61 protein-coding genes, 5 tRNA genes and 1 pseudogene (1 of these 67 cut by a window edge) are annotated in these 56,614 nt (G+C 45.8%); 63 read left to right on the forward strand and 4 right to left on the reverse strand.

Features of this window, described 5'->3' with window-relative positions; genetic code table 11:
* Positions 1–43: 43 nt before the first annotated feature.
* Positions 44–208, reverse strand: a pseudogene (locus ACJV7B_RS04775) (ATPase); the annotation flags it as partial.
* Between the two features lie 404 nt (positions 209–612).
* Between ACJV7B_RS04775 and ACJV7B_RS04780 the strand changes: the two are divergent.
* The 15 genes from ACJV7B_RS04780 (at position 613) to fdxA (ending at position 14,591) form a co-directional block, all read left to right on the forward strand.
* A complete protein-coding gene (locus ACJV7B_RS04780) occupies positions 613–1,998 on the forward strand; it encodes a variant leucine-rich repeat-containing protein (RefSeq protein WP_472850104.1) in 1,386 nt (461 codons plus the stop codon).
* 16 nt (positions 1,999–2,014) lie between these two features.
* Positions 2,015–5,764 (forward strand): helicase, encoded by a 3,750-nt coding sequence (locus tag ACJV7B_RS04785; RefSeq protein WP_419389095.1) that lies wholly within the window; start codon positions 2,015–2,017, stop codon positions 5,762–5,764.
* Positions 5,761–5,967, forward strand: coding sequence for a hypothetical protein (locus tag ACJV7B_RS04790; RefSeq protein WP_004127727.1), 207 nt, complete (start codon positions 5,761–5,763; stop codon positions 5,965–5,967). Before ACJV7B_RS04785 ends, ACJV7B_RS04790 begins: the two co-directional genes overlap by 4 nt.
* 120 nt (positions 5,968–6,087) lie before the next feature.
* Complete coding sequence (locus tag ACJV7B_RS04795; RefSeq protein WP_029600038.1) at positions 6,088–6,264, forward strand: FmdB family zinc ribbon protein; 177 nt, start codon at positions 6,088–6,090, stop codon at positions 6,262–6,264.
* A 197-nt stretch (positions 6,265–6,461) separates the two neighbouring features.
* Positions 6,462–7,220, forward strand: a complete 759-nt coding sequence (locus ACJV7B_RS04800) for a hypothetical protein (RefSeq protein ID WP_419389096.1) — start codon at positions 6,462–6,464, stop codon at positions 7,218–7,220.
* A 316-nt stretch (positions 7,221–7,536) separates the two neighbouring features.
* Entirely contained in the window at positions 7,537–8,508 is a 972-nt protein-coding gene (locus ACJV7B_RS04805; protein WP_419389126.1) for a hypothetical protein, read from the forward strand.
* A 175-nt stretch (positions 8,509–8,683) separates the two neighbouring features.
* Positions 8,684–8,977: a co-chaperone GroES gene (gene groES / locus ACJV7B_RS04810; RefSeq protein ID WP_004127748.1), complete on the forward strand. Its 294-nt coding sequence runs from the start codon at positions 8,684–8,686 to the stop codon at positions 8,975–8,977.
* Positions 8,978–9,111: 134 nt separating this feature from the next.
* A complete protein-coding gene (hisC, locus tag ACJV7B_RS04815; protein WP_419389097.1) occupies positions 9,112–10,209 on the forward strand; it encodes a histidinol-phosphate transaminase in 1,098 nt (365 codons plus the stop codon).
* Between the two features lie 111 nt (positions 10,210–10,320).
* Positions 10,321–10,402 (forward strand) — tRNA-Tyr (locus ACJV7B_RS04820).
* 1 nt (position 10,403) lies between these two features.
* Positions 10,404–10,475 (forward strand) — tRNA-Thr (locus ACJV7B_RS04825).
* A gap of 4 nt (positions 10,476–10,479) precedes the next feature.
* Positions 10,480–10,553 (forward strand) — tRNA-Met (locus ACJV7B_RS04830).
* Positions 10,554–10,606: 53 nt separating this feature from the next.
* Positions 10,607–10,777 (forward strand): 50S ribosomal protein L33, encoded by a 171-nt coding sequence (gene rpmG / locus ACJV7B_RS04835; RefSeq protein ID WP_004105548.1) that lies wholly within the window; start codon positions 10,607–10,609, stop codon positions 10,775–10,777.
* Positions 10,778–10,901: 124 nt separating this feature from the next.
* Positions 10,902–12,182: an FAD-binding protein gene (locus ACJV7B_RS04840; protein ID WP_419389098.1), complete on the forward strand. Its 1,281-nt coding sequence runs from the start codon at positions 10,902–10,904 to the stop codon at positions 12,180–12,182.
* Between the two features lie 279 nt (positions 12,183–12,461).
* A complete protein-coding gene (locus ACJV7B_RS04845; protein ID WP_116794335.1) occupies positions 12,462–14,090 on the forward strand; it encodes an APC family permease in 1,629 nt (542 codons plus the stop codon).
* A 168-nt stretch (positions 14,091–14,258) separates the two neighbouring features.
* Complete coding sequence (gene fdxA / locus ACJV7B_RS04850; RefSeq protein WP_116794334.1) at positions 14,259–14,591, forward strand: ferredoxin; 333 nt, start codon at positions 14,259–14,261, stop codon at positions 14,589–14,591.
* A gap of 51 nt (positions 14,592–14,642) precedes the next feature.
* On the opposite strand, the gene dinB is transcribed toward fdxA, so the two are convergent.
* Positions 14,643–15,953 carry a DNA polymerase IV gene (gene dinB / locus ACJV7B_RS04855; RefSeq protein ID WP_419389099.1) on the reverse strand — a complete coding sequence of 437 codons (1,311 nt, stop codon included), beginning with the start codon at positions 15,951–15,953 and terminating at the stop codon, positions 14,643–14,645.
* A gap of 97 nt (positions 15,954–16,050) precedes the next feature.
* Here dinB and ACJV7B_RS04860 point away from each other — a divergent pair, with 97 nt between their 5' ends.
* From ACJV7B_RS04860 to ACJV7B_RS05070, 43 genes are all read left to right on the forward strand, one after another.
* Positions 16,051–16,983 (forward strand): EamA family transporter, encoded by a 933-nt coding sequence (locus tag ACJV7B_RS04860; RefSeq protein WP_419389100.1) that lies wholly within the window; start codon positions 16,051–16,053, stop codon positions 16,981–16,983.
* A 99-nt stretch (positions 16,984–17,082) separates the two neighbouring features.
* Positions 17,083–17,169, forward strand: a tRNA-Ser gene (locus ACJV7B_RS04865).
* Between the two features lie 550 nt (positions 17,170–17,719).
* The gene (locus ACJV7B_RS04870; RefSeq protein ID WP_419389101.1) at positions 17,720–18,643 is read left to right on the forward strand and encodes a hypothetical protein; all 924 of its coding nucleotides are present in this window, start codon (positions 17,720–17,722) and stop codon (positions 18,641–18,643) included.
* Positions 18,644–19,243: 600 nt separating this feature from the next.
* A complete protein-coding gene (locus tag ACJV7B_RS04875) occupies positions 19,244–22,144 on the forward strand; it encodes a peptidase (RefSeq protein WP_419389102.1) in 2,901 nt (966 codons plus the stop codon).
* A 196-nt stretch (positions 22,145–22,340) separates the two neighbouring features.
* Positions 22,341–22,634: a metal-sensitive transcriptional regulator gene (locus ACJV7B_RS04880; protein WP_419389103.1), complete on the forward strand. Its 294-nt coding sequence runs from the start codon at positions 22,341–22,343 to the stop codon at positions 22,632–22,634.
* A gap of 6 nt (positions 22,635–22,640) precedes the next feature.
* Entirely contained in the window at positions 22,641–23,318 is a 678-nt protein-coding gene (locus tag ACJV7B_RS04885; protein ID WP_419389104.1) for an IMPACT family protein, read from the forward strand.
* A gap of 39 nt (positions 23,319–23,357) precedes the next feature.
* Positions 23,358–23,990 (forward strand): AbrB family transcriptional regulator, encoded by a 633-nt coding sequence (locus ACJV7B_RS04890; protein WP_419389105.1) that lies wholly within the window; start codon positions 23,358–23,360, stop codon positions 23,988–23,990.
* Positions 23,991–23,998: 8 nt separating this feature from the next.
* Positions 23,999–26,164: a 4-alpha-glucanotransferase gene (malQ, locus tag ACJV7B_RS04895; protein WP_419389106.1), complete on the forward strand. Its 2,166-nt coding sequence runs from the start codon at positions 23,999–24,001 to the stop codon at positions 26,162–26,164.
* A gap of 261 nt (positions 26,165–26,425) precedes the next feature.
* Positions 26,426–26,875, forward strand: coding sequence for a 50S ribosomal protein L13 (gene rplM, locus ACJV7B_RS04900; protein WP_004129067.1), 450 nt, complete (start codon positions 26,426–26,428; stop codon positions 26,873–26,875).
* 17 nt (positions 26,876–26,892) lie between these two features.
* On the forward strand, positions 26,893–27,381 hold the full coding sequence (rpsI, locus tag ACJV7B_RS04905) for a 30S ribosomal protein S9 (RefSeq protein ID WP_004129066.1): 489 nt from the start codon (positions 26,893–26,895) through the stop codon (positions 27,379–27,381).
* Positions 27,382–27,723: 342 nt separating this feature from the next.
* Positions 27,724–30,426 (forward strand): bifunctional acetaldehyde-CoA/alcohol dehydrogenase, encoded by a 2,703-nt coding sequence (adhE, locus tag ACJV7B_RS04910; RefSeq protein WP_004134278.1) that lies wholly within the window; start codon positions 27,724–27,726, stop codon positions 30,424–30,426.
* A gap of 321 nt (positions 30,427–30,747) precedes the next feature.
* Positions 30,748–31,056 (forward strand): 30S ribosomal protein S10, encoded by a 309-nt coding sequence (gene rpsJ, locus ACJV7B_RS04915; RefSeq protein ID WP_003808013.1) that lies wholly within the window; start codon positions 30,748–30,750, stop codon positions 31,054–31,056.
* Between the two features lie 13 nt (positions 31,057–31,069).
* A complete protein-coding gene (rplC, locus tag ACJV7B_RS04920; RefSeq protein WP_004135726.1) occupies positions 31,070–31,720 on the forward strand; it encodes a 50S ribosomal protein L3 in 651 nt (216 codons plus the stop codon).
* A 5-nt stretch (positions 31,721–31,725) separates the two neighbouring features.
* Complete coding sequence (gene rplD, locus ACJV7B_RS04925; protein WP_004135723.1) at positions 31,726–32,391, forward strand: 50S ribosomal protein L4; 666 nt, start codon at positions 31,726–31,728, stop codon at positions 32,389–32,391.
* A gap of 5 nt (positions 32,392–32,396) precedes the next feature.
* Positions 32,397–32,693 carry a 50S ribosomal protein L23 gene (rplW, locus tag ACJV7B_RS04930; protein ID WP_308582421.1) on the forward strand — a complete coding sequence of 99 codons (297 nt, stop codon included), beginning with the start codon at positions 32,397–32,399 and terminating at the stop codon, positions 32,691–32,693.
* A 34-nt stretch (positions 32,694–32,727) separates the two neighbouring features.
* A complete protein-coding gene (rplB, locus tag ACJV7B_RS04935) occupies positions 32,728–33,558 on the forward strand; it encodes a 50S ribosomal protein L2 (protein WP_004129060.1) in 831 nt (276 codons plus the stop codon).
* Positions 33,559–33,573: 15 nt separating this feature from the next.
* The gene (gene rpsS / locus ACJV7B_RS04940) at positions 33,574–33,852 is read left to right on the forward strand and encodes a 30S ribosomal protein S19 (protein WP_004114357.1); all 279 of its coding nucleotides are present in this window, start codon (positions 33,574–33,576) and stop codon (positions 33,850–33,852) included.
* A gap of 16 nt (positions 33,853–33,868) precedes the next feature.
* Positions 33,869–34,228, forward strand: coding sequence for a 50S ribosomal protein L22 (rplV, locus tag ACJV7B_RS04945; protein ID WP_004105510.1), 360 nt, complete (start codon positions 33,869–33,871; stop codon positions 34,226–34,228).
* Positions 34,229–34,230: 2 nt separating this feature from the next.
* A complete protein-coding gene (rpsC, locus tag ACJV7B_RS04950) occupies positions 34,231–35,046 on the forward strand; it encodes a 30S ribosomal protein S3 (protein ID WP_004129057.1) in 816 nt (271 codons plus the stop codon).
* 4 nt (positions 35,047–35,050) lie between these two features.
* Positions 35,051–35,470, forward strand: coding sequence for a 50S ribosomal protein L16 (gene rplP / locus ACJV7B_RS04955; protein WP_004109684.1), 420 nt, complete (start codon positions 35,051–35,053; stop codon positions 35,468–35,470).
* Positions 35,470–35,721 (forward strand): 50S ribosomal protein L29, encoded by a 252-nt coding sequence (rpmC, locus tag ACJV7B_RS04960; protein ID WP_004129054.1) that lies wholly within the window; start codon positions 35,470–35,472, stop codon positions 35,719–35,721. The genes rplP and rpmC overlap by 1 nt, the downstream gene beginning before the upstream one ends.
* A 2-nt stretch (positions 35,722–35,723) precedes the next feature.
* On the forward strand, positions 35,724–35,990 hold the full coding sequence (gene rpsQ, locus ACJV7B_RS04965; protein ID WP_004114365.1) for a 30S ribosomal protein S17: 267 nt from the start codon (positions 35,724–35,726) through the stop codon (positions 35,988–35,990).
* Between the two features lie 91 nt (positions 35,991–36,081).
* The gene (gene rplN, locus ACJV7B_RS04970) at positions 36,082–36,450 is read left to right on the forward strand and encodes a 50S ribosomal protein L14 (protein ID WP_004129052.1); all 369 of its coding nucleotides are present in this window, start codon (positions 36,082–36,084) and stop codon (positions 36,448–36,450) included.
* 1 nt (position 36,451) lies between these two features.
* On the forward strand, positions 36,452–36,787 hold the full coding sequence (gene rplX / locus ACJV7B_RS04975; RefSeq protein WP_004129050.1) for a 50S ribosomal protein L24: 336 nt from the start codon (positions 36,452–36,454) through the stop codon (positions 36,785–36,787).
* Positions 36,784–37,356: a 50S ribosomal protein L5 gene (gene rplE, locus ACJV7B_RS04980; protein ID WP_004129048.1), complete on the forward strand. Its 573-nt coding sequence runs from the start codon at positions 36,784–36,786 to the stop codon at positions 37,354–37,356. Before rplX ends, rplE begins: the two co-directional genes overlap by 4 nt.
* Before the next feature lies 1 nt (position 37,357).
* On the forward strand, positions 37,358–37,543 hold the full coding sequence (locus ACJV7B_RS04985) for a type Z 30S ribosomal protein S14 (protein ID WP_003808046.1): 186 nt from the start codon (positions 37,358–37,360) through the stop codon (positions 37,541–37,543).
* 85 nt (positions 37,544–37,628) lie between these two features.
* Positions 37,629–38,027, forward strand: coding sequence for a 30S ribosomal protein S8 (rpsH, locus tag ACJV7B_RS04990; RefSeq protein ID WP_004105495.1), 399 nt, complete (start codon positions 37,629–37,631; stop codon positions 38,025–38,027).
* A gap of 16 nt (positions 38,028–38,043) precedes the next feature.
* Positions 38,044–38,583: a 50S ribosomal protein L6 gene (gene rplF / locus ACJV7B_RS04995; RefSeq protein WP_004135719.1), complete on the forward strand. Its 540-nt coding sequence runs from the start codon at positions 38,044–38,046 to the stop codon at positions 38,581–38,583.
* 1 nt (position 38,584) lies between these two features.
* Complete coding sequence (gene rplR / locus ACJV7B_RS05000) at positions 38,585–38,956, forward strand: 50S ribosomal protein L18 (protein ID WP_004135717.1); 372 nt, start codon at positions 38,585–38,587, stop codon at positions 38,954–38,956.
* Positions 38,953–39,681: a 30S ribosomal protein S5 gene (gene rpsE / locus ACJV7B_RS05005; RefSeq protein WP_419389107.1), complete on the forward strand. Its 729-nt coding sequence runs from the start codon at positions 38,953–38,955 to the stop codon at positions 39,679–39,681. Before rplR ends, rpsE begins: the two co-directional genes overlap by 4 nt.
* Positions 39,681–39,863: a 50S ribosomal protein L30 gene (rpmD, locus tag ACJV7B_RS05010; protein ID WP_004105491.1), complete on the forward strand. Its 183-nt coding sequence runs from the start codon at positions 39,681–39,683 to the stop codon at positions 39,861–39,863. Before rpsE ends, rpmD begins: the two co-directional genes overlap by 1 nt.
* Positions 39,864–39,865: 2 nt before the next feature.
* Positions 39,866–40,321: a 50S ribosomal protein L15 gene (gene rplO, locus ACJV7B_RS05015; RefSeq protein ID WP_004129030.1), complete on the forward strand. Its 456-nt coding sequence runs from the start codon at positions 39,866–39,868 to the stop codon at positions 40,319–40,321.
* A 195-nt stretch (positions 40,322–40,516) separates the two neighbouring features.
* Positions 40,517–41,857 carry a preprotein translocase subunit SecY gene (gene secY / locus ACJV7B_RS05020; protein ID WP_116794326.1) on the forward strand — a complete coding sequence of 447 codons (1,341 nt, stop codon included), beginning with the start codon at positions 40,517–40,519 and terminating at the stop codon, positions 41,855–41,857.
* Between the two features lie 34 nt (positions 41,858–41,891).
* Entirely contained in the window at positions 41,892–42,452 is a 561-nt protein-coding gene (locus ACJV7B_RS05025; protein ID WP_004129023.1) for an adenylate kinase, read from the forward strand.
* A 168-nt stretch (positions 42,453–42,620) separates the two neighbouring features.
* Positions 42,621–42,839 (forward strand): translation initiation factor IF-1, encoded by a 219-nt coding sequence (gene infA, locus ACJV7B_RS05030; RefSeq protein ID WP_004129021.1) that lies wholly within the window; start codon positions 42,621–42,623, stop codon positions 42,837–42,839.
* Positions 42,840–42,860: 21 nt separating this feature from the next.
* A complete protein-coding gene (rpmJ, locus tag ACJV7B_RS05035) occupies positions 42,861–42,974 on the forward strand; it encodes a 50S ribosomal protein L36 (RefSeq protein ID WP_003842636.1) in 114 nt (37 codons plus the stop codon).
* A 137-nt stretch (positions 42,975–43,111) separates the two neighbouring features.
* Positions 43,112–43,489 (forward strand): 30S ribosomal protein S13, encoded by a 378-nt coding sequence (gene rpsM / locus ACJV7B_RS05040; protein ID WP_004105472.1) that lies wholly within the window; start codon positions 43,112–43,114, stop codon positions 43,487–43,489.
* Positions 43,490–43,572: 83 nt separating this feature from the next.
* The gene (gene rpsK / locus ACJV7B_RS05045) at positions 43,573–43,971 is read left to right on the forward strand and encodes a 30S ribosomal protein S11 (RefSeq protein WP_004105468.1); all 399 of its coding nucleotides are present in this window, start codon (positions 43,573–43,575) and stop codon (positions 43,969–43,971) included.
* A gap of 79 nt (positions 43,972–44,050) precedes the next feature.
* Complete coding sequence (locus ACJV7B_RS05050) at positions 44,051–45,046, forward strand: DNA-directed RNA polymerase subunit alpha (protein WP_004134296.1); 996 nt, start codon at positions 44,051–44,053, stop codon at positions 45,044–45,046.
* Between the two features lie 85 nt (positions 45,047–45,131).
* A complete protein-coding gene (rplQ, locus tag ACJV7B_RS05055) occupies positions 45,132–45,566 on the forward strand; it encodes a 50S ribosomal protein L17 (RefSeq protein WP_004129014.1) in 435 nt (144 codons plus the stop codon).
* Positions 45,567–45,694: 128 nt separating this feature from the next.
* Positions 45,695–46,939, forward strand: coding sequence for an Mbeg1-like protein (locus ACJV7B_RS05060; protein ID WP_419389108.1), 1,245 nt, complete (start codon positions 45,695–45,697; stop codon positions 46,937–46,939).
* A gap of 27 nt (positions 46,940–46,966) precedes the next feature.
* Positions 46,967–47,884: a tRNA pseudouridine synthase A gene (locus ACJV7B_RS05065; RefSeq protein ID WP_419389109.1), complete on the forward strand. Its 918-nt coding sequence runs from the start codon at positions 46,967–46,969 to the stop codon at positions 47,882–47,884.
* A 90-nt stretch (positions 47,885–47,974) separates the two neighbouring features.
* Positions 47,975–48,060, forward strand: a tRNA-Ser gene (locus ACJV7B_RS05070).
* Positions 48,061–48,259: 199 nt separating this feature from the next.
* Here ACJV7B_RS05070 and ACJV7B_RS05075 read toward each other — a convergent pair.
* Together ACJV7B_RS05075 and ACJV7B_RS05080 are read right to left on the reverse strand one after the other, a co-directional pair.
* The gene (locus ACJV7B_RS05075; RefSeq protein WP_419389110.1) at positions 48,260–48,700 is read right to left on the reverse strand and encodes a hypothetical protein; all 441 of its coding nucleotides are present in this window, start codon (positions 48,698–48,700) and stop codon (positions 48,260–48,262) included.
* 36 nt (positions 48,701–48,736) lie between these two features.
* On the reverse strand, positions 48,737–49,780 hold the full coding sequence (locus ACJV7B_RS05080; RefSeq protein ID WP_419389111.1) for a hypothetical protein: 1,044 nt from the start codon (positions 49,778–49,780) through the stop codon (positions 48,737–48,739).
* Between the two features lie 172 nt (positions 49,781–49,952).
* On the opposite strand from ACJV7B_RS05080, the gene nusA reads away from it, so the two are divergent.
* The 5 genes from nusA to ribF all read left to right on the forward strand — a co-directional run.
* On the forward strand, positions 49,953–50,990 hold the full coding sequence (gene nusA, locus ACJV7B_RS05085) for a transcription termination factor NusA (RefSeq protein WP_004135703.1): 1,038 nt from the start codon (positions 49,953–49,955) through the stop codon (positions 50,988–50,990).
* A gap of 212 nt (positions 50,991–51,202) precedes the next feature.
* The gene (gene infB, locus ACJV7B_RS05090) at positions 51,203–54,088 is read left to right on the forward strand and encodes a translation initiation factor IF-2 (RefSeq protein ID WP_419389112.1); all 2,886 of its coding nucleotides are present in this window, start codon (positions 51,203–51,205) and stop codon (positions 54,086–54,088) included.
* Position 54,089: 1 nt separating this feature from the next.
* Entirely contained in the window at positions 54,090–54,635 is a 546-nt protein-coding gene (gene rbfA, locus ACJV7B_RS05095; RefSeq protein ID WP_419389113.1) for a 30S ribosome-binding factor RbfA, read from the forward strand.
* 23 nt (positions 54,636–54,658) lie between these two features.
* Positions 54,659–55,795 carry a tRNA pseudouridine synthase B gene (locus tag ACJV7B_RS05100; protein WP_419389114.1) on the forward strand — a complete coding sequence of 379 codons (1,137 nt, stop codon included), beginning with the start codon at positions 54,659–54,661 and terminating at the stop codon, positions 55,793–55,795.
* Positions 55,796–55,865: 70 nt separating this feature from the next.
* Positions 55,866–56,614, forward strand: partial view of a bifunctional riboflavin kinase/FMN adenylyltransferase gene (ribF, locus tag ACJV7B_RS05105; protein WP_180964335.1) — the 5' portion only. 496 nt of this gene lie beyond the right edge of the window; the window shows 749 of its 1,245 coding nt (coding positions 1–749); its start codon is at positions 55,866–55,868; the stop codon falls past the right edge of the window.

Here is a 56,614-nt window from a genome sequence, read left to right on the forward strand (position 1 = left end):
TCAGGCTCCAAGCCCTTTCTTCGTATGCGTTCCACTGTTTGGCTCAATTTGTTTCGAGAAGCCATTGCGCTATGTCTATTACGCGGATTCCTTCAATGTCGTAAGCATCATGACGCGTATTTGCAAGCAGGATTTTAGGGTAAGAGTCTTTTATTGCTTTTAGTGGCGAAAGTTCGCGCTCCAATGTGGAATCATCGCTAATATTATTTTCGGAATAGTAGTATTTTTCACTTTTGAAAGTAGATACGTATTTTCACTTTCAAAACTGTAATATTTTTTAAGTTTTGAAAGTGGTGTTTGTTATAGCGCCAACTTAAACTTACGAAAAATCAAAGTTTAAGACATAGTATTTATAAGTTTAGGTCGCTTTTGCGGAAGATTTCGACCTAAACAGCACGCGCGCGAGTAGTTTATGTCGCCTACGCAAGAAAATCCGACCAAAACAGCGCAGCGGTGAGTAGTTTATGCCTCTCGCGTAAATATGTAATATTTTTATGCGAAAAATCAATAAAAACTAGCGCAATATACACAAAGCATGACACAATAGAAGGTAGTGTGTGTTTTCTGAAGGGAGCAGATCACGTGAGTGAGCGACAAGTCGTGCAGCGCTGGATGATTACAGTAGGTGGTGTTGAGCAGGCGCGCGTTGGAGCAGGTCAGTCGGTTGAGATTGGTCGAAAGCCTATACGCCCATTGCGTGAAGATGGATTTAAGCGCATTGACATAGTAGATAATAAGCGTTCTATGTCTAAGCGCCACGCGCTACTCATTGTTGATCCTAAAGGCGTGGCAACAATACGCGATTTACATTCAACAAACGGAACTTACTTAGTTGGCTCAAATGGTGATTTGTTGCGACTTGACCCAGATGTTGATTTCCAGCTTCCAGACAGTTTAATGCGAATGCAGTTTGGTGATGTTCCTGTTGATTTTGTGCGCGTAGAAGATGAAGTTCAGGAAGAAGAGACTAGTAATGTGCGTGACTTGTTCTCTTATGCCACTGATGATGAAAAGCATGAAGAACCTGCCGCGTCTGGTTTGTCGGTAGATCAGATTCTTGATTTGCGCGCGGGCGAGCCGACTGGAATTTTCCACGCACAGTCAGTGTCGGAACCTGGATTGTCTTGGCAAAAAGGCAAATCTATTAAGGATGCGCTTGAGGGTAGTGCATCGGTTGATAATGCGTCTGTTGATTCTGCGTCGGTTGATTCAGATTCGATCAATGCTGCACCAATTAATCACGATGTAACAGTTCCTGTTGTTTTGGAGCAGCAGGAAGCGCCTGTTGAGCCGCGTAATTTGTTTGCGGATGCTCGAGCGGAAAGTGAAAATGCTCAAGCAGAGAGCGAAAATGCTCAAGTTGCGCAATCTCAAGCAGAACTGCTTCAAGCAGAACCGCTTAATGTAGAGCCTCTTCAGGCAGAGCAATCTCAAGCAGAATCTGCTCAAGCTGAGTCCTATGAAGTCGAATCAGATAAAGTCGAATCAGCTGAAATCGACGCTTCTGAAACAGAACCAGCTGAAGTCGAGCCTTCCAAAACCGCATCAAATCCATTAGAAGGTAATCGATATTACTTAACTCACGAAGACTCTAATAAAGCGTACGAAAATTACACAAATATAGGTCCGCTTGATTCGCGCTTCACAGCCACAAGTATTGATATTAGCGATATTAGTGGTATTGATTCCGACGCATCTTATACTCCTGCTTTTGAACCTGGATCCGTATTTGAGAAAGTATCGAAAGGCGAGTTTGACGCTCAGCAAAATATTGTAGAAGCTGGCGGATTCACTTCTAAAGAAGCAGAAGAAAGTACAGATTTTTCAAAGCAATTTGAGATGGCTCAACATTCCGAATTGCTGCCATACTTAGCGTCAAATCCTGGATTGTACGACGACTTATACGCTTGGCTTGCAGCACAAGGCAATGCGGATGTAGATGCAGCACTTGCGCGTAACAGCGGTTATAGTGCATACCGTAAAGCTATTGAACAGTAAGTGAGTAGGTGGGAAAATGAGTGAGGCAAACAGCGAGCAGAATGGCGAGCAAAACGTTGAGCAAAGAAGTGAGCTGAACGTTGATCAAAATGTTGAGAACAGCGTTGATCAAAACAATTCACAAGTAAGTGCTCGAAGCAGCGCAATCAAAAATATTGTTGCTTGGAAGCAGCAGTATCAGTCTCAGCTATCTCCTTCTCCGCTAGAAGATATTACGCAACTTGCAGCGCAATTAGAGCTTACTCACGCGCATCCTTCTGGAATAGCGCAACTTTTTGCAAGTGGAAAAGTAACGTTAAAAGCTTTATTCCGCGATGCTGGAATGTTGCGTGCTGCTGGGCGTAGATTGGATCGCGTTTTTGAAGATCGCGACGCAAAAGCGCACGAAAGCGGCGTATCTGAGCTTTCTTTGGTTGTTGGAGTTGCATCTTGGAATGGTAATCATGTTCCAGTTCTCACATACCCGGTGCATGTAGTTCGTGATACTAATCAAGACGAAACTGCAGCAACTATTTACTTCTCCGGTAGCGTTGGACTAAACCATGCGCTTGTTCAGCGTTTGAGTGCTCGCGGAGTTGAGCTTCGTGAGGACGTGCTGTTCGACGGTTCTCAATACGAAAGCGGTACTCCAGAAACTTCTGTTGTTTTTGACGCTATTTGCAAGAAAGCACGCACTTCTTTCCCAGATTTCGACATTGAGCGAGATATTGTACTTGGATGCTTTACGGATGCAGGATCTCGTTTTGTGGCGGAAAGTGAGCAAATTCTTAACGCTTTACAGTCCGGCAATGTTGGGAATACGCTTATTGACGCTATGGCAGGAGATGAGCGTTCAATACAAGCGATTAACGCTGATAATAAGCCGGAATATAGTCCTTTTGATGCAGATCCACATGGTGAGTGCGAAGTTGGAGATGTTGACAACACCGTTCGCTATGCTGCAGATCTTGTTTCTTCCGGAAACTCGTTATTCGTTAATATTGATTCCGGTTCGGATTCGGCCGCTATTGCTGCCGCAATCGCTTCACGCTCGGTTCTTGCAGGACGCTCAGTTTTGTATGTGCCAAATGTGATTGAACAGCAGCGTAGATTCCGTTATACGCTTAATACGCATGAAATTTCTTCACTAGCATTAGACGTTGCAGATGGGCACATTGCTAAGCATGTTGATTCGCAGCTTATTTCTGCAGTTGGGGCGCGTCAAAGCGTTGCAACATCGCGTTTTGAGCAGGTTGCCGACGAATTAGTTGGTGTGCGCTCGCGTCTTACTCGCTATTTAGGTGACCTTCACGGAGTTAATGAAACTTGGGGAGTGTCGGCGTATCAAACAATACAAAATCTTGCTGCAATTGCTATGCTACCAACGCATCCTTCTACGCACGTGCGTTTAGACGTTGCTGCAGCACATGCAATTACTGGTCAAATCGATACTTGGTTGCAAAAATTCCATCAAGCGGACGAGCTTGGTGAATTTAATATTAATCCTGAAGATACTCCGTGGTTTGGCGCTTCTATTTACGACGAAAACGAAGCTGTATCGGTGTATCAGCGAATAGTAGACGTTCTTCTTAAGCTACTTCCTGCTACTCGCGAGCAGGTTAAAAGCACTGTTCAAAGCTGCGGTTTCCCTGTTCCAACAACTGCGCGCGAATGGAGCAGACAAGTTACGGTTTTGAAGAATTTACGACGCGTACTCGATGTGTTCCAACCTGAAATTTTTGAGCGCGATTTGGACGCAATGATTGAAGCTAGTAAGCCGAAAGCTGTTAGAAAAGCTGAAGGCACGATTATGGGCTTCTGGGAGCGTCGCCGTCACCTGCGTGAAGCGCGTAGTTTGCTTAGAGTCGGAGCTAAGGTTGACGACTTGCATGAAGCTTTGAAGATTGTTTCTCAGCAGGCTGCTCAGTGGCGTACTTTTGTGCCTCACGGTGGATGGCCTGTTTTGCCGCCAAAATTAGACGAATTGGTAAATACTCAAGAAGTATTATCTAGGAATCTGGTGGCTCTTGACGCAGTATTATCTACGACTCGTCAAGGTGCAGATCTTGAAAATATTGAGTTTGCGCAGCTTGAGACACGTTTGCAGGATTTGCACGACGATCGCGCATCTCTTGATACTCTTCCAGGTCGCTGCAAGTTGGAAAGTGAATTCAGCAAGGCTGGTTTGCTTGATTTAGTAAGCGATTTGCGTCATCGTCATGTTACAGGAGATGCTCTTGACGGCGAGTTGCAGCTTGCTTGGTGGACTACAGTTTTTGAAGATATTGTCAATTCTTCTGCGATTATTTCGCATCAAGATGGTTCTGCTATGCAGGATGCTTCGGATCGTTTTGTACAAGTAGATACTGAGCATGTGCGTTCTATTGGCCCAATGGTTCAGCAAGAAGCTATGAGGCATTTGTGCGAATTGCTGTTCTCGCATACTCAGGAAGCAAATCAACTGCACACTATGCTTGCAAGCAACCGTTCCGGAATAACATTTAATAAGCTTTTGCGCAATTATTCCGAGATTCTGCTTGCTGCAAAGCCAATCTTAGTGGCTATGCCATCAACGCTTACTATGATGACTCCTCTTGCTCCTATTGCAGACACTGTAATTATTGATTCTGCAGAGCATATATCAAATATTGAATTATTCTCTATTTTGGCTAGAGCTTCGCAAGTAGTTGTTCTTGCGCATAAGCAGACTGTAAGCTCTGAAAGTTTGCGTAAGCTTATTTCTATTCTGCCGTCTGTTACAGTTGTTTCTCGCGCTACAAGGCGTTCCTTGCGCTTGGCTCGATTCTTGGAAGAACATGGTTACGGAAAGTTGCGTCACGATGTTCCTATTGAACGCTTGCAAGGCAAGGTGCGTCTGCACCAGGTTGATGCTACGGGAGTTCCAGTACTGTCTTCCGGACTGATTGAAAGCAGCCAGCGCGAAATTGACGAAGTAGTTGAGCTTATTCGTCAGCGCGCGAAGACTTTCACTGTTGTTCCTTCAAGCTACATGCTTGTGGTTGTGACTTTAACAAACGTATTCCGCAGTCGTTTGGGTGCAGAATTGAAGTCTTTGTCTATTAAAGACGAAAATATGGCTCGATTCTTGCGTCATGTGCGTTTAATGAGTGTTCACGAAGCTTCCGGAGCTATTGCTACGGATGTTATTCTGTCTCTGTGCTACGCAAAAACTTCTCACGGACGTTTGCTCCAGCAATTTGGTTTGTTGGAAGAAGAAGGCGGCAAGGGTATGCTTTTGGATTCGCTTGCTTTGGCTCGTAGGCATCTTGATATTGTTAGCGCATTTACTTCCAAAGATATGGATGATGAGCGTTTGCATCAGGATGGTCCAAAGCTGCTTAAGACTTTGTTGCAGTGGGCTGAGCAGTTAAGCGATAAGCCTTTGCGTCCGGAAGATGCTCATGATGTTGAAGCGCAAGTTGCTGCTGAATCTGCTCAAAATAATGTGCTATTTACTGATTTAGCTGAGCGTATTCGTTCGCGCGGATTAAATGTAGCGGTTAATTATGGTTTCGATAACGGCGTTCGTATTCCGCTTGTTGTCGGTCTTGCAGATAAGCCGTTTGCTTTGGCTGTGCTTACTGACGATGCTCAATTTATGAGTGTTCAGTCCACTCGTGAACGTCATCGTATGATGATTCAAGATTTGGAAGCTCTTGGATGGTCTGTTATGACTGTTTGGAGCGTTGGTGCATTCGTTAATCCAGAAAAAGAAGTTGACCGCGTTGTTTCAAGGCTCGGCGAATTGTATGGTGACAACGAATGAGCGATTATGATCCTAATCGACGCTCTCCGCGCAAATCTGTAAGAGTAGTGCGTGAAGGCTCTGAGCTTTTTGATGCCGATGGCGTAAAACTAGAGCCTTCTGATGAACTTACGAAAGAGCAGCGTGCTTTGGATGACGATAATCGCATTTTAAGCGAGCTTCCTCCGCATTGGGCTGTGTTTTCTGAGCGCGGGCGAAACTAGTTGTGCTCGCTAATTTGCAAATAAACTTATGTGTTTGCCTCGGCTGTCACGGCGTATAATAGGATATTTGAAGGAACAGTAAGTTTTTTGTCTTATATTTGTGAAACTTCGGAGGAACTTTTGCCTACTTATCATTACCGTTGTAAAGAATGCGGATACGATTTTTCTGAACATCAATCATTTTCGGATGAACCTATTACCATTTGCCCTCAGTGCGGCAAAAACACTGTTCGCAAAGTGTATTCTGCTCCTCCAATCAATTTTAAAGGCAAAGGCTTTTACAGAACTGATAAGTAAATAAAAGCATTTTATTTGCGTTTTGCTTGCACTTTAGTTGCGCGTTGATAGGTTTTATCCACAACGCGCAATTTTTATTGCGTGACTCTTTTGCTTACGTAAAAATGCATGTTATGAGTACAAGTTTTTCTTTATTCTCGGGGTTTCAACGTTCCGATAGCTCTAGCGCATTGATTAAGAGGCGCCAACACGATTTTGTGCGGAAAATTATTGTTATTTTATGCGCGGCAATTGTGTCTTTGCTAGTTGTATCTACAATTATTGATTCCCAAGCTACGCAAGTAATACCAGTAGCTGCTCGTAATATTCATCAAGGATCTAAGATCCGCGAAACGGATGTTAATTACATTCGAGTTCCGCAACATTCTGTGTTTCGTTATGCGCTTGCTGGGCGAGTAAACTCGCGCAATCTGCTTATTGCAACTTGCGAAATCAAAACTGGTATGCCAATTTTGCAAAATGCTGTAAGTCATTTGCCGAATATTCCTGAAGGTTTTACTTCGATTTCAGTGCATTTATCTAGCGCAGATCACACGATAATACCCGGAGAAGAGGTAGATCTTGCTTTTAGTAAGCCTTTGCAAGACGAGGGCGAAAAGTCGGATGATTCTACGAAAAATGATGAAAATACGCAGGAAGCCGGCGGTTCTGCAAGTAAAAGTAGTAAAAGTAGTAAAAATAGCGAGAATGTCGAAAATAGTAAAAATAGCGAAAGTAGCGACGAAGAATCTGAAGAAACTGAAGAAACTGATATTACGCAGATTGATAGAAGGTATGTAGATGTTGTTAATCACGTTATTGTAATGCGAATAGCTAAAAGTCAACAATCTTCTCAAGATCAGCAGAATACTACGACTCTTGCCATGCCTGCTGCAGATGCTTTACGTTTGTTGCAAGCTCAGTCTGTGAATCCTTCACTTGCGATTGTTGCTATGAAGCACGTTAATAACCGTTAGTGTTAACACAGCATATTGTGTGAAGAAAGATGGCATATTCCCACATTTTGGCGACACGCCGACGCGTTTATATTGCTACACATCCTTAGACGTCTTTATATTAATAGATATGGGTTATGAATCGGTTAGCGCACTAATTGTGTTAATCATCCTCGTAGCCTTATGGTTCGGGTGGTTGCCTAAACGCACGGTTAATGGCATGAAGACCATGCTTGAGCATCGCGAGGATAGGTTTTCACCAACACTACATCTTGTAGGTGAGTGGAGTGCTGCACGCATTTGTGACGGCACAGGTATGTTGGCAAAAGGGGCTTGTATGCAACCGACTCAACGAAAACGAACATTAACTCCTGAACGTATTGCGCGTATTCGTGCTGCAAGACGAGCCGCTATTCGTCGCCGTTGCGTATTGGTTGGCGCTCTTGCTGTTTTAACAGTTCTTGTGTTTATAGTTGGGTGCTCTGGAGCATTTTCGCCAGCTTTCGTGCTTATTCCAGGAGCTATGCTGGCTGCAGTTCTTTATTTTGGTTCTCGTGCCGCTAAGCATGCTCGCGAATGGGAAGCTCGCGTAGCTAAGATGCGTGCTGGATCTTTGGAATCTGTAGATTTGGCAAATGATTCTTTGCGCAACAAGTCTTTGAATGGTGAATCTTTGAAACTTGAATCTTCAAAGGAGCAATCTTCAAAGGAACAATCTTTGAAGAGTGAACCTTCAGAATCAGTTGAGCAACATTCTTCTCGCGACGATACCGCAACTTCTGTTATGGAAAAGGGCGAAATTAAAGTCGCGTTAATGCGCGCTCAAGAGGAGCGTAATGCGGCTCTTCTTGCAAGAAGTGAAGCAACTGAAAATGCTGAAAACGTTGCTGAAGATATTGCTGAAAACGAGTACGAAGAAGACTCTAAAGAAGCTAATTTAGCTGTTAAAGAAGATTCTAAAGATTCCGCGGCTATCAAAAATAATCAAGATTTGATTTCATTCTCTCTTGGAAGCGACGTCAAGTATGATTTGGGCAATTCTGTTGCTGCAGCAAAAGCTCCAGAAAGTTTGGAAATCAAGTCAACTAAGCAGGTTGCTAAAGCAATACCTGTGGTTAAGCCTGCTGAATCTAAAGCTGCTAAAAGTGCGAAGACTTCTGAATCTAAGTATGCTAAAAATTTGCAAAAGTCAACTTCTTCGCAATTCCATGCAGAAGAGCAGAAAAGTCAAGTAGAAGCTCCGGCAAGTTCCGCAGACTCACTCGGAGTGGCAAATTTGCGCGAAGTTTTAGCTCGTCGCAATGCCTAATTTAAGAATTTTCTAAAAATTTTCTTAAAAGATTAGCACTCGAGTTGTTAGAGTGCTAATTTCGCGCTACTATGAAACACAGAACGTAAGTGCGATTGCAAACGTGATCGTCAGCCTCGTATGTAAAACGCTTGCGTACAAAATTAGTATCTCTCTTAAGAAAGAGGTGGCGACAGTGTCGATTAAGCTCACACCGTTGGAAGATAAGATTATTGTAAAGCAGGCTCAGGCAGAAACTCAGACTGCTTCTGGCTTGTATATTCCAGATAATGCAAAGGAAAAGCCACAGCAGGGCGAAGTTCTTGCGGTTGGTCCTGGTCGTCGTGATGACAAGGGCGAGCGTATTCCTATGGATGTTAAGGTTGGAGACAAGGTTTTGTACTCCAAGTACGGTGGCACTGAAGTGCATTACGATGGCGAGGATTACTTAATCGTGTCTTCTCGCGACGTGCTTGCTATTCTTGGCTAGTCTTTAGCCGGTTGAAACAATAAAGCTTACGCTGGAAATGATGCAAATGTCATTCCCAGCGTTTTTTATTGCTGCACGTAAGATGTGATGCGCTATCGCACAGTTAAGTCGTGCGTGGAGTATTATGGAGAAGTATGACATACAAACACCGTAACATTGTAGATACGATTCCTAGCTACAAACAGGGAAAACCAGCTCCTAAATTGGATGGCATTCGCGCGTATAAGATTTCCAGCAATGAGAACCCTTATGAGCCTTTAGAAAGTGTAAAAGAAGCTATTTCAACTCGCGCGCTTAATATAATCAACCGTTACCCAAATATGCGCGGTACGCAAGTTGTTGAAGAGCTCGCTAAGCGTTTTGGCGTTACGCCAGACGAAGTGGTGCTTGGCTGCGGTTCGACGGAAGTTATTACGCAGCTTGTTGACTTTGTTGCAGGACCTGGTGATGAAGTTGTGTACCCTTGGCGAAGCTTTGAAGCTTATCCGATTATTGTCACTGGCGCTGGAGCTAAAAGCGTGCAAGTTCCTAATCGTGCCGATGGCTCTCACGACGTAGATGGAATTATTAACGCAATTAATGAGCGTACGCGCTTAGTTATTTTGAACAATCCTAATAACCCAACTTCTGCGTCTCTTAGCGAAACTGACGCGCGCAGAGTTTTGGACGCTGTTCCAAGCGATGTACTTGTGCTTATTGACGAAGCTTATGTGCAGTTCAATACCGCAAAAGGCACGGCAGATGGCATGAAGTTGTATCGTGAGTATCCAAATGTGGTTGTTGCACAAACCTTCTCGAAAGCGTATGGCTTAGCTGGTTTGCGTATTGGCTACGGTATTGCTCCTGCAGAGGTTGTAGAGGGCATGCGAAAGGTTGCTGTTCCGTTTGGAGTTTCTCAAATAGCACAGGTTGCAGCTTTGGCATCTTTGGAAGATTTAGCAGTTAAGGAGATGAATGAGCGCGTTGCGGCTCTTGTTTCTGAGCGTGAGCGCATTATTTTGGCTTTGCGCAATCAAGGCTGGAATATTGAGGATGCGTATGCAAACTTCTTCTGGATGCCGTTTGGTGCAGATACTGAGCGTGTAACTGAGCGATTTGTGGCAGTCGGGTTATCGGTTCGTGCTTTTGCTGGCGAAGGTATTCGTATTAGCATTGGTGAGCGCGAGGCGAATGATCGCGTTCTAACAGTTTGCGAAGATTTAAAAAAAGATGGTTTTTCGCTAAATAACTAGCTTTTTTGCATAAAATTTTGTTTTCGGCGTGTCTTAGACTTGCATTCGTCTTGCACTCGTGGCAAAATAGCAAAGTTGCCGTTTGAAGTTCACTTCTTACGACAGACTGCTGGCGGGTTTCCCAAGTGGTCAAAGGGAGCTGACTGTAAATCAGCCGCTTCGTGCTTCAGTGGTTCGAATCCACTACCCGCCACGCCTCGATAGCTCAGTGGTAGAGCACTTCCTTGGTAAGGAAGAGGTCGTGAGTCCGATTCTCACTCGAGGCTCTCTGGCGGGGTAGCTCAGCTGGCTAGAGCGTACGACTCATAATCGTAAGGTCAAGAGTTCGAGTCTCTTCCTCGCTACAACGGCCAGTAGGAGACTGGCTGGCCAACAATGAATTGTAGAGGTGAACGAAATGGCAAGCAAGAGCGCCGACATCCGTCCGGGCATCACAATGGCATGCACGGAGTGCAAGGAGCGTAACTACATCACGACGAAGAATCGTCGTAACACGCCTGATCGTCTTGAGTTGAACAAGTTCTGCCCACGCTGCGGCAAGCACACGCTTCATCGCGAGACTCGCTGAAAATATTCAGCTTGCTGCGTTAATATAGCGTCTTTTTTAGACCTATTTAGATTGCGCAGATTTTATACTTATTACCCCGCTTTTTGCGGGGTTTTTGTTATTTAGTGTTGTTAAGATTAAAACTATGACTATGCAAGCATCATCTACTACGTCTACAGCAAATCCAACTTTCGCAGATATTACAACAATTGGTGTTGGTGGCAAAATTACTCGCTTCGTAGAGCCAAAAACGCGCGTTGCTGTTATTGAAGCCGTTGAAGATGCAGATGAGGCTAATCTTCCGCTATGTGTAATCGGCGGCGGATCTAATATGCTGGTTTCGGATCTTGACTTTAATGGTGTGGTTGTGCGCGATGCTCGTCGCGCTATTAACGTTCTCGATGAAGCAGCGCCAGCAGAAGATGGCGTTGACGCCAAAACTGGTGCAAATATTGTACATGTGAATGCAGAGGCTGGCTGCAATTGGGATGATTTTGTAACTTACGCTATTAATCTTGGTTTAGAGGGTGTAGAAGGACTTTCTGGAATACCTGGCACTGTTGGTGCTTCTGTTGTACAAAATATTGGTGCGTATGGCCAGGAAGTTTCTCAAAGCGTTACTTCTGTAGAAGTTTGGGATCGCAAAAATAAAGTAACGCTTGAATTGTCAAAAGATCAGTTGCATTTTGGGTATCGTACTTCTGCTCTTAAACAAAGCATGTACGCTTCTGCAGGAGTTCCAAGCGATTCGTATTTTCCTACTCCTCGTTACGTTGTTTTGTCTGTTACTTTTTGTTTGAAGCATAGTGATACAGGCGTTGTTGCTCATTCGCAGTTGGCTCGTGCTTTGAAAGTTGAAGTAGGCGAGCGTATGAAAACTTCGGTAATTCGTCGCGAAGTTTTGCGTGTTAGAGCTTCTAAAGGCATGCTCGAAGATGCTTCGAGATACAAAAATCAGTGGATGTGTGGCACAAAAAGCGCTCAAAGTGTTGATATTGCTTTGAAATTGCAAAGTGAAGACTATATTACTGGCGAATTTTTGCAGGGTGATAATCTTTATAGCGATCGTCATAGTTGTGGCAGTTTCTTTATGAATCCAGTGATGACAAGAGCTGAGGCTGATTTATTGCCTGAGGATGCTCCTCGTTTTGAAGCGCTTCTTCCGGACGGTTCTAAAGGTGTAAAAACTTCTGCGGCTTGGCTTATTGACCATGCTGGTTTCCATAAAGGATTTAGGCTTAGTAAAAATGGTGAAGTCTCTGCAGCAGGTCTTTCTTCCTTGCATACTTTAGCGTTGACGAATCGCAATAATGCTTCTTCTAGCGACGTGCTTTCTTTAGCTAAAACTGTTATTGACGGTGTGCGTAATAAGTTTGGTGTGACGCTTATACCGGAACCTGTGCTTATAGGTCTTTCTGTAAACTAAAAATTTTACACTTATGCGTGTGTTTACGCAGAAATATATAAAGCTATTTCGTAAAATTTTGTAAATAATAAAGGAACACACGGTAAAACTACCGTATAAGCAATGTTTTGTGTAATATTTACCTACATTATCCATATAAAAGTTTTGTTTAATCCCATTTATTGTGATTTGGCAGAATTTTATATAGATTAAGTCGCAACAGTTTCGCGCAATTCGTTGGTGCGTTGCTAATTGCGTCTAATACCTTTATACCTATACATCAACGAAAGTGCGTTTATTATGCAAATATGGAGAAAAAAGTCTGTTGAACAGACTATCGCAGAGACGATGGATGGTGATCGCCATCTTAAACGTACGTTAAATGCGTGGGATCTGGCAGTTATGGGTGTTGCCGTTGCCGTTGGCGCCGGTATTTTCTCTGTTGGCGCTCAGGCTGCAGCATTTCACGCGGGCCCTGCTGTAATTATTAGCTTTATTATTGCAGGCGTTGTGTGCGGTTCTGCTGCAATGTGCTATGCAGAATTTGCTTCTATGATCCCTGTTGCTGGATCTGCTTATACATTCACATACACTACAGTAGGCGAGCTTGTTGCTTGGATTATTGGCTGGGATATGATCCTGGAAATGCTGATGGCCGGCTCGGTAATCGCAAAGTATTGGGGTGTGTATCTTAACGATTTAATGAAGCTTTTCGGTTTGAATATGACCACCAACTTTAAGTTAGGTGGTTTTACTGTTGATGTTGCTCCAATTATAATCGTTGCATTCTTTACAACTATGCTTGTTCTTGGAACCAAGCTTTCTGCACGCTTTGACGGCGCTTTAACAATCTTGAAGATTGGTATTGTTCTGTTCGTGGTAGTTGTGGGATTCTTCTACATTAAGGCTTCGAACTTTACGCCATTCGTGCCACCTGCAACCGATGTTGCTAACGTAAAGGGAATGGAAGTTTCTGGCGTTATGAGCCAGCCTTTGTGGCAGTGGGTAACTGGCATGCAGCCAGCCGTTTATGGTGTTACTGGCATTCTTTCCGGCGCGGCTCTCGTGTTCTTCGCATTCATCGGTTTTGACGTTGTGGCAACCACAGCAGAAGAAACTAAGGATCCTCATAAGAACATTCCACGAGGCATTGGTCTTGGTTTGCTTATTGTTACCACTCTTTACATTCTCGTTGCAGTCGTAACAACCGGTATGGTTTCCTACAAGGATTTGGCAAAGCAAGCCGCTCCTTCGCTTTCTACAAGCTTCGAACTCGTGGGAGCTACTTGGGCTGCAAAGATTATTTCCCTCGGTATTGTTATTGGCTTAACAACCGTTGTAATGGTTCTTTTGCTCGGTCTTACGCGAATTATCTTCGCTGTTAGCCGTGATGGCCTGCTTCCTCGTAGCTTCTCTAAGGTAAGTAAGCGTGGAATTCCTGCAAAGCTTCAGATTGTTTCCGGTATTGTTGTGGCAGTTGTTGCTTCCACTCTCGATATTGGTATTCTGTCCGACATGGTTAATATTGGTACGCTTTCTGCATTCCTGCTTGTTTCCGCAGGCGTTCCGATTATGCGTATGCGCAGACCAGATTTGCACCGTTCGTTCAGTGTTCCTGGCAATCCGTGGCTTCCTATGTTCGCAGCTCTTTCCACATTCTGGCTCATGCTCAACTTGTCTGTGCTTACGTGGATTCGTTTTGCAGTGTGGCTGGCAATCGGTTTTGCGGTGTACTTCGGCTACTCTTACCGCAACTCTCTACTTGGAAGGCAGTTGCGTAAAGCCAAGAAGCTCGGTGTACCGGTTGAAACCTTGTTTGCTCAAGATGCTGCAGCTGCAGAAAAGGTAGCTGAAGGAGAATCTGAAGAGCAAGCTCGCGCGGAGGCTGAAGCTGAGGTAGCTGCTGCACCTCAGTCTGCATCTGAGTAGTTTGCAACTTAACAGTCTGCATCTTAGTAAAATAATCAAAATTAATAGATTATTTAAGTAGCAAGAAGTCGGCATACGGTTAAATTCGCATGCCGACTTTTTGTGTTATAGACTTTTCAAAAATGTTCTATAATAGAAAAGTTGCATAAAAACAGAAAGGAGGGCATTATGCCATATGTAATTGCAGAACCTTGCGTAGATGTAAAAGATAAAGCATGCGTAGACGAATGTCCTGTGGACTGTATTTATGAGGGAGATCGCACGCTTTATATTAACCCGAACGAGTGTGTTGATTGCGGAGCTTGCGAGCCAGCTTGCCCGGTAGAGGCTATTTTCTACGAGGATGATTTGCCAGAAGGCTGGGAATGGTATCGAGATGCTGCAGTTGATTATTTCGACAAGCTTGGAGATTTAGGCGGAGCTACAGATGCTGGAGCTTCCGGATGGGACGAAGAGCATGTTGCGGCCTTACCTTCGCGCGCGGATAAAGCAAGTAGCTAACTACTTGCAAAGTATTGTTTGATATGGCGCGAGTTTATTTATGGTGCGAGTTTACAATCCAATGTGAGCTGCATCGTCGCCATATTTTTTACGAACGGCATCTAAAGCGTGCTCAGCATGACGCAATCTAGTATTTTTATTCATTGCAGATATGCTGTTTTGTGCAGGATTTTTAGATTCGCGCGTATTTTCTTCCAGAATATCGTTTAATGAAGGCTGCAGCGAAACTTTATTTGCTGGCACAAGATTATTCGCTGTAATGCCAGCTAAGCGAACCGGACTTAAAAGCTTTGTGTTGTTTCCTCCAAGAATGTAATTATGAACAGTTGGATTAGCTTTAGAAAGCAAGTCAATGGCGTGCTTGTAAAACTCGTGCGTTGAATCAGTGGCATTTTGCAAAGTAGAAGATCTAGTAACATAATGCAAGTCGCTAAATCGCAGTTTTAGCGTTATAGTTCGCGCCATAAGCTTACGATTTCGCAAATGCTGAGTTACTTCGCTGCAGCATTGTTGCAGTAATTGTTGAACAGTTTGCTCGCTAGTTGTGTCTGAATCTAAAGTTCGTTCGGTGCCAATAGATTTTTCTGGCGCTCGCGGTACTACAGTGCGTTCGTCTATGCCCCTAACAGACTGATATATCATTCTTGCCATGCTTTGCGAGCCTGTTATGCGAGAAAGCGTTTTTTCATCAACATTTTTAAGTGACGCAACAGTAGATAATCCCCAGTCTTCAAGCTTATGTATTAAAGAAGGGCCGATTCCTGGTATTGCGCGCAAAGGCATTATTGACACAAAATCTTCATTACATTTTTGCGGAATAAGAAGCATGCCATTAGGTTTTGCGTTAGTTGAAGCCATTTTTGCAATAAGCTTATTGCTGGCAATGCCAACAGAGCATGTAATATGATATTTTTCAAATACTTCTTTTCGTATCCAAGCTCCAATATTTACAGGTGATTTCCACTGTAATAAAGCCGATTTAACGTTCATGTAGCATTCGTCAACAGAAACTTTTTCGACTTGATTAGTTACACGCAACAAAATTTCTTCAAAAATACTTTTAGAAACGCTTGAGTAGTAAGGTATGTCAACTGGCAAGAAAACTCCCTGCGGGCAAAGACTTCTAGCTTTAACAACAGGAATTGCGGAATTAACACCATAAGCGCGAGCCTCGTAGCTTGCTGCAGAAACTACAGCACGATTTCCTGTGCCAATAATAAGCGGCTTTCCCTTAAGCTCCGGGTGTCTTGCAACTTCTAAAGAAGCATAAAACGCATCCATGTCAACATGGAGTATGTTACAGCCGGAGGTATCGTGCCCCCAATCTCGTTTTGCTGCCTGTACTCTCGGTGCTGTACTCATAAATTTATAATAGAACAAACGTTCGATTTTATAGAAAAAAGTAATGTTTTTTGCAAAAAAGCGAATGTCGCCTATATATTCATGTAGGGTTGTTGCTATGAAGCAATTTGTCGTAAATGTATTACATCGCATGCCAGTGCTGCTAATCATAGTTATTGAAGCTGCAATGGTGTATACGGCTACGTCTGTTGCAAAAGTTGCGTTTAGTCAGCTAGATCCACTTTATGCTGTGTGGTATCGCGTTGGTTTTATGACTTTGATGCTACTGGCCTGGCGAAGACCATTTTTGCGCACAAAACGTAGCTTGTTGCCAAAAACTTTGCGTGAATGGGCTATTGTTATTGCGGTCGGAATTTCTTTAGTCGCTATGAATACCATGTTTTATGTGGCAATTAGCTGCATGCCTGTAGGTGTGGCTGTAACTATAGAATTTATTGGCCCGCTGCTTGTGGCTGTTATTACCGGTCATGAATGGCGTGAAAGAGCGGGTATGGTAATTGCTGTTTGCGGAATTGCTTTACTTGCAAGCGCTTCCATGCATAGTGCAGTAAGTCCGCATTTTCTAATAGGTTTATGCGCTATTATTGTTGGCGGCTTAATGTGGGGCGTGTATATTGTTTCCGGACGAAAAATTGCAAAAGCTTCGCATGCTATTGACCGCGTAAGTGTTGCGGCTCTTATTGGCTGGCTTTTGCAATCTACAGTTCTTGCTGTTCCTGCAGTTAAGAATGTTATTTGGCCTAAAGCGGAAGCTACGTGGGCTTCTAGGCCTGGGGGATCTTTTGCTTTGCTTGCATTGATGCTTGTGATTGCAGTATGCGCTTCATTCTTCCCGGCTTTGCTGGACCAGGTTTTACTTAAGCGCGTTAGCTCCGCAAAATATTCTGTTATGCAAGCACTGTATCCTGCAATTGCGGTTGTTATTGGAATGGGATTTGGTGAGATTCCAACTCTAAGCGATGTTGCTGGTATAGCTTTGGTTATGTGTGCTGTGGTGGTTACGTTCTCTGGCGACCATAATCCTGTTTAGTGTTTTGATTGATTTTAAGTGTGTCGCGTCGGGCTTGTTTACAGTCCGTAAGAGGTGCTATAGTGTCAATCTGTTGCTAATTGTACGCAACAAATAATTGGAGTCATGCCTGAGTGGCCGATAGGGGCACCCTGCTAAGGTGTTAGTCGCGTAAGCGGCTCGAGAGTTCGAATCTCTCTGACTCCGCGGATTACTCCGGATTGCTTTTTGCAGTCCGGAGTTTTTGTTTTTTTTTTGTTACTTATGTATCTGTGTTTCTGCATTAGTAACGAATAAATGAGGTTTTGCGTTATTAGTGCAGTGGGCAATCTGCGTTAGTGACGAATAGGTGACGAGGGCGTTTGCGCGTGCGTGGGGGTGCACGGCGTGTCGTTTAGGAATGGCGGTTTTTCAAGGGTTTGCGGGCGGCGTGGGGCGGAGTGTGTGAGTTTCCTGAGAGTTTTCTGAGAAAAATCTTTGAAAATCGTGAAATAGTATTTTTTACGATTAAACAGTGTTGTTTAGCGTATTTTTTATAGTTTTACGCGCTTTTACTGGAATATTTTCGCAGTTTTGTTGATATTTTCTGTGTCGGATGCTTGTTTTTGCTCTTGACTTTTTCGAACGGGGGGGGGTATCTTAAATAGCAAGCGCCGGTCAGTCCTAGTTTGACAGGCGTGTGTAGCTCCGCTTGGAGTTGCATAGCAAATTTTTCTTCGTGTACCTAGCACGAAGGAGAAGAAGAAAGGAAAATATTATGTTGAATAAGAAGGCTATCGCCGCACTCGCTGCTGGCGCCACTTTGCTTTCCGGTCTCGCTTTCGCTGCCCCAGCAATGGCAGAAGAATCAGGTGCTACACAGCCTCCTGTTACTAAGCCTGCAACGGATCCAAAGGATCCTAAGACTCCAAAGGATCCTAAGACTCCTGCTGGTGGTGAGCAGGGTAAGTCTCTCTTCAATCTTGATCCAGATACTCAAGCAGAATTTAATAAGGTTATGAATGCCATCAATAAAGTAAATGGTAATTCTGCTGCGGTTACTAAGAAACTTAATAAGAATGTTAAGGATCCTAAAGCTAAGAAGGTTCTCGACGAAATTGACATCGTTGCTTACTACCGTACCAAGATTGAGAATATGCTCGTTGGTTTGCGTAACCAGTTGGGTGATTGCAATTACCTTCGTCACACCCTTCCACAGTTGAAGGCTACGTTGACTGATTTGGAAGCTCACTACAAGGCTTTGCAGACTGCTTGGACTGCATACTACGATGCTCGTGAAGCAAATCGTTTCGTAGATCAGTCTCGCGATCAGGAAGAGCAGGATATAACTGTTGATATGTATGCTGCTTCTGACATCTCTAAGTCTCTTGTTGAGGCTGAGCAGGATAAGACTCAGAAGCTTATTGATGATACTTCTGCTCAGGTTAAGGAAGCTGAAGGCAAGCTTGCTGCTTGCAAGGCTGCTGTTGACAAGTTCATTGGTGGCGTTCATGACGGCATCAACAAGTTGACCGGCGCTAAGGATGCTAAGGCTCCAGCTAAGGCTGCTAAGGCTCAGGCTGCTGCTTCTAAGAAGGCTGCTGCTCCATTGGCTAAGACCGGTGCTGCTGTAGCTTTGGCTGCTGTTGCTGCTTCCGTGCTTGCTGGTATGGGTGCTGCTCTTCGCAAGATCCGTCACTAAGCTGTTAGCACATTAAGTGTGCTGATCGTTTAATGATTTGTTTGTGAGCGTGCCGTATGTGAGTATGGTGCGCTCACTTGTTAAATCTTTCACTCAACGTGCTGCAAATGCTGTTTAGTGTTTTGCGGCGGGTTTGCTTTCGGGCTTTTGCATGATTCTACTGTTTTGCCAAATCTCTTTCTTTACAGTGTGATTATGTGCGGTTCGTTAGTGTAACTGTTGAGTGTAGGCCGGTTCTGTTTATTAGGGAAAACGATCCGGTTTTATTAAAGGGCTTGGGCTTGGCACTGTAGGGGTGCTATCTCCAAGCCTTTCTTCGTATGTAGATTCTTATTTTTACTGTAAGCGACCAAAACTGCTTAGCGGTGAGTAGTTTATGCTGCTTTTGCAGAAGATTTCGGGTTATTTCCCAAATTGTGGATTTGTGCATAACTTTTATCCAAATACTACCTTTTAACCACAATACTAAAAAAATATTTACGCAAATCTTTTCTAAAGTCATAGTTGATGTCATGAGCGCTTACTCTAGTGCTCAATGCAAATAGAAAATTATTCTCATAATTCGCTATTGCATTAAGGGTTGGCTTAAAGGAGATTTTTATGGAAACATATTTGGGGAAGCATACTAGTTTTAGTTGTGCAAATAAATTGCGAAACCTCATGAAACAAAAAAATATTCGCAAAATGTTGGCATTGTTTACTTCCGCAGTACTAGTTCCTTCGGTGCTTTGTTCGCAAATTGCTATGGGATCTGTCGATAAATTAACGGGTTATTATTACAAAAAGTCGAATACTGTTGAATGGCTAAGTGAAAGGCTTGCAAGGCTAAGGCTCGGTCCTGTTACGGATAAGTGGGGAGGTAGAAAGAATTCTATTTTTTGCATTGAATCTTCCGTATTTATAGATTACAAAGGCGATATTAAGCAGATGAATGGTGAAGATTATCGTATTGCTGCAAATATTATTAAAACGCACAACACCAATGACGATGATCTAACTCAGGCTGCTTTGGCGTTTATGATTCATAGTCGTTTTGATATTAATCAAGATAGATGGAAGGAGGTTGTTGAAAACGGATTTGTAGGCGTTGAAACAGAAACTTTAAGGAATAAGGCAGATGAGTTGTGGCAGCAGGGTGTTAAAGAAACTCCGGTTAAGGCTGTGCTAAAAAATGATTACACTAAGGGCAAGCGCGTTGGTGTAATGCATATTAGTCTGCAAAATTCTAATGGAGATTCTTTAGGAGGAGTACCTATTAAAGTAAAATCCTCAAATAATCTTATTAAATTTGCTAACGGATCTGAGTCTTTTGAAGGAAAATCTAAAAAAGAAGGTTTAGATATTACTTGGAACGCACTTGATGCTGGAAACGCTCGAGTTGAAGTTTCTTTTAATGCTCCAAAAGCTGAACGTTTATTCTCTCCAGATGGTCAAGATGTGATTAGATCTTTTGAGAATACGTGGTATCCGCAAGATTTTTCTTTTGGTGTAGAAAAAACTTTCCAGCCGTTGCTTAAGTCGAAAATATCAAAGCATGAGCTGCGTGCAGGAGAGCAGGTAGATAGTACTGTAACTAGCGGTGTTGCGGGAAATGATTCTTGGCCAGAAAATGTTCGTCTTCGCGCGCAAGGCTACTATTTTGTAGGTTCTGCTGAAGATATTTTGCATATTCAACAGCGAAATAGTGGTGAATCTGCTAAAGAGTACTTGAATCGCATGCGCTCTATGCCTAATTTGCGTCAAGTTGCTGCGGCTAAAGCTAATTTCTCTAATTCTGGCGAAACTATAACTGCAGTAGCAAAACGCGCTAATGGCGATATTACAGCATCTGATCTTGATAAAGCAGAAGCGTATAAAGTAAATGATTTAGAAGCAGGCTTGTTTGGCACATGGGTTTGGATTATTTCTCGAGATTCTCAGAATAAATCTGACCGAGAGTTTTTGAAAGATGATGTTGTGCAGCTATTTGGTTCTACAGACACTACGGCTGTTCATCAAGCAACTGTGAGCTCAGATATTGTTGCTAAGCAGCAAACTGTTGGGCTTAATACGGAAATTGTTAATGAGATTACTGTAAGAGGTCTTCCTGAAACTTACGGATCTTTTAAGGGAAATAACAGTTACGGCTTTAATGAAGATAAAAAAGCGCATATTCGCGTTTGGTGGGCCGGTGCAGGTAGTGAAAATCCTACTAAAAAAGATAACGAAAATTATATGCCGGGATCTAAAGGCGAGCCGTCCGCGCAAGAGCCAAAAGAAGATAGTCATCATCGTTTGATTGCTAAGTGGGATGTTCCTGCAGTTAATGGCGTGTACAAGATTGGCAACGGAAATATTACGCTTAGACCTATTGCTGGAACTGATAGGTCTACTACTGAGCCGAAAGTTTTGGAAAATAACGTGCATATTCGTGCCGATAAGAATAGTGCTTCAGGCTGGTATGTGTTTGTGTACGATTTTCCTGGATCTTCGCGCGCTGTAGCTTATAAATCGGCGTACGACAATTTGTGGAGCCGCACATATGTAGAACCAACTACTTTGGTTCATCCTGTATCTGTGACAACTAGAGTTAGTGACGATAAAGTGCAGGTTGGAGAAAAGTTCCATGACAATGCTCGTATTACCGGTGATGTTCCAAAGGGAAGTTACGTAGTGTTTAGCGCATATGCGTATGGTGACGATAATACTAACGATAAATCCAAGTCTTCTTCGCTAAAGTCTAATGCAGAAGGAAAAGCAAAGTCAAAAGAAAAGGCAAAGGCAAAATCAACTGATGCGCCTCATGCTTCACCGGCTGCTAACTCTGTAACATCTGCACAAAGCGATGAGATTATGCCTGAGTCGCGCGTAAATATTACGGATAAGCAATCTGAAGATAGCAAGAAATCTCCGATTACCGTTAAATCCGCGGATATTACTTTGAACCACGACGGAATTGTTTATTGGAAGGCGGAAGTTTTCGATGCTCAAGGTCATCCTTTAGCTACTCATGTTTTGGGTGTAGAAGGTGAAACTGTGCAGGTAATGGATAATTCTGCGCGCTCTTATGGAGATCAGAATCAGGATGATCAAGATGATTTTGACAATCAAGGTGTAAATGGCGAAAACAACAAAAGTGGTAAAGGCGGTGCAGGCGGTAAGTCTGATGCAAATTCAAATTATCCAATTGATCTAAAGAATTTTGGTTTTGCGGATGGCAATAATGGGAATAACGATAAGAGTGGAAAAAGTAATACACAGTCTACTCCGAACAATTTGGATGAATTGTCGGATAACAGATTAGATAAAGATGATAGTGGTGAAATAACAAATACAAACCCATCTTCACTGGCTGTTACTGGCGTTTCGGGCGCGACTGTAATGCTTCTTTCACTAACAACACTAACATTCGCTAGTGGAATGTTCCTAGGGCGATTTGTTGCTGTAATTCCTAGACACGGACGCAAATTCGACAATGCGCGTCACGGTGGTGCTCGCCAATTGAAACGTAGATTGGTATAGTAATTATTCCTAGGAATATTCGGAATTTGGCGCGTTAATCTTATGAATTTTTCAAAAAATATGATTAGCGCGTCAAATTTTTGTTGTAATTACTTTACAATTTGCGCATAATATGAGTAGTATGTCAACTTGTACTATATTGGGTATGACGTTATGACATATATGTTACTGTGCTTTTATAGAAGAGGGAGCAGCAATGAAAGATTATGATATTGATAAAAATAAACTGTTAGTACGCTTGCATAGAGTGCAAGGGCAGCTTAGTGCTATCAATACTATGATTGAGAAAGATGCTGAGTGCAAAGATGTTCTTATGCAACTTTCTGCTGCAACAGCTGCATTGCATTCTTTAGCTGTGCTGACTGCGCGTGAGCATGTCAATAGTGATATACATCGTGCTGTTGAAACAGGCACGGCTGAAGGCGCACAGCAAGCAATGGAAGATGTTACTGAGATTATTGATCGTTTGCTTCGCTACGAAAAGGCCTAGTATATAGTGCCAGATTCGCATACTGTTTCGCATACTGTTTTGCATACTGTTTTACGCACAGTGCAAGAAGATTCTTCTAATCCTGCGCATGATGCGTTTGTTGAGAAAAAATCAGAATTTATTGGCAATATTTGTCATGTAACAACTCTTGATGAAGCTCTGGATTTTGTGCAGTCGGTTAAAGTTGCGAATCCTAAAGCGCGTCACGTTGCGTATGCTGCTATATGCGGAATGCGTGGAGCGCAATTATGCGAACGAATGAGCGATGACGGCGAGCCTTCCGGAACAGCTGGAAAACCAATACTTGATGTTTTACGCTCAGCGAATTTAACCGATTGCGTAGTAACAGTAACGCGCTACTTTGGCGGTATTTTACTTGGCTCGGGCGGATTAACGCGAGCTTATGCTAAGTCTGCAAGTATGGCGGTTGCAGCAGCAAAAATCGTAGATATTGTTTCTTGCGTTAGTTTTGCTTGCAATCTTAAATACCAGCAATTGCGCATGTTGCAGCATATAGTCAATCAAGTAGAAGGCATAATTGACAGCGAAAATTATGGAGTTGATATTACTCTAAATATTTCCGTACCAACTTATAAATCGGAAGAATTTCTTTTGCTAGTTAAAAATGCTTTTTCTGGAAGTGTTGTTCCTGAAGTGTTGTGCCGAAAGCAGATGGTACTCTAAATAATAAGCTAATCGACATAAAGCGTTAAAGGTGATTTTATGAGTACGAATAATCAAGAGCAGTCAAATAATGATGCAGAATATGAGCCTTTAACCGCAGTATATGAGCATTTGCGCCATAGTGAGGATTCTGCAGAACTTCACGAATTTGCTAGACGTAAGTTGCCAGATAGGTCTGATCAAGCCGCGTTTTCTAGGGCCACTTCTTTACTAGAAGCTGTTGCTGGAAACGCAAATACTCCAGAAGAAGACAGAATCTACTTAGCTACTTCAATGCCATTCCCAAATATACTAGTGAAACTTTCGGAAGACGCATCCGACGATGTGCGTTTAGCTGTTGCTGAAAATCACGATGCTAAAAATTGGTTAGTTGGAAGACTTACAAAAGATTCTTGCCCTAAAGTTCGCGATGCCGCATTGTGTAATCCAAAAGCATCTTGGAAAATGCGTTTAGAAGGTGCACAAGTAGATGGTGTAAGCGCGAAAACCTTGCAATATCTTGCATCTCTTGGAGTAAGTATAGAAGAAAACGCTCCAGGCGTATTGGCGACTATGGTGCGTAGAGCAGTTGCGCTAAATCCTGGAGTTCCGCAGAATGTTTTGCAAACTTTGTGCAACGACAAGTCGGAAGATGTAGCTTTGGCGGCGCGCGGTCGTTGCTCTCGCGAATAATGGAACACATGAATAATAAAACAGAAGAAGTGACAGAAGCGTCGCCACTGCATCGCCTAGCAGAATTAATGGGCGTAGGTGTGCGTTACGTTGGTTCCGACAATAAAGAACATGAAATTCAAGATAACGTATTGGTGTCTGTTTTAGCCGCATTAGGCGTAGATGCTTCTAGCGATGCTGCAATAGAAAAATCTATGCAAGATGTTTTGACTTACCGTCACGGGCGTATTGTTGCTCCAACGGTTTTACATACTGTTGGAAAGTGCGATGAAGTAACTGTGAATACTGGAATCCTTGAGTATCCGGTGGCAACTATTACGTTGGAAAACGGCGAACAGTATGAGGGTGAATTAGAAATCGTACCTAACGATAACACCACTGCATACCCTGTAAATGGCAAGTTTGTAGCTACGTCTTTAATTAAAATTCCTGAAGATTTGCCAATGGGCTACCACACTTTGCGAGTAACTGTTGGAGAGCGTCAAGAAGAAGCAACACTTATTAGTGCTCCAGAAAGCATAACTACACTTGATTCTCTTGAAGCAAACGGTGAGCAGCTTTGGGGATGGATGGCTCAGCTTTATTCAATCCGTTCTTCAAAGTCTTGGGGTGTTGGCGATTTTGCAGATTTAGCAACTCTTCTTGCTGAAGCTAAGAAAAAAACTGGCGCTGACTTTGTGTTAATTAACCCAATGCATGCAGGTGAGCCTGTGACTCCACTTACACCATCTCCGTACTTGCCAGTTGCTAGGGGAATGGTAAACGTAACGTATATTCGTCCAGAAAGTATTCCTGAGTACGCTACGTTGGACGATAAAACTCGAAAAGAAGTCGAAAAATTACATGCCCAGGTAGATCCTCTTAATAACGATGCTCAAATCATTGATAGAGATTCTATGTGGCGAGTGAAAATGCGCGCACTTTGGCTGATTTTCAAGGCTGGCATGCCAGAAAATCGCACTCGCGTTTTTGACGAGTTTAAGCAGGAAATGGGCGAGCGTCTTGAATCCTATGCCACATGGTGCCTTTGCTACGACAAGTGGGGTGCTCCAAAGGGTGACGATTGCTGGGAGAAGACTCTTACTAAAGATTCTGACCAAGTGCGCGAATTAGCTAAGCGCTTCCCGGATACTCTTGAGTTTTATCGTTGGCTTGAATGGGTTGCTTTTACGCAATTGCATGATGCTCAAGTTGCTGCACGTGCTGCTGGAATGAAAATTGGCATTATGTCAGATATGGCTGTTGGTGTGCATCCTGCAGGATCTGAAGTTTGGTGGAATCCAGAGAGATTTGCTAACGGCGCTACCGTTGGTGCTCCGCCTGATTACTTCAATCAGCAGGGCCAGGATTGGTCACAGCCTCCACTGCATCCGTTTGAGCTTGAGCGCACTGGTTTTAAAACATACCGAGATATGGTTCATGGAATGTTTGCTTCAGCTGGTGCTGTGCGAATTGATCACATTCTTGGACTTTTCCGCTTATGGTGGATTCCAGAAGGTTCAGCTCCAAGTGGTGGTGCTTACGTTTACTACGATGCTGACATTATGCTTGGCATTTTGGCAATCGAAGCCGCTCGCGCTCACGGTGTAGTTGTTGGCGAAGATTTGGGTGTTTTGCCTGCAAATGCTTTGGATGTGCTGCGCAAGAAGGCTGTGCTTGGTTGCACGGTTGAATGGTTCGAGGTGCAAGATGGTGAATTCCGTTCTCCAGATAAGTGGCGCGAAATGACACTTGCTTCTGTAAATACCCACGATTTACCTCCTGCTGCTGGTTATTTGCGCTATGAGCAGGTTAATATTCGTGAGCGTTTGCACTTGCTTACGGGTTCTGTTGAAGAATTCCGCGCTGGAGCTGAAGCAGAGCATCGTGCCATGATGCGCATGTTAGTTAAGGGCGGTTATTTGGATGCTCAGTTGCTTGAGGATGAGGATGCTCATACTCAGGAGATTATTGAGGCGTTGTATCGTGCTTTGAAGGATGCTCCTTCACGTTTGCTTGCTGCTTCTTTGGTTGATGCAGTTGGTGAGTATCGTGCGCAAAATCAGCCTGGAACTAATGATGAGTACCCGAATTGGCGTATTCCGTTAGCTGATGGTGACGGCAATCCGGTGTCTTTGGATACTATGTTTGATTTGCCTCGTGTGCGCTCGCTTGCTGCGATTATGAATGCATAACATCTTGTGATTTATTTTGTTTAGCAATTTGTTGAGCAATTTGTTTTGTATTCGTCTCAGCCTTATATAAAATAGACACTTGCAAGTAGTCGTCACTTGGCGATATACTTGCAGATTGTTGTGTTTCCCTAAGGGGTCCTTCAAAGCGCTTTTCCCACTCGCCATCGAGGACTTTCAGGGAGCCCACGGATTATGAGTAACGTATTTTCTATAAACCAAGAAAATACAACGCTCGAAACACAATAGAGAAAAGGTACGATTGTGAAGACTTTCACACCGAAACCAGCAGATTTGACTCATGACTGGTACATCATCGATGCCACTGACGTGGTACTTGGTCGTTTGGCCTCTCAGGTAGCAATCTTGCTGCGTGGTAAGAATAAGCCAACGTTTGCTCCTCATGCTGATTCTGGCAATCACGTTATTATTATTAACGCTGAAAAGATTGCTTTGACTGGCAATAAGTTGAGCAAGGAACTGTATTCCCACTCTGGTCGTCCAGGCGGCCTTCGTCGTGATAGCTATGAAGAGCTTTTGGAGAAGAATCCAAAGCGTATTATCATGGCTGCTGTCAAGGGCATGCTTCCAAAGAATCGTCTTGCTAAGGTGCAGCTTGACCGCCTTCGTGTGTTCACTGGCGCTGAGCATCCGCACACTTCGCAGAAGCCACAGGTCTTCGAGATCGCTCAGGTCTCTCAGCAGGCTAAGTGAGATCAAGGAGAATAGATATGGCAGAAAATAACAACTCCGCGGTTCTTGAAAACGAAGAAGAACTGACTAGCTACACTACTGAAACTAACGCTGGTGCAGGCACCGGCACTTCCGCAATCGAGCCAGGCTACGGCACTGGTCGTCGTAAGGAAGCTGTTGCTCGTGTACGTTTGGTTCCAGGCTCTGGTAAGTGGACCATCAATGGTCGCACTTTGGAAGAGTACTTCCCATCTCGCTTATTGCAGCGCGAAGTGAATTCACCAATCGTGTTGCTCAAGCTTGAAGGCAAGTTCGACGTCGTAGTCCTCGTTGACGGCGGCGGCACTACCGGCCAGGCTGGTGCTATTCGCTTGGGTGTTGCTCGTGCATTGAATTCCATCGATCGCGATGCAAACCGTATTGCTTTGAAGAAGGCTGGCTTCTTGACTCGCGACGCTCGCGTTGTGGAACGCAAGAAGGCTGGTTTGCACAAGGCACGTCGTGCGCCTCAGTTCTCGAAGCGTTAAGTTTCGCAGAATATATATTTTACAAAATGGCTTCAGGCTTTTGCTTGGGGCCATTTTTGTATATCAAAATCTAACAAAATCTAAATATCAAAATCTATATAAAAAAATAAAACGAACGTAAAAGTAAGCAAAAGTACTCAAAAAACGAACATAACTCTACCGTGCTCAATCATAAATAGCGCAACTCGCTGCAAAGATGCAAAAGTACAGTAAAACGGCTAAATTGTGACTTGTATCACATATTTACTTACTGTGAGTAACAACAGGCAAAAAATATTTGCTATTAACGTCGTTATTAACGTCGTTATTAATGCCGTTGGTAAAGATCAAGGAGGACTACTCATGGTTGAGGCACAGAATAAGGCCGAAACAGAGTCTAAAACCGTCGATGATGTTGAATTGGCAGCACAGCAAGAGGTTGATCAACTTGTTGAAAAAGCATCACATGCTTTAGATGAATTTGAAAAGCTTAATCAGCAACAAATTGATCATATTGTAGCTAAAGCATCTGTTGCAGCGCTAAATAAGCATTTGGTTCTTGCAAAAATGGCTGTTGACGAAACTGGGCGCGGTCTTGTTGAAGATAAAGCAACAAAAAACATTTTTGCATGCGAACATATTACGCATTACTTGGCAGGACAGAAAACAGTTGGAATTATTCGCGAAGATGATGTTCTTGGAATTGACGAAATCGCTGAGCCAGTTGGTATTGTTGCAGGTGTAACTCCAGTTACAAACCCAACTTCTACAGCCATTTTTAAGTCTCTTATTGCGCTAAAAACTCGCTGCCCAATTATTTTTGGATTCCATCCTTTCGCGCAAAAGTGCTCTTCTGAAGCAGCTCGAATTGTTCGTGATGCTGCTGTGGCTGCGGGTGCGCCAAAAGATTGCATTCAGTGGATTGAGCATCCTTCTATTGCTGCAACTGGCGCGTTAATGAAGCATCCGAAGATTGCAACCATTCTTGCAACAGGCGGTCCTGGAATGGTAAAAGCTGCGTATTCTTCTGGAAAGCCAGCTCTTGGTGTTGGCGCTGGAAATGCTCCTGCATATGTTGACAGTGATGTTGATATTTCGCGTGCTGCAAACGATTTAATTCTTTCAAAGCATTTTGATTACGGAATGATTTGCGCAACCGAACAGGCAATTATTGCGAATAAGGACGTATATGAGCCATTACTTCGCGAATTGAAGCGCAGGAAAGCATATTTTGTTAATGCTGATGAAAAAGCTAAGCTTGAGCAATATATGTTTGGCTGCACTGCATATTCTGGAAATACGCCAAAACTTAACTCCACTGTTCCAGGAAAATCTCCTCAATATATTGCTCACGAAGCTGGATTTGAAATTCCAGAAGATGCTGTGATTTTAGTTGCTGAGTGCAAAGAAGTTGGCGAGATGGAGCCGCTTACTATGGAAAAGCTCGCTCCTGTTCACGCAATGCTTCGCGCTGAAAATAAAGAACAAGGCTTTAAGATGTGTGAGCAGATGCTTGTGCACGGAGCTGGCCACACTGCTGTAATTCACACAAATAATCAAGATCTTGTGCGCGAATATGGCGTTCGTATGCATGCTTGCAGAATTGTTTGGAATTCTCCTGGATCTCTTGGTGGCGTTGGAGATATTTATAATGCTATTGCTCCTTCGCTCACTCTTGGCTGCGGATCTTACGGTGGAAATTCCGTTTCTGGCAACGTACAGGCTATAAATCTTCTTAATATTAAGCGTATTGCACGAAGGAATAATAATATGCAATGGTTCAAGATTCCGGCTAAAACTTATTTTGAGCCGAATGCTATTCGTTATTTGAGGGATATGTACGGCGTTGAGCGCGCAGTTATTGTGTGCGATAAAGTTATGGAGCAGCTTGGCGTAGTAGATAAGATTATTGATCAGCTTCGTGCTCGAGACAATCGCGTTACTTTCCGCATTATTGATTACGTTGAGCCTGAGCCAAGCGTTGAAACGGTTGAGCGTGGCGCTGCAATGATGCGTGACGAATTCCAGCCAGACACAATTATTGCTGTTGGTGGCGGTTCTCCAATGGATGCTTCTAAGATTATGTGGCTTATGTACGAGCATCCGGAGATTTCTTTCGCTGATTTGCGCGAAAAGTTCTTCGATATTCGTAAGCGCGCATTTAAGATTCCGCCTCTTGGTGGCAAAGCTAAGCTTGTTTGCATACCAACTTCTTCCGGAACTGGATCTGAAGTTACGCCTTACGCTGTTATTACAGATCACAAGACTGGATACAAGTATCCTATTACGGATTACGCTTTGACTCCAACGGTTGCAATCGTAGATCCTGTGTTAGCTCGTACGCAGCCTCGTCGTTTGGCGTGCGATTCTGGTTTTGATGCCTTAACTCACGCTATGGAAGCTTATGTGTCTGTTTACGCGAATGATTTCACGGACGCTATGGCATTGCATGCTTCGAAACTTATTTGGGAAAATCTCAACGATTCTGTGAATTGTGAAGATTCTCAGCGCAAGGTTGAGGCGCAAGAAAAAATGCACAATGCCGCTACTATGGCTGGAATGGCATTTGGTTCCGCATTCTTAGGTATGTGCCACGCTATGGCTCATACTATTGGTGCTTTGTGCCATGTTGTACACGGACATACGAACGCAATTTTGCTGCCTTATGTTATTCGCTACAACGGTCAGATTCCGCAAGAGCCAACTAGCTGGCCAAAGTACAATCATTATATTGCGCTTGAAAGGTATCAGGAGATTGCTAAGAATCTTGGTGTAGATCCTGGTAAAACCCCTGAAGAAGGCGTGGAAAATCTTGCTCGCGCTGTTGAAGAGTATCGAAATGAAAAGCTTGGAATGGACGCTTCGTTTAAGGCTTGTGGCGTAGACGAAGAATACTACTGGTCGATACTTGACAATATTGGCATGCGCGCTTACGAAGATCAGTGCGCTCCTGCAAATCCTCGTATTCCGCAAATTGAGGATATGAAGGATATTGCTATTGCTGCATATTATGGTGTTTCTCAAGAAGAAGGCCATCGCATGCGTTTGGAGCGTGAAGCCGCGTAATTATTTGCGTATTTAGTTAATAATGGCAGAAGCTAAACTAATTGTAGTTTCTGCCATTTTTTGTTGGAAAATAGCCGACACGCCCGGTTTTTAATAATCGAAGGTTGATGGTTTAATTACTTAGTTGCCTGTTTTAAGGCTCGCATATTGTAATTAAAAAAAGCGAGCGCGGAAGCAAAAACTTTGAATCGAATTTTTTTGTATGAATAGGTTTTTGATGCCGCGCACTGATGTGGAATTGCCCTAGGGGCTTATTCTCGCCGGTGCCCTTGAATTCAGGTTGGTAAACAGTAAACGAATCGCTAGAAAGGGCGGACGGCAATGGCGGGACAGAAAATCCGCATCAGGCTTAAGTCCTATGACCATGAGGTCATCGACCAATCGGCGAAGAAAATCGTCGAGACGGTGACGAACGCGGGCGCCACAGTGGTGGGTCCGGTTCCTCTGCCGACCGAGAAGAACGTGTTTGTTGTTATCCGTTCTCCTCATAAATACAAGGATTCTCGCGAGCATTTCGAGATGCGCACTCATAAGCGCCTCATTGACATCGTAGATCCAACGCCAAAGGCTGTGGATTCTTTGATGCACATTGACCTGCCTGCGGATGTAAACATCGAGATTAAGCTGTAGGAAGGGGGAGAAAATGTCGCATAATATGAATCGCACTGCATTGCTTGGCCGCAAGCTGGGTATGTCGCAGGTTTGGGATGAAAACGGCTTCTTCGTCCCCGTAACTCTGGTTGAAGTTGCTACTAACGTAGTTACCGCTGTAAAGACTGTAGAGTCTGACGGTTATTGCGCAGTACAGCTCGGTTATGGCCAGATTGATCCTACCAAGGTGACCAAGCCATTGGCCGGTCATTTTGCAAAGGCTGGTGTAACTCCTCGTCGTCACCTCGCTGAGGTGCGCACGGAGAACGCAGCAGATTATCAGCCAGGTCAGGAATTGACTGCTGAATTGTTCGCTGAGGGTTCTGAAGTAGATGTCACTGGCACTACCAAGGGTAAGGGCTTTGCTGGCACTATTAAGCGTTGGGGCTTCAAGTCCTATCGTCGTACTCACGGCTCGCACAAGAACGAACGTCGCCCAGGTTCTGTGGGCGCTTGCGCAACTCCAAGCCGCATTTTGAAGGGCAAGCGTATGGCTGGTCGCATGGGTCATGTGACTTCCACCGCGCTTAACCTCACCATCGTTTCTTCGGATGTCGAGAACGGCATTCTCGCTATTAAGGGCGCTATTCCAGGTCCTAAGGGCGCAATCGTTCTCGTCCGTTCGGCAGTGAAGGGAGCCTGATAATTATGGCAAACGTAACTCTGAACGTCACTGATACTAAGGGCAAGGCAAGCGGAACCGTTGAAGCTCCTGCTGAAATTTTCGGCATCTCCAACGAAGACGTTTTGGCTCACGGCCCACTGGTTCATCAGGTCGTAATCGCTCAGCTTGCTGCTGCTCGTCAGGGCACTCATGCTGTGAAGAATCGTGCTAATGTTTCCGGCGGCGGTAAGAAGCCATGGAAGCAGAAGGGCACCGGTCGTGCTCGCCAGGGTTCCATTCGTGCTCCACAGTGGGTACATGGTGGCGTTGTTCACGGTCCAGTTCCTCGTAAGTACGATCAGCGCACCCCGAAGAAGATGAAGGCAGCTGCTCTTCGTTACGTTCTTTCGGATCGTGCAAATGCTGGACGTATTGCTGTAGTTGACTTTGGTATTAAGGATGTTCCATCCACCAAGGCAGCTGTTGCAGCACTTACCCCTGTGACCAATAACCAGTTCACTACTGTTGTTCTTTCTCGTGAGAACATCAATGAGTGGATGTCTGTACGCAACATTCCAACTGTTCACGTGATCTTCGCTGATCAGCTCAACACTTACGATGTTGTTACAGCTCAGTACGTCGTCTTCTCCAAGGAAGGCTTCGAAGCCTTCGTTGCTGCTAAGACCGAGCCTGTCGTTAAGGAGGCCTGATTTAAATGGTCGCAGTCCATAACCCAGCACATGACGTAATTCTTAAGCCAGTTGTTTCTGAAAAAAGTTATGCAGCTTCTGATCGTGGTCAGTACACTTTCGTAGTGGCTCCAGGTGCTAACAAGGTTCAGATCAAGCAGGCTATCGAAGAAATCTTCAAGGTCAAGGTGACAAACGTTAACACTTTGAACCGCGCTGGCAAGTTGAAGCGCTCTCGCACCGGTTTCGGCCGTCGTGTGAACCAGAAGCGCGCTATTGTCACCGTGGCTGAAGGTCAAACGATTGACATCTTTGGTAACTGAAGGCTAGCCGAGAAAAGTAAAGGAATACTATATTATGGCTATCCGCGTTTATAAGCCAACGACTGCAGGCCGTCGTAACGCTTCGGTTTCGGATTTTGCCGAGATCACGCGTTCTACGCCTGAAAAATCGTTGGTACGCAAACTCAGCAAGACTGGTGGTCGTAACTCTTACGGCCGCATGACTTCTCGCCATCGCGGCGGCGGTCACAAGCGTCAGTATCGTCTCATCGACTTCAAGCGTTGGGACAAGGATGGCGTGCCAGCAAAGGTCGCTCATATTGAGTATGACCCTAACCGTTCCGCTCGCATCGCATTGCTGCACTACGCAGATGGTGAGAAGCGCTACATTATCGCTCCTGAAGGTATTGCCCAGGGTGACGTTATTGAGACTGGTGCTCAGGCTGATATTAAGCCAGGCAACAACCTGCCTCTGAAGAATATTCCAACCGGTACTGTGGTTCACGCAATCGAGCTTCGTCCACTTGGTGGCGCAAAGATTGCTCGTTCCGCTGGTGCTGCTGTTCAGCTCGTCGCTAAGGATGGCGCTTACGCTCAGTTGCGTATGCCATCTGGCGAAATTCGTAACGTTGACGCTCGTTGCCGCGCTACGATTGGCGAAGTTGGTAATTCTGATCACGCCAACATTGAACTTGGTAAGGCTGGTCGCGCTCGTTGGCTTGGTCGTAGGCCAATCACTCGAGGCGAATCCATGAACCCTGTGGACCACCCACATGGTGGTCGTACCCGTGGTGGCAAGCCGCCAGTTTCTCCATGGGGCAAGGGCGAGGTTCGTACACGTCGTCCAAAGAAGGCTTCGAACAAGATGATTGTTCGTCGTCGCCCGAATGGTAAGAACCGCAAGTAAGGGAGTGTCGAATAGATGACTCGTAGCATCAAGAAGGGCCCTTTCGTCGACGCCCACTTGCAGAAGAAAGTCGACGAGCAAAACGACAAGGGCACGCATAACGTCATTAAGACGTGGTCGCGTCGTTCGATGATCACTCCTGATTTCATTGGACACACCTTTGCCGTACACGATGGCCGCAAGCATGTGCCGGTATTCGTTACCGAAGCCATGGTTGGTCATAAGCTCGGTGAGTTCGCCCCAACCAAGACCTTCAAGGGTCATGTGAAGGACGACAAAAAGGCACGCCGCTAAAGGAGAGTTAGGACACATGGAAGCTAAAGCAATCGCTCGTCACGTCCGCGTGACGCCGCGCAAGGCTCGCCGCATGGTCGACCTCATCCGAGGCAAGCGTGCAAGCGAAGCTATTACCATTTTGAAGTTTGCTCCTCAGGACGCATCTTTGCCGGTGCGCAAGGTTCTTGAAAGCGCGATCGCTAACGCTCGCGTAAAGGCTGAAAAAGCCGGTGAACCATTCCGTGAGCAGGACTTGGTCATCAAGGAAACCTACGTGGATGAGGGTGTAACGCTTAAGCGTTTCCGCGCTCGTGCACAGGGTCGCGCTGCGCGCATTAACAAGCGCACAAGCCATATCACCGTTATCGTCTCGCTTAAGGAAGGAGCCCGCTAAAGATGGGTCAGAAGATAAATCCTTTCGGCTATCGCCTGGGCATCACCGAGAATCATCGTTCTAAGTGGTTCTCCGACTCCAACAAGGCTGGCGAGCGTTATCGTGACTTCGTCCTTGAGGATGACAAGATTCGCAAGGAAATGAGCCATGACCTCGAGCGTGCTGGCGTATCTCGTATCGTCATCGAGCGCACTCGTGATCGCGTTCGTGTTGATATTCACACCGCTCGTCCAGGTATTATTATCGGCCGTCGTGGTGCTGAAGCTGAGCGCGTTCGTGCAAAGCTGGAGAAGCTCACAGGCAAGCAAGTACAGCTCAACATCTTTGAGGTGAAGAATGCTGCACTTGACGCTCAGTTGGTTGCTCAGGGAATTGCGGAACAGTTGACAAACCGCGTTACATTCCGTCGTGCTATGCGTAAAGCACAGCAGGATGCTATGCGCGCTGGTGCCAAGGGTATTCGTATTAAGCTCTCCGGTCGTCTTGGTGGCGCCGAAATGAGCCGTTCTGAGTTCTATCGTGAGGGTCGCGTTCCACTGCAGACCCTTCGTGCCCTTATTGATTATGGCTTCTTTGAAGCTAAGACCACTTACGGCCGTATTGGCGTTAAGGTCTGGATTTACAAGGGTGATATGACCGAGCGTGAGTTTGAAGAGCAGCAGGCTCAGCAGGGTAAGCGTGAAGGCCGTCGTGGCGATCGTCGTCCACGTCGTGGCGCACGTCCTGCTAACCAGCAGAAGGCTGCTGAAGCACAGGCTGAAAAGCCAGCTGAAGCTGCAGCTGCTGAAGCTCCTGCCGCAACGGAAACGAAGGAGTGAGCAGATGCTTATCCCAAAGAGGACTAAATATCGTAAGCAGCACCGTCCTACCCGTAGCGGCATGTCTAAGGGTGGCACCGAGATTGCTTTCGGCGATTTCGGTATTCAGGCGCTGGCTCCGGCCTACATCACTAACCGACAGATCGAGGCAGCTCGTATCGCAATGACCCGCTACATTAAGCGTGGCGGTCGTGTGTGGATTACGATCTTCCCAGATCGTCCATTAACCAAGCACCCGCTTGGTGCGCGAATGGGTTCCGGTAAGGGTGCTCCAGAATTCTGGATTGCCAACATCCACCCAGGACGCGTAATGTTCGAGATCGGTGGTGTTTCTGAGGACATCGCTCGCGAGGCTTTGCGCCGCGCTATCGATAAGCTCCCAATGAAATGCCGCGTTATTGCGCGTGAAGGCGGTGACATCTGATGCCAGTCGGAACTGCAGACTACACCATCAAGAATTTGAACGAGAAGACCAATGCTGAAATTGAAGGCTTCTTGAAGAAGTCCAAGGAAGAGCTTTTTAACTTGCGCTTCCAGGCAGCAACTGGTCAACTTGAAAACAGCGCTCGCCTCAAGGCGGTCAAGCACGACATAGCCAGGATGTATACTGTCCTGCGTGAGCGTGAACTCGGCATCAGCCAAGAGCCTGGCGCCACTGAGGTCAAGGAGAAGTAAGCATGGCTGAGAACCAAGAGCGCAACTTCCGCAAGGTTCGTCGCGGCTACGTCGTGTCCGAGGCCATGGACAAGACGATTGCCGTTGAGCTGGAGCAGCGTTCGACACACCCGCTTTACGGTAAAGTCGTTCGCTCCACCCGCAAGGTCAAAGCCCATGATGAACACAACGAGGCACATATTGGCGACCTCGTGAGTATTATGGAAACTCGGCCCCTGAGCAAGACCAAGCGTTGGCGTCTCGACTCGATTATCGAGCGCGCCAAGTAAACAAGTTCGGCAAGGCTCCGCGCTTCACCTGTGTCTGTTCTTTGGGCAGGCACAGGTGAGTGGGGAGAACCAGCTCGGCTAAGGAGAATCAATGATTCAGCAGGAAACGCGGCTTCATGTCGCCGACAACACGGGTGCTAAGGAATTACTTGCCATCCGCGTGCTCGGTGGATCGAAGCGACGCTATGCCGGCATCGGCGACATCATCGTCGCCTCCGTCAAGGACGCGATCCCTGGCGGGTCGGTCAAGAAAGGCGACGTAGTTAAGGCTGTCGTCGTCCGTACTGTCAAGGAACATCGCCGTGTCGATGGTTCCTATATTAAGTTCGATGAGAACGCCGCCGTCATTCTCGGCTCTGGCCGTGAACCAAAAGGCACTCGTATCTTCGGACCAGTCGGTCGTGAATTGCGTGATCAGCACTTCATGAAGATTGTGTCCCTTGCCCCGGAGGTGATCTGATATGGTAGCCAAGATTAAGTCCGGCGACCAGGTGAAGGTTATCCGCGGTAAGGATCGCGGTAAGGAAGGCAAAGTACTTCGCGTACTTGCCGACGACCGTTTAGTCGTAGAAGGCGTTCAGGTCGTTAAGAAGCACGTTCGCGCCACCCAGCAGGGTCAGCAGTCGGGCATTGTTTCGGTTGAGGCTCCAATCCATCGCTCTAACGTGATGGTTATTGATCCAGAAACCAAGCAGCCTACTCGCGTCGGCGTGATTGTTAAGCAAGAGGCTCGTGACGGCAAGGTTAAGACCGTGCGCGTGCGTGTCGCCAAGAAGTCCGGAAAGGAGCTGGCATGACCGATACTACAGTTGAGTTGCCGGCAACTCCGCGCTTAAAGCAACAATACAAGGATGAAATCGTTCCAGCCTTGGAGAAGGAATTTGGCCACACCAATCCTATGCAGGTGGCTCGTGTACAGAAGGTTGTCGTCTCTATGGGCGTCGGCGCTGCAGCACGTGATTCCAAGCTCATCGAAGGTGCGATTAAGGATCTCACTTTGATCACCGGCCAGAAGCCAAAGGTCACTAAGGCAAAGAAGTCTGTTGCACAGTTCCATCTGCGCGAAGGCCAGGCTATCGGTGCTTACGTAACCCTTCGTGGCGATCGTATGTGGGAATTCTTGGATCGTTTGCTTACTCTGGCTTTGCCTCGTATCCGCGATTTCCGTGGTATTAACGGCAACCAGTTTGACGGTCAGGGTAATTACAACTTCGGTCTTACGGAACAGTCTATGTTCCATGAGATTGATCCTGACTCGATTGATCATCAGCGTGGTATGGACATCACCGTGGTGACTACCACCAAGGACGATGTGGAGGCCAAGTCTTTGCTTAAGCACCTCGGTTTCCCATTCAAGGAGAACTGAAATGGCAAAAACCGCTCTGAAAAACAAGGCGGCCGCTAAGCCGAAGTTCAAGGTACGCGCTTATACGCGTTGCCAGGTTTGTGGTCGTCCTCACTCCGTGTATCGCAAGTTCGGTCTGTGCCGCATCTGCCTTCGTGAGAAGGCTCATCGCGGTGAGTTGCCGGGTGTTACGAAGTCCAGTTGGTAAATATCGACGCTGAAGGTCCACTGCCTAAAGACAAAGGTCTTAATAGAGGCGGTGGAAACCACGGCGAGAAAGGGCGTTAGCCCACATGACAATGACAGATCCAATCGCAGACATGTTGACACGTCTGCGTAACGCGAGCGCGGCAAAGCACGATACCGTGGAAATGCCGTACTCCAAGTTCAAGGCGAATATCGCCGAGATCCTTAAGCACGAAGGCTATATTAAGGACTTCGCTGCTAAGGAAGCTAAGGTTGGACAGACGTTGGAAATTACGTTGAAGTATGGCTCCAATGGCCAGCGTTCTATCCAGGGCATCAAGCGCATTTCTAAGCCAGGCTTGCGTCGTTACGCTAAGTCTGATGCTTTGCCAATGCCTCTTGGTGGTCTCGGTATCGCTATTATCTCGACCAGCTCGGGATTGTTGACTCAGAAGGAATGCCTCGACCGAGGCATTGGCGGCGAAATTGTCGCCTACGTATGGTGAGAAAGGAGAGCTGAAGATGGCATCGCATATTGGTAAGCTCCCCGTCGACATTCCTCAAGGCGTGGAAGTAAAGATTGAAGGTCAGTCCTTCAGCGTCAAGGGCGCTAAGGGTTCTGACTCCTATGTAATTCCAGAGGGTATTACCGCGGAAGTTGCTGAGAATCAGATTGTTTTGACTCCAGCTGACGATTTGCGTCCAACTCGTGCAAAGCACGGCTTGGCTCGCGCAATTGTTGCTTCCATGGTTAAGGGTGTGCACGAAGGCTACACCAAGACTTTGGATATTGTCGGTACCGGTTATCGTGCAGTAATGAAGGGCAAGGGCATTGAGTTCTCGCTCGGTTATTCTCACACTATTACCGTTCAACCACCGGCAGGTATTGAGTTCGAGTTGCCAAATCCTAACCAGGTAATCGTTAAGGGAACCGATAAGCAGGCTGTTGGCCAGGTTGCTGCTAACATCCGCAAGCTTCGTGCTCCAGAACCTTACAAGGGTAAGGGTATTAAGTACACCGATGAACGTATCCTGCGCAAGGCTGGAAAGGCTGGTAAGTGATATGAGCGTTAAGATTTTCGGTAAGGGTACCAAAGTCGCACGTTTGCGTCGTCACGCCCGTCTTCGTAAGCGCATTGCTGGCACATCTGAACGTCCTCGTTTAGTTGTTTCTCGTTCTAACCGTCACATGGTTGCTCAGATTGTGGACGATACCAAGGGTATTACTTTGGTAAGCGCTTCCACTTTAACAGCTGACTTCGCTGGTTTCACCGGTACGAAGACTGAAGCTGCAACCAAGGTTGGCGAATTAGTAGCGGCTAAGGCGAAGGAAGCGGGCATCACCGCTGTAGTCTTCGACCGTGGCGGTAACAAATATCATGGTCGCGTCGCAGCAGTAGCTGAAGGCGCCCGTCAGGGAGGTCTAGCACTGTGAGCGACAACGAAAAGGAAACCCAAGTGGCTGAAGAAACTCAGAACACTCAGGCATCCGCTGAGGAACGCAACGATGATCGTCGTTCTCGTCGCAATAAGGGCGAGGGTAGGCGCGGCGAGCGTCGTAACCGTCGTGAAGAAAACCGCGGCGAAGAGCTTCTGGATCGCGTAGTTACTATTAACCGTGTTTCCAAGACCCACAAGGGTGGTCGTACCTTCAGCTTTGCAGCACTTGTTGTTGTGGGCGACGGTAAGGGCACTGTTGGTGTTGGTTACGGCAAGTCTCGTGAAGTTCCAGCAGCTATCGCTAAGGGTCAGCTTGACGCTAAGAAGCATATGTTCACTGTTCCACGTATTCGTGGTACCGTCACTCATCCAGTGCTCGGTCACGATGCTGCTGGTACCGTGTTGCTTCGTCCAGCTGCTCCAGGTACTGGTGTAATCGCTGGTGGTGCTGTGCGTGCTGTTATGGAGTGCGCTGGTATTACAGATATCCTCACCAAGTCCATGGGTTCTGCGACCGCTGTAAACGTGGTGCGCGCTACTGTGGACGCTTTGAAGAAGCTCGAAGAGCCAGAAGAGATTTCTGCTCGTCGTGGTCTTTCTCTTGAGGAAGTTGCTCCTGATGCTTTGCTCCGTGAGCGCGCTGCCGGCATTGCCGAAGCTCGCAAGGCTCGCGAAGAAGCTCAGGCCGCCAAGGCAGCTGAAGCAAAGGATGGTGAGTGATGTCTAATTTGAAGATCACTCTGGTGCACGGTTTGGTTCATACCACTGAGCGCCAGCGCGCGAATGTTCATACGCTCGGCCTTCATAAGATTGGTCACAGCGTAGTTCGCGAAGACACCCCCGTTAATCGTGGCTTGGTCATGGCCGTGCGCCACCTGGTGAGCGTCGAGGAGGTCGACTGATTATGGCTAACGAAGAACCAATGCTGCATATGCACACATTGCGTCCAGCTCCAGGAGCTAAGAAGGATCGCATCCGCGTAGGCCGTGGTGAAGGCTCCAAGGGTAAGACCTCGGGTCGTGGTGACAAGGGCACAAAGAAGCGTTATCAGGTTCGTCCTGGCTTCGAAGGTGGCCAGCTTCCACTTTACATGCGCTTGCCTAAGTTGCGTGGATTCAAGAGTCCTTTCAAGAAGGAGTTCCAGGTCGTTAACGTTGCAGCTCTCGCTGAACTCTTCCCAAAGGGTGGCGAAGTTACTGTAGCTGACCTTATTGCAAAGGGCGCCGTGCGCGATGGTTACCCAGTTAAGGTTTTGGGCGATGGTGAATTGACTGTTGCTTTGAACTTGAAGGGTATGAAGGCTTCTGCTTCTGCTAAGGCAAAGGTTGAAGCTCAAGGCGGCTCCATCAGCGAAGAGTAGTTAGAACTACTTTAAGCTTGATGCAGTTATAAAGCTGTAGATAGTCCCTCTAGCATTGTCTAGGGGGACTATTTTTATCGACAAAACTCACCAATAATCTGTTTCAGTATGCACCGTGAGTTACACTATTGCCTCAGAGTTTGTTTTTTGCACTGTTGCGCCTAGGAGTGCGCGAAAAAAGGGAGGAAGACCCAGGTGAAAACGTTAATCCAGGCCTTCAGGACGAAGGAGTTGAGGAATAAGATCCTCTTCGTCTTCGCTATGATTATCATCTACCGTATCGGTTCGTTTATTCCGATTCCAGGTGTTGACTATAAAGTAATTCGTGCTTGCACAGCTAAGTTAGCTTCGTCAAAAGAGAACTTTATTGGGTTGGTCAACTTGTTCTCCGGCGGCTCGCTGTTGCAGCTTTCCATCTTTGCTTTGGGTGTAATGCCTTACATTACAGCTTCCATTGTGATTCAGCTTCTCCGCGTTGTTATTCCTCGCTTCGAAGCGTTGCATAAGGAAGGTCAGTCTGGCGAGACAAAGCTTACGCAGTACACTCGTTACTTAACTATTGGTTTGGCTGTTTTGCAGTCAACAACAATTTTGGTAACTGCTCGTTCAGGCGCTTTGTTCAATTATCAGTGCGGTCAGGTTATTCCAGATGGTGGCTTCTGGAGCTTGGTTGTAATGGTTTTGATTATGACCGGCGGCACTGGTTTGATTATGTGGATGGCAGAGCTTATTACAGATAAGGGCATCGGCCAAGGTATGTCTGTCTTAATCTTTATGTCTATTTGCTCCGGCTTCTTGCCAAAGCTTTGGGATATTGGTTGGGGTACTAACGGTTCTAATGGTGATTGGACTAAGTTCTCCATCGTTGGTGGCGTGCTTCTTGTAATTCTTGTTTTCGTTGACTTTGTGGAACTTGCGCAGCGTCGTATTCCTGTGCAGTACACTCGTCGCATGATTGGCCGCAAGATGTACGGCGGATCTTCCACTTATTTGCCGTTGAAGATTAATATGAGCGGTGTTATTCCACCAATCTTTGCTTCTTCTATTCTTGCTGTTCCTACTCTTATTGCCCAGTTCGGAGATAAGAGCAAGCCTTGGGTACAGTGGATTGAGAACAATCTGGCAAATTCCACGTCTGCTTGGTATATTGCCCTATACACTGTGATGATTGTATTCTTCTGCTTCTTCTACACCGAGATTACTTTTAATACGGATGAAACTGCAGATAACATGAAAGAGTATGGCGGATTTATTCCTGGAATCCGTGCCGGTAGCGCAACTAGCAACTACTTGAGCTATGTTATGAACAGGCTTAACACTGTCGGCGCTATTTATTTGCTTTTCGTTGCTTTGATTCCTACCGTTTTGATTATGGCTTTGCACTTGAATACAAAGTTGCCATTCGGCGGTACAACAATTCTGATTATTGCTGGCGTAGGTTTGGATACTTTGCGTCAGGCAAAGGCTCAGACTGAACAGTTCCAGTATGCTGGTTTCTTGTTCAATCACGAAAATCAAAAGCAAGTATCTAAGTAAATAAAATAATTTGTGAAGAATCAAGGAGATGAATATGCGATTGCTGATTATGGGTCCTCAGGGCGTTGGCAAGGGCACTCAGGCTGCTTTGTTAAGCGAGCATTACAATATTCCAGCAATTTCTACTGGTGATATTTTCCGCTATAACTTAAAAAATCAGACTGAGCTTGGCAAGCAAGTGCAGGTTTATCTTGACAAGGGCGAGTTGGTTCCAGATGAGCTGACAAACAGCATTGTTAAGGATCGTCTTGCACAAGATGATGCTAAGAATGGCTGGATTCTCGACGGTTATCCTCGCAACGCTTCCCAGGTTCAGGCTTTGGATTTAATGTTGGAAGAACTTTCAACTCCGCTCGACCACGTTGTGGCTTTAGAGGCTGAGCGTGAGGTTTTGCTCGAGCGCATGCAGAAGCGCGCAGTAGAGCAGGGTCGTTCTGACGATACTCCAGAAGTTATTGCTAAGCGTTTGGAAACATACGAAAAAGAAACTGCTCCGCTTCTTGATATTTACGATAGCCGCGGTCAGTTAGTTGAAGTTGATGGTGTTGGCGATATTAAAGAAATTAATAATCGCATCATTGAATCGCTAAACTAATAGCAGTAGAACAATAATACTAGACTGATTTATTACAGTCAGGTTTGTGTGAGAAATGCGCCCTATGCGACACGCCGAGTGTTGTATAGGGCGCATTTACTGTAATATAGAAGATTGGCGTGTCTTCGGATGCGCGAAGTAGTATGCCCAAGGATCGGAACGAGGCTCATGGCAAAAGACGGTGTGATTGAAGTCGAAGGCAAGGTAGTCGAAGCACTGCCGAATGCGATGTTTCGCGTTCAGCTCGAGAATGAGCACATCGTTCTAGCTACGATTTCCGGAAAAATGCGCAAGAATTATATCCGCATTCTTCCGCAGGATCGTGTAGTGCTGGAGATGAGTCCATACGATCTGAACCGTGGACGTATTACGTACCGTTATAAGTAAAGGTACAAGCAAAGGAAAACCATGAAGGTCAGCCCTAGCGTGAAGAGGATCTGCGAAAACTGCCGCGTGATCCGCCGTCACGGCCGCGTCATGGTGATCTGCATTAACCCACGTCATAAGCAGCGTCAGGGCTGAGCAGATTTCCATCGCGGAATACAAAGAATAAGGCGCTAAGTCACAGCAGAAGCTGAACCCTGGGTGCGCAGGCCCAGGCCGCATCTAATAATGCGGAAGACTTGGTGCACGACCTGCGTAACAGTAAAGGAATTACAATGGCACGTCTTGCCGGAGTAGATATTCCCAATGAGAAGCGCATTGAGATTGCCCTCACCTACATTTTTGGTGTTGGCCGCACTCGCGCTAAGGAAACGCTTGCCGCGACCGGTGTGAATCCGGACACTCGCGTCAAGGATCTTACGGATGAACAGCTGATCACCTTGCGTGATTATCTCGAGGCTAATTACAAGATCGAGGGCGATTTGCGTCGTGAAATTGACGCAGACATCCGTCGTAAGATTCAGATCAACTGCTATCAAGGCCAGCGTCATCGCAAGGGTCTTCCTGTGCGTGGTCAGCGTACCAAGACTAATGCTCGTACCCGTAAGGGCCCGAAGCGTACTGTCGCCGGGAAGAAGAAGGCCACCCGATAGTAGTCGGTGGTCGGCTCTAGGCCACGGATACATTTCCATCGTCTAGACATACCAACTCATTCGTCATTAGGAAACGAGGGTCAATGGCAGCTGCAAAGCAAGCCTCGCGCAAGCCGCGTCGCCGGGACCGCAAGTCGGTGCCGGTTGGGCAGGCGCATATTAAATCAACATTCAATAACACGATTATCTCCATCACCGATCCATCCGGTGCAGTCCTTTCCTGGGCTTCCGGTGGTGACGTCGGCTTTAAGGGTTCCCGTAAGTCGACTCCTTACGCTGCAGGTATGGCTGCTGAGTCTGCCGCTCGTAAGGCAATGGAGCATGGCCTTAAGAAGGTCGACGTGTTTGTTAAGGGTCCAGGTTCCGGTCGTGAAACCGCTATCCGTTCCCTCCAGTCCGCGGGTCTCGAAGTTGGTTCTATTACCGACGTTACCCCGCAAGCGCATAACGGCGTACGCCCACCAAAGCGTCGCCGCGTCTGAGCACTCTTACGAATCCATCCATCCAACCCGCTTATGGGCGGCGAGTGCACCACCGACCAGAAGCTGAAAGGATACCAAAGTGCTTATCGCACAGCGTCCGACACTTACCGAGGAATCACTGAATCCCCAGCGTTCTCGCTTTACTATTGAGCCGTTGGAACCAGGTTTTGGCTACACTCTCGGCAATTCGCTGCGTCGTACCTTGTTGAGCTCCATTCCAGGTGCTGCCGTTACTTCGGTACGCATTTCCGGAGCTTTGCATGAGTTTACGACTCTGCCAGGTGTTGAAGAAGATGTCACTGAAATTCTGCTGAACATCAAGGGCATCGTGCTCACTAGTGAGTACGACGAGCCTGTAGTGATGTATCTGCGCAAGAATGGTAAAGGTGAAGCAACCGCTGGAGACATTACTCCTCCGGCTGGCGTTACTATTGCCAACCCTGAATTGCATATTGCTACACTTGCTGAAGATGGTGAACTTGAAATTGAGTTTACTGTTGAACGCGGTCGCGGCTACGTACCAGCTCAGATGAACAAGCAGGAGAACAGCGAAATCGGCCGCATTCCTGTGGATTCGATCTACTCGCCAGTTTTGAAGGTGAGCTATAAGGTCGAAGCTACCCGCGTGGAACAGCGCACGGACTTCGATAAGCTCATCCTGGATGTGGAAACCAAGCCAGCTATTACACCGCGCGATGCTGTTGCGTCCGCAGGTTCAACCTTGGTTGAGCTTTTCGGCCTTTGCCGTGAGCTTAATCTTGAAGCTGAAGGTGTTGAAGTTGGTCCAGCGCCAATGCGTGAGGAATCTGATTCCCAGCTGGCTATACCGATTGAAGAAATGAATCTTACCCAGCGCAGCTACAACTGCTTGAAGCGCGAGGGTATTCATACAGTCGGCGAATTGGTAGTTCACACTGAGCAGGATTTGCTCGATATTCGTAATTTCGGCATGAAATCCATCGATGAGGTCAAAGAGAAGTTGCAGTCCATGGGTCTGTCTTTGAAGGCTTCGCCGATTGGCTTCGACGCCAATAATCTCGAAGGTGGCACTTTCTTCTCGCCTGAAGACGAGTAGAATTCACCTGCAATCGTCGTAAAATTCGGATGTTCGGGTTGATGCCCACCTGAGTTTTCGGCAATTGCGACAATAAGGAGTAATAATGCCTACACCGAAACAAGGCCCTCGTCTGGCTTCTAGCCCGGCTCATGAGCGCCTGATGCTGGCCAACATGGCGACCAGCCTCTTCCAGCACGGTCGTATTGTGACGACGTTGCCAAAGGCAAAGCGTCTTCGTCCGCTTGCTGAGCGTTTGATTTCATTCGCTAAGCGTGGCGATTTGCATTCGCGTCGTCGCGTGTTGCGCGTGATTCGCAACAAGTCCGTGGTTCACGTTCTTTTCACTCAGATTGCTGAGCAGATGAAGCAGCGTGAAGGCGGCTACACCCGCATCGTGAAGATTGCTCCACGTCGTGGCGATACCGCTCCTCAGGCAATTATTGAGCTTGTAACTGAGCCAGTAAGCCCAAAGAAGGCTGTTGTGAAGGAAGCTGAAGCAGCTACTAAGGTAGCAGCTAAAGAAGAAGCTGCCGAGTAGTCAGCATTTCAGCTTTACGCATCGGTAAAGTAAATCTTAAAGTTAAGCGTAAATTCGCTTCTTGAAGAATTGCTAAAACGAGTCGAGGATTTCCTCGGCTCGTTTTTTATTTGTATTATTATTGAATTATGTCGAATGTTATTGATTTGTTGCGCAACGATTTCTCTACCTTCGCTCAGCGCAAGTTTAATGCCGTAGATGCGCTTATTTTGTGCGAGTTATCTTATATAAATATGCCAACGTACGTGCCAAAATATTGCGATAATCCAAAGAATATTTCTACTGTATCTATTAACGAATTGCTTAGAATAGAAGAATATTCGTCAATGTTTTCTTCTGGATCTCCCAAAGTAGATAAATTCCGCAGGAAGCTGCTTCTTGCTGTCGCTTCCAGCCCTAGGTATAGGGGAATTCGCGTAGGGGAGTATCTTGAGAGGTTTGATGAATCAAATATTGACGAATCATTAGAGCAGCAGTTTGCTGGAGTTACTTTTGATCTTAGCAATTGCGAGGGGATTGATAATCCTCATACTCTTGTTGTGGCTTTTCGCGGCACTGACAGTACGCTTGTTGGGTGGAAAGAAGATTTCAACATGGCTTTCCGCTGCCCAGTGCCAGCGCAAGAATCTGCTGCTGAATATTTGACTTCTGTAGCGCAAAGATATAGCAAGCGTTATTCTAATAAAAACTTCTTTAATAAAATTTTTGCGAACAAACTTTTTGCCCGCTTTTCAAAATCTTCCGTAGACTTGCAAAATAATAATCCAAATATTATTGTTGTCGGTCATTCAAAAGGTGGGAACATGGCTGCTTATGCGGCTATGCGCTTAGATGCTACAAGTCAAAAACTAGGTGATCTTGTATCAAAAATTTATTCTATGGACGGACCTGGTTTTGCGTCTGATGTAGTGGATACAAGCGTTTTTGCGAATGTTTCAAGTCGTATTGAAAAAGTAGTTCCGCAGTCTGCCTTTATTGGATTGATTATGGATACGGGAGTGCCGTATAAGGTTACATTTGCCGATTCGATTGGATTAATGCAACATTTTGGCATGTATTGGCAGATTAAAAATGGTGATTTTGACTACTGTGATTGCGTAACTCCGCGCGCTCTGGCCGTTTCTAAGGCTGCAAACGAGTGGATGATGAATCTGCCATTTGAGGAGCGAAAGCGCAGAATTGACAGCGTTTATAGCATTTTTAGCAGTTTGGGTTACCCAACTTTTGATGAAATGTCTTCTCATTGGTCGGAGGTTGTTCCTAAATTATTGAAGATTGCAATGCATATGGATTCAAAAACTTATGAGCTTATTCGTAGTGTTATGAGTGCTTTTGCGCTTGCGGGCGGCAGCTCTTCGGATAAGAAAAGCTAGTGTAAAGTCTGTTTGGAAAGGTTTTGAATGCGACTTCGCTTAGATTTAGCTTACGATGGTGGCGGATTTTACGGTTGGGCTAAGCAGCCTACTTTGCGAACTGTGCAGGGTGAAATTGAGGGGGCTTTGCACACAGTATTGCGTGTGCCAGAAGGGGATGCTGCTGAGCCGCTGCGCCTTACTGTGGCTGGACGTACGGATACGGGCGTGCATGCGTCGCATCAGGTTTGTCATCTTGATGTTTGTGAAGAAACTTTGCTGCGGTGCGTAGGGCATACTGGATTGAACGGTGTTTGCGCGCTCGAGTACCGGCTTAAGCATGTTTTGCCGCAAGATATTTCGTTGCATAAGGTAAGTGTTGCGCCACTTGGTTTTGATGCGCGCTTTTCTGCGTTGGAGCGCACGTATGTGTATCGTATTTGCGACGCTTCTGATTATTGTGATTATGACCCTCGTATGCGTGGTTTTGTTTTGAAACTTGACGATGTTTTGGATGTTGATGCAATGAACCAGGCTGCTGGGCTTATGATTGGCCTTCACGATTTTGGATCTTTTGCTCGCCCTAATCCTGGTGGCACTACTATTCGCGATGTAAAGAGTGCTTGTTGGGAACGTGTTGGAGAGCGCGCTAATGACGTGCGCGTTAAGCTTAAAACTGGCTGCGTGCCGCCTGTTGAGCAGGGTTTGCTTGAGTTTACTATTGTTGCTGATGCTTTCGCTCACAATATGGTGCGCTCGCTTGTGCAGGCTTGCGTGCAGATTGGGCGTGGTAAGCGCACGCTTGATTGGTTTGTTGAGAAGATTAATACGCCGATTCGTGAAGGTTCTACTGGTCCTATTGCGCCGCAAGGTTTGACTTTAGAATATGTGGCGTATCCGCCGGATGATGAGCTTGCGGAGCGTGCGGAAAAGATTCGCGCTCGCCGTGATTCTGCTGAGTTATAGCGTTTCAACTCGCCATAATTTTATATTCGCGCCATGGTTTACAATTGAAAAGTTGCGTTTGTGCGCGATTTTGTTGCGCGAATCGCAAGTGGATGAATGTCCGAGCGGTCTAAGGAGCACGCCTCGAAAGCGTGTGAGGGTAAAATCCTCCGCGAGTTCGAATCTCGCTTCATCCGCGAATTAACCAAGCCTAAAGCATGTAAATTGCTTTAGGCTTTTTTATTCGCCGAGCTTTCTCAAAACTGAAAGTGCAGTGCACTTTCAGTGAAAGCGAGGTCTGCCTTCGTCTCGATTGACGAGGGCAGGGCAGGCTAGTGTGTTAGCGTAGTGTGTTAGGTTTGTGTTGCTGCATTTTTAGATTATATGACATTTAGTTTAATAAACTTTATTTTCATTTGCTTGTGATTCTTTTTCTAATACGGAACTAATCCAATCTAAGTCGTCCATAGTAGATATCTGCAATTCATTGGTATATCTACGAAGATATAGCCATCGTCCAATTACATCCCAAATAAAAATACTTCTTGGACAAGTATTTTTTTCATCAAAATTAGGTGTTTTTCTCTTTCTAACTAATTTAACGTATTTTTGCAATGATTTAGATTCTTCCATATCTACAACAACAGATGCAGTGGAATTTGCATTTACTACAGCATATTCACAAACTGATTCCTCATGTTCAAGAAGTATATATGATAACAAAAGTAAAATCATATACGAAGCAATAAAAACAGTAATATATTTACGAATACGTTTTTTAGCTTGCTCTGATAAGCGATTAGACAGTGTACGTTTTAAATAATGTAGTAATGACATTAGTTATACCTCTATTGGAGACCATACCAAATTATACTATTTCAAAACCAAATTTGTATCTGTTGGGTAGCCTAGAGCGTAGGCGCGCAATAATCTGGAAGTAATCAGCTTTATTACAGCATCTTTAAAATCCTTATGCGCTTGAACAGCAGAGTATTCGTAGCTTGTTTCGTTGCGATTGTTTTTTGACGCGCTTTTAGTTTTATTTTCTTCAATAACTATTATTTGATTAAAAGCAGTAAGTTCAGTTCGTGCGCAATCCATATAAGCTATGGCTGCAATCGGCAAATCTTTTCCGCTTGCCTTATCTTGCGCTTTTCCACTTTCAAGAGCGTCGGATGGAATCTCATATATTTTTTTGCGCAAATCATCGCCTTTTCCGGATGCGTTCATAAAAGTTTGAGCATTTGTTGATGCCATATCGCTATATTCCAACGGCAGTCCTGGAACTTTTTTTGCGGCCAAAGTTTGTAGTATAAACGCTAGCTGATCTTCTGCAGCTGCTGCGCTGGCCAAAGGGTGATGTGTCCATTGAAAATTGTTGTAATGCTTTACTGTTTTTGTAAATTGTATATAAGCGTTACGCTCTAGTTGATGAGTTATTGAAGATTCTGGGTTTTCTTGGTTTTCTGCGCTTTCGTAAGCATTTTCCTCATCGCTTGTGCCAGCAATCTCTTCGGCGATTTTTGACTTATTGTTTCCAGATTCTTTAGATAATATTTCCCATTTTGCTTTAGCGCTATAAACAATACTTTCGCTTAATCTTCCTGGGCATTGTTGTGCTACAGTTTCCCATTCTTTTGCGGAAGATTCCAAGTCTGAAGTAGATACATTATTTACGTTATTTTCAATAAATTGTTGATTTTTTTGCGCTAAACGGTAGGCTTTTGCGCAAATATTTTCGCCAGAATTAGATTTTACAGTATGATCTACGTGAATGTTTTGCAATGTGCCGCAAGATGCTAGAGTAAAAACTAGCGTAGGCGTCAATAAAGCACAAACGAAAATCTTAAGCGCAATTTTTATGCTGCGCTTTGCGTTAGTACGCACGGCTTTTAACAAAACATAAAGTGTCTGCATAATCTACTAAAATAGCCACTGACTGTGACCAATATCGACTGTATTAATTCAGTAAGGTGTTGGCTTGTCTGCAACTTAAAGCAAATCTGATTATAAATGCTGTATCAGAATGCAAAACGGTTGCAAAAATAATAATCATAAATGAATGCGTTATAACGAGAGGACGTGCGCGATGGAATTGGATTTGGCGGGAATGCATCAGCTTGCGGCACAGCAGGGGATTAATGCCGAGGAGCTGGACGAGGCGCTCGCCGAGGCCTTGCGTCTTGCGTATATGAAAACCGCTCATCCTGCAAAGCATGTGCGAGTTGAACTGGATGAACGTGCAGGTTCGTTCACTGTGTGGGCTAGGGATGAAATTCCTGGTAAGCCTACTGAAGATAACCCGTATCCAGCTCCAACGCTGGGAGAAGAGTACGACGATACTCCTCGCGATTTTGGTCGTCTTGCTGCGGCAACAGCCCGCCAAGTTATTAGCCAAATCTTCCGTAAGGCTGAAGATGATCGCGTATTTGGTGCTTTTTCTGGTCAGAAAGGCAAGCTGATTAACGGAATTATTCAGCAGGATGCCAAAGATACTACTAATATTCACGTTGCTGTCGGGGATGTTGAAGCGATTTTGCCTCGCCGTGAGCAGGTTCCAGGTGAACGTTACCGCCATGGTGAGCGTATTCGCGTATATGTTGTAAATGTTGCGCGTGGTCTTCGCGGACCAGAAATTGTGGTTTCTAGGTCGCATCCTGAGCTTGTTCGTCGTCTTTTTGAGCGCGAAGTTCCAGAGCTTGTTTCTGGTGCTGTTTCGATTATGGCGATTGCTCGAGAGGCTGGAGCTCGCACGAAGATTGCTGTACGCGCTAACTCTGAGGGCGTTAATCCAAAGGGAGCTTTGATTGGTCCTGGAGGCTCTAGGGTGCGTGCGGTAATGGAAAATTTGGGTCAAGAAAAGATTGATATTGTCGATTGGTCGGATGACCCAGCGAAGTTTGTTGCCGCCGCGCTTTCTCCAGCAACTGTTACGCAGGTGCAGGTAGTTAGCGAAAAAAATCAGACTGCTGTTGCGTTTATTCATGATGCTCAGCTTTCTCTTGCTATTGGCAAGGAAGGTCAGAATGCTCGTTTGGCTGCAAAGCTGACTGGTTGGAAGATTGGCATTGAGTCTCAAGAAGAGCATGATAAGAAAGTTGCTGCAGCTCAAGGTCAAAACGCATAATCTTTAGTAGTGGCGACACTCGCACCAATCCAACGTTTCGAGTATGCTGAAAGCTGGAATCTGGGCGAAAAAGCAGTAGCATCGTCCTGCACAAGACGAGGTACAAGATCATGGTCGCACGATGATATATCGCACGATAATAAATAATAAGCTCGCAATAATGTAAAGTGGCCGCGTGTGCTAGCGCTGCCACAGACAGAGGAGAACACTGAGTGGTTAAAAAGCGCGTGTATGAACTGGCCAAAGAATTTGGTGTAGACAGTAAAACCGTGTTGGAGCGTTTGAAGGGCATGGGCGAATTTGTTAAGTCCGCTTCTTCAACAGTTGAGGCTCCAGTAGTGCGTCGTTTGCAGGCGGCGCTTGCAGCTGAAGGAAATCAAGCAGGTAACAAGTCAGGTAGCAAGCCTGCTAAAGCTGCTGCAAATCCTGCTGCAACTACAGCTTCAAAGCAAGCTGCAAATCAGTCTGCAAATCAGTCTGCAAAACCTTCTGGTGCTGCAAAACCTTCTGCGCCAAAAGCTAAGTCTCAGGCTGAATCTCAAAAACGCGCTGCGGGCAATCAAAATCCGGAGCAATCCGAACGTTCTGCAGCTTCTAAGGCCTCACAAAAGTCTGAAACAAATCACTCTCGCGCAAATCATAATCCTCGTCCATCTTCTTCTGGCGAATCAAAGAATGCAGAGCGTCGTGGTGAAAACCGTGAGAATCGCGAGAATCATGCGCAGATGCCTCCTCGTCCGCGCCCGCATCAGGGTGCTCAAGGAGCAGGTAATGCAACCCCTCGTCCTGGTAATAATCCGTTTAGTCGTAAGCAGGGCATGCATTCTCCTACCCCTGGAGATATTCCTCGTCCTCACCCGATGTCTCGTCCAGGCGCTAAAGATGGCCGCGGTGGCCGTCCAGGCCAGGGTGGAGCTGGTAACGCAAATGGTGCGCGCGGTGAACGTGGCGGAAATCGTTCTCGCGGCGCTCGCTCTAACCAAGGAGCTGGGCGTTCTCAGTGGTCAGGTCAGCGTCGCGGTGGCGCATCTAATGGCGCTGGCTCTTCAAATAGCAGGCCGTCTGCAGAATCGCGCTTTAATGCAAATCAAGCTGCAACTTTCCAGGCTGCAGCAGCTGGTGCTCCAAACGGTGGTCCATCTCGCGGCGGCGGTCGCGGTAGAGCAGGCGCTGCAGGTGCATTCGGTCGTCAGGGAGGCAAGTCTTCTAAGGCTCGCAAGAATCGTTTAGCTAAGCGTCGTGAATACGAAGAGCTTAAAGCACCAGTTATTGGTGGCGTGCGCATTCCTTCTGGTAACGGCGCTACTATTCGTCTGCGTCAGGGTGCAACTCTTTCTGACTTGGCAGAAAAAATTGATGTCAATCCAGCAGCTTTGGTAACTGTGCTCTTCCACTTGGGAGAAATGGCAACAGCTACACAGTCTTTGGATGAGTCGACATTCCAAATTTTGGGTGAAGAAATCGGCTGGAATATCAATATTGTTTCTGCTGAAGAAGAAGATAAAGAGCTTTTGCAGCAATTCGATATTGATTTGGACGAAGAAGAGTTGCAGGAAGATGACGATTTGCAATCTCGTCCACCTGTTGTTACCGTTATGGGTCACGTTGATCACGGTAAAACTCGTTTGCTTGACACTATCCGTAAGTCGAATGTTATCGATCGCGAAGCTGGCGGTATTACGCAGCGAATCGGTGCTTATCAGGTAACTGTAAATCTTGAGGGTAAGCCTCGTAAGATTACATTCCTCGATACTCCAGGTCACGAAGCGTTTACTGCTATGCGTGCTCGTGGTGCTGAGCTTACAGACGTTGCTATTCTTGTTGTTGCAGCAGACGACGGTGTTATGCCTCAGACTGTTGAAGCAATTAACCACGCTCAAGCGGCTCACGTGCCAATTGTTGTGGCTGTGAACAAGATTGATGTTGAAGGTGCTAACCCAGACAAGGTTCGCGGTCAGCTTACTGAGTACGGTTTGGTTGCTGAAGAGTACGGCGGTGACACCATGTTTGTGGATATTTCCGCAAAGCAGGGCACTAACGTCAATAAGCTTCTTGAAGCTGTGCTTCTTACTGCAGACGCTGAGCTTGATCCTAAAGCAAATCCAAATATGGACGCTCGCGGCGCAACTATTGAGGCTCGACTCGACAAGGGTCGTGGTGCTGTTGCTACTGTTTTGGTTCAGCAGGGTACTCTTCACGTTGGCGATTCTATTGTTGCAGGCACTTCTTACGGACGTGTTCGCGCTATGCTCGACGAAAACGGAAATCACTTGCAGGATGCAGCTCCTTCCACTCCTGTTCAGGTGCTTGGTTTGACTTCTGTTCCAACCGCAGGCGACCTGTTCTTGGTTACTTCGGACGACCGTTCTGCTCGTCAGATTGCGGAGAAGCGTGCAGCTACAGAGCGTGCAGCTCAGCTTGCTAAGCGCCGCAAGGTTGTGTCTCTTGAAAGCCTTAAGGAACAGTTCGCTAAGTCTGAAGTTGATATGCTGAACATTGTTATTAAGGGTGATTCCTCCGGTTCCGTGGAAGCTTTGGAAGATTCCTTGATGAAGATTGAGGTTTCTGAAGAAGTTGGAATTCAGGTTATTCACCGCGGTGTTGGTGCAATTACTCAGAACGATGTGAACTTGGCAACTGTTGACAAGGCTGTGATTATTGGCTTCAACGTGCGTCCAAACCGTCAGGTTGCTGATTTGGCAGATCGCGAAGGCGTGGAAGTTAAGTACTACTCTGTTATTTACAAGGCAATTGAAGATATTGAAGCTGCTTTGAAGGGTATGCTTAAGCCGGAATTCGAAGAAGTTGTTACTTCGCATTCCGAAATTCGCGAAATCTTCCGTTCTTCCAAGTTTGGCAATATTGCTGGTGTTATGGTTCAAGACGGCGAAGTCAAGCGCGGTACGAAGTGCCGTATTTTGCGCGACGGCGTTGCTACAGTCAACGACCTGGAAATCTCCAGCTTGCGTAGGTTTAAGGATGACGTGCAGTCCGTTAGCGAAGGTTATGAAGCAGGTATTAACCTTGGAAGCTTCAACGACATTGAGCTTGGCGACGTAATCGAAACCTTTGAAATGAAGCAGATTGAGCGCAAGTAATATGGCAGGAACAAATCCTAGAGCTGCACGTATTGCAGCGTTAATTCAGCGCGTGATCGCCTCTAATATGGAGTCGCAGTTGCACGATAAGCGTCTTGCTAGTGTAACTATTACGGAAGTTAGAGTTACTAACGATTTGCAAATTGCAAAAGTTTATTGGACTCAGCTTGGTCATGCTGGAAAAGAGCAGGGTGAGCGTCAGCGTGCAGCCCAGGCTTTGCAGCAGGCTCACGGACGTTTGCGCTCTTTGGTTGGTGCAAAAGCTGGTTTGCGTTTAACTCCGCAATTGCAGTTCGTTTACGACGAAGTGCCTACGGAAGCGCACGAAATTGAGGATATTTTGGTTGCTGCTCGTCATCGTGACGAAGAGTTAGCTAAAATGCGCGAAAATGCTAAGTATGCTGGCGAGTCGGATCCTTATAAGAAGCCGCATGAAGATGATGAGTCTGACGACGATTTTGAAGATGACGACTTTGAAGACGATTCTGACGACTTTGAAGATGACGAACCTGCAGAATCTTCAGAACCTGTAGAATCTGCAGAATAGCGCGAAAAAATCTTAATTTGCATATGACGCAATTCACACCATCTTCCGGCATTTTACTTGTAGACAAGCCGCAGGGAGTTACAAGTCACGATGTAGTTTCCTGCGCTCGTCACCTTTTGCACACAAAACGTGTAGGTCACGCAGGAACGCTTGATCCTATGGCAACAGGTTTGCTAATCGTAGGTTTTGGTAACGCAACGCGCTTGCTCAACTACATGCTCGGTCACAACAAAACCTACGAGGCGGTAATTCGCTTGGGTGAGTCTACGACTACAGATGATGCAGACGGTGAGATTTTGCAACAAAACAATCTACAATTAGGTCCTGGAGTTGTTACTAAAGCTGCAGACGATTTGCTTTTGAAGCTTCTTTTTGAAAGCGATTCTTGTAATAGTGAGCTTATAAACCGAGCTTTTGAGCGAATTAAGCAAGTTATTAAAGAAAACTTAACTGGCAAAATTATGCAAGCTCCAACCGCTTTTTCTGCAATTAAAATTAACGGTCAGCGAGCATACGATTTAGCTCGCGAAGGAAAAACTGTAGAAATTCCGTCTCGCGAAGTAACTATTAGCGATTTTTATGTTGCTAATCCTTGTATTTCGCGCGGCAAAAGCGGAAGAAAAGTATGCGATATTACTGCAACTGTTTATTGCAGTAGTGGCACATACATTCGTGCTTTAGCGCGCGATTTAGGCCGTCTTCTTGGTGTTGGAGGGCATCTTATTTCGCTTCGACGCACAAGCATCGGCGATTTTTCAGTAACAGATCCTCGCGTTCTTAAACTTCGCACGGAAACTCGCGAATTTACCGATAGGGAAGGTGTTTTACAAAAACGTTCAAAAGCTGTGCCGGAAAAAGATTTTGACGCCGATATTTGTCTTCCTAAAACCTGCTTAAACATGTTTGAAGCAGCCGAGCATACTTTACCAATGCTACAAATTGACGAAACTCAAGCAAAAGACTTGCGTTTTGGGCGTTGGCTTAGTTTTGAATCAGAAGAAAATTCTCAACAATATCCTGCAATAGCCTACGTTAAATCCTCAAACAATGCGCAAAATGACGTAGTTGCTGTAGTTGAGCAAGCAAAAAATAGCAAAACTAATCAAATCAAACCAATTGTGGTATTTCCGGCAAGCCAGAAGACTGGTAAACTGTATTAAGGATTGAAAATAAGGAATTACGCAAGACGTATTGCGTACGTAAAGCTTCAACGCGGATAGTAAGGATATCATGAAGGTCATCGACATTCGACCAGATGCCAACGGCATGATTAATTGGCCAACGCTAAGTGCAGAGCGTAAAGCAGTTGTTACAATTGGTGTGTTCGACGGTATGCACAAGGGGCATCGTGAGGTTGTTCGCCGCACTGTTGAACTTGCGCACCGCCACGGCGCGTTTTCTGTTGTTATTATGTTCGATCCGCGCCCAAGTGTGGTACATGCAAACCCTGATTTATACGACGATTTTGGCGATTGCAACACGGATCTTCCGGAAGATTCGGATGCGCTTACCAGCGTTCGTCAACGCTTGCGTGTGCTTTCTGAGCTAGATGTTGATCACGTTGTTATTGTGCGTTACAGCCTTGCTTTTGCTGCAAAATCGTACCGTTTCTTCTTAGGTCAGCTCGTAGGAAAGCTTGGTATGCGAGCTTTGGTTCTTGGCTCTGACGCTGCTCTTGGCGCTCGCAGGGCTGGAAATATTCAAGCGATTCGCGAATTATCTAAGGCAACGGGCGTTTTTGAGCTTATTGAGGTAGAAGATTTAGGCCCGGAGGATGTTCGCGTGCCAGATCCTATTGTGCGCGAAGTTCCTAAGGGTTCTGGAGAGCCGGAAGATCCTGCTGAAGGCATGAATAAGGCGGAATATCGCGCTTGGAGTAAGAGTATGCCGAATAAGAAGGTGCGTGCTTGGAGCTCTACGAATGTTCGCTGGATGCTTGCAACTGGGCGTGTTAAGGCGGCTCGCGAAATTTTGGATCA

This window comes from Gardnerella bretellae (assembly GCF_048545135.1).
Taxonomy (GTDB): Bacteria; Actinomycetota; Actinomycetes; order Actinomycetales; family Bifidobacteriaceae; genus Bifidobacterium; species Bifidobacterium greenwoodii.

Bases quoted from the DNA above. Each gene is read 5' to 3' on its own strand.
- ACJV7B_RS04780 (WP_472850104.1), top strand. From the start codon at position 613: ATGATTACAGTAGGTGGTGTTGAGCAGGCGCGCGTTGGAGCAGGTCAG.
- ACJV7B_RS04785 (WP_419389095.1), top strand. From the start codon at position 2,015: ATGAGTGAGGCAAACAGCGAGCAGAATGGCGAGCAAAACGTTGAGCAA.
- ACJV7B_RS04790 (WP_004127727.1), top strand. From the start codon at position 5,761: ATGAGCGATTATGATCCTAATCGACGCTCTCCGCGCAAATCTGTAAGA.
- ACJV7B_RS04805 (WP_419389126.1), top strand. From the start codon at position 7,537: ATGCAACCGACTCAACGAAAACGAACATTAACTCCTGAACGTATTGCG.
- hisC (WP_419389097.1), top strand. From the start codon at position 9,112: ATGACATACAAACACCGTAACATTGTAGATACGATTCCTAGCTACAAA.
- rpmG (WP_004105548.1), top strand. From the start codon at position 10,607: ATGGCAAGCAAGAGCGCCGACATCCGTCCGGGCATCACAATGGCATGC.
- ACJV7B_RS04840 (WP_419389098.1), top strand. From the start codon at position 10,902: ATGACTATGCAAGCATCATCTACTACGTCTACAGCAAATCCAACTTTC.
- ACJV7B_RS04845 (WP_116794335.1), top strand. From the start codon at position 12,462: ATGCAAATATGGAGAAAAAAGTCTGTTGAACAGACTATCGCAGAGACG.
- fdxA (WP_116794334.1), top strand. From the start codon at position 14,259: ATGCCATATGTAATTGCAGAACCTTGCGTAGATGTAAAAGATAAAGCA.
- dinB (WP_419389099.1), bottom strand. From the start codon at position 15,953: ATGAGTACAGCACCGAGAGTACAGGCAGCAAAACGAGATTGGGGGCAC.
- ACJV7B_RS04860 (WP_419389100.1), top strand. From the start codon at position 16,051: ATGAAGCAATTTGTCGTAAATGTATTACATCGCATGCCAGTGCTGCTA.
- ACJV7B_RS04870 (WP_419389101.1), top strand. From the start codon at position 17,720: ATGTTGAATAAGAAGGCTATCGCCGCACTCGCTGCTGGCGCCACTTTG.
- ACJV7B_RS04875 (WP_419389102.1), top strand. From the start codon at position 19,244: ATGGAAACATATTTGGGGAAGCATACTAGTTTTAGTTGTGCAAATAAA.
- ACJV7B_RS04880 (WP_419389103.1), top strand. From the start codon at position 22,341: ATGAAAGATTATGATATTGATAAAAATAAACTGTTAGTACGCTTGCAT.
- ACJV7B_RS04890 (WP_419389105.1), top strand. From the start codon at position 23,358: ATGAGTACGAATAATCAAGAGCAGTCAAATAATGATGCAGAATATGAG.
- malQ (WP_419389106.1), top strand. From the start codon at position 23,999: ATGAATAATAAAACAGAAGAAGTGACAGAAGCGTCGCCACTGCATCGC.
- rpsI (WP_004129066.1), top strand. From the start codon at position 26,893: ATGGCAGAAAATAACAACTCCGCGGTTCTTGAAAACGAAGAAGAACTG.
- adhE (WP_004134278.1), top strand. From the start codon at position 27,724: ATGGTTGAGGCACAGAATAAGGCCGAAACAGAGTCTAAAACCGTCGAT.
- rpsJ (WP_003808013.1), top strand. From the start codon at position 30,748: ATGGCGGGACAGAAAATCCGCATCAGGCTTAAGTCCTATGACCATGAG.
- rplC (WP_004135726.1), top strand. From the start codon at position 31,070: ATGTCGCATAATATGAATCGCACTGCATTGCTTGGCCGCAAGCTGGGT.
- rplD (WP_004135723.1), top strand. From the start codon at position 31,726: ATGGCAAACGTAACTCTGAACGTCACTGATACTAAGGGCAAGGCAAGC.
- rplW (WP_308582421.1), top strand. From the start codon at position 32,397: ATGGTCGCAGTCCATAACCCAGCACATGACGTAATTCTTAAGCCAGTT.
- rplB (WP_004129060.1), top strand. From the start codon at position 32,728: ATGGCTATCCGCGTTTATAAGCCAACGACTGCAGGCCGTCGTAACGCT.
- rpsS (WP_004114357.1), top strand. From the start codon at position 33,574: ATGACTCGTAGCATCAAGAAGGGCCCTTTCGTCGACGCCCACTTGCAG.
- rplV (WP_004105510.1), top strand. From the start codon at position 33,869: ATGGAAGCTAAAGCAATCGCTCGTCACGTCCGCGTGACGCCGCGCAAG.
- rpsC (WP_004129057.1), top strand. From the start codon at position 34,231: ATGGGTCAGAAGATAAATCCTTTCGGCTATCGCCTGGGCATCACCGAG.
- rplP (WP_004109684.1), top strand. From the start codon at position 35,051: ATGCTTATCCCAAAGAGGACTAAATATCGTAAGCAGCACCGTCCTACC.
- rpmC (WP_004129054.1), top strand. From the start codon at position 35,470: ATGCCAGTCGGAACTGCAGACTACACCATCAAGAATTTGAACGAGAAG.
- rpsQ (WP_004114365.1), top strand. From the start codon at position 35,724: ATGGCTGAGAACCAAGAGCGCAACTTCCGCAAGGTTCGTCGCGGCTAC.
- rplN (WP_004129052.1), top strand. From the start codon at position 36,082: ATGATTCAGCAGGAAACGCGGCTTCATGTCGCCGACAACACGGGTGCT.
- rplX (WP_004129050.1), top strand. From the start codon at position 36,452: ATGGTAGCCAAGATTAAGTCCGGCGACCAGGTGAAGGTTATCCGCGGT.
- rplE (WP_004129048.1), top strand. From the start codon at position 36,784: ATGACCGATACTACAGTTGAGTTGCCGGCAACTCCGCGCTTAAAGCAA.
- ACJV7B_RS04985 (WP_003808046.1), top strand. From the start codon at position 37,358: ATGGCAAAAACCGCTCTGAAAAACAAGGCGGCCGCTAAGCCGAAGTTC.
- rpsH (WP_004105495.1), top strand. From the start codon at position 37,629: ATGACAATGACAGATCCAATCGCAGACATGTTGACACGTCTGCGTAAC.
- rplF (WP_004135719.1), top strand. From the start codon at position 38,044: ATGGCATCGCATATTGGTAAGCTCCCCGTCGACATTCCTCAAGGCGTG.
- rplR (WP_004135717.1), top strand. From the start codon at position 38,585: ATGAGCGTTAAGATTTTCGGTAAGGGTACCAAAGTCGCACGTTTGCGT.
- rpmD (WP_004105491.1), top strand. From the start codon at position 39,681: ATGTCTAATTTGAAGATCACTCTGGTGCACGGTTTGGTTCATACCACT.
- rplO (WP_004129030.1), top strand. From the start codon at position 39,866: ATGGCTAACGAAGAACCAATGCTGCATATGCACACATTGCGTCCAGCT.
- ACJV7B_RS05025 (WP_004129023.1), top strand. From the start codon at position 41,892: ATGCGATTGCTGATTATGGGTCCTCAGGGCGTTGGCAAGGGCACTCAG.
- infA (WP_004129021.1), top strand. From the start codon at position 42,621: ATGGCAAAAGACGGTGTGATTGAAGTCGAAGGCAAGGTAGTCGAAGCA.
- rpmJ (WP_003842636.1), top strand. From the start codon at position 42,861: ATGAAGGTCAGCCCTAGCGTGAAGAGGATCTGCGAAAACTGCCGCGTG.
- rpsM (WP_004105472.1), top strand. From the start codon at position 43,112: ATGGCACGTCTTGCCGGAGTAGATATTCCCAATGAGAAGCGCATTGAG.
- rpsK (WP_004105468.1), top strand. From the start codon at position 43,573: ATGGCAGCTGCAAAGCAAGCCTCGCGCAAGCCGCGTCGCCGGGACCGC.
- rplQ (WP_004129014.1), top strand. From the start codon at position 45,132: ATGCCTACACCGAAACAAGGCCCTCGTCTGGCTTCTAGCCCGGCTCAT.
- ACJV7B_RS05060 (WP_419389108.1), top strand. From the start codon at position 45,695: ATGTCGAATGTTATTGATTTGTTGCGCAACGATTTCTCTACCTTCGCT.
- ACJV7B_RS05065 (WP_419389109.1), top strand. From the start codon at position 46,967: ATGCGACTTCGCTTAGATTTAGCTTACGATGGTGGCGGATTTTACGGT.
- ACJV7B_RS05075 (WP_419389110.1), bottom strand. From the start codon at position 48,700: ATGTCATTACTACATTATTTAAAACGTACACTGTCTAATCGCTTATCA.
- ACJV7B_RS05080 (WP_419389111.1), bottom strand. From the start codon at position 49,780: ATGCAGACACTTTATGTTTTGTTAAAAGCCGTGCGTACTAACGCAAAG.
- nusA (WP_004135703.1), top strand. From the start codon at position 49,953: ATGGAATTGGATTTGGCGGGAATGCATCAGCTTGCGGCACAGCAGGGG.
- rbfA (WP_419389113.1), top strand. From the start codon at position 54,090: ATGGCAGGAACAAATCCTAGAGCTGCACGTATTGCAGCGTTAATTCAG.
- ACJV7B_RS05100 (WP_419389114.1), top strand. From the start codon at position 54,659: ATGACGCAATTCACACCATCTTCCGGCATTTTACTTGTAGACAAGCCG.